The organism is Thermodesulfatator atlanticus DSM 21156, assembly GCF_000421585.1.
GTDB classification, from domain to species: domain Bacteria; phylum Desulfobacterota; class Thermodesulfobacteria; order Thermodesulfobacteriales; family Thermodesulfatatoraceae; genus Thermodesulfatator; species Thermodesulfatator atlanticus.
The window spans coordinates 113186-169607 of the sequence record NZ_ATXH01000001.1; the positions used below are offsets into that span (position 1 = coordinate 113186).

Genomic DNA, 56422 nt, shown 5'->3' on the forward strand with positions numbered 1-56422 from the left:
TAAAGAAAAAGTAAAAGATATTATTCAGAAAAATAAAATTTCTTTCCCTATGTTTTGGGATAAGGAAAGAGAGGCTTATAAAACGCTTGGCATATACGTAATACCTTCTGTCCTTATCATTGATAAAAACAAAAAAGTTATTACAGGGATAGGATATACCAGGAAAATAGCTCAGATTACTTTGGGAGAAATAAAAGTTTATTTAAAAGAACAAACAAAAGAAGAACTTGAGCGAGAATTGCACCCTGAAATAAAAAAGAAAAGGGCATCTCTAATAAAAGCCAAGAGACATTTGGCAATGGGGAAGGTTTTATTGAAAAGAAACTTACCTCAAAGAGCAATAGCCGAATTTAAAAAAGCTTTAGAAATAGATAAAAATTTGCCGGAAGCCCATATATACTTGGGATGTTCTTACATACAACTTGGAAAGGTTGACGAAGGTATTAAGGAATTAGAATTGGGCCTAAAAAGCAAAGAGACAATAGAAGGACTTATCTGTCTTGCAAAAGCAAAAGCAACTATCGGACAAACAGAAGAAGCTATTGCAGATCTTGAGTCTTTAATATTAAGAAACCAAAGAAATCCAGAGCTCTTTTTTACTTTAGGAGAACTATACGAGAAAAAACAAAATTTTAAAAAAGCAGCGGAAGCGTATAAAAAAGCTTATCTAATTTTACATAAAAGGGAAACAAAATGATCTTTTTAAGAATACTAATAGTAATCTTAGCTATTTTAATGATAGCATATACGTGTATTGCTAAAGAAATAAGAATATTATCTCCAAAGCCAGGTTCTACTATTTTAAACCGAACTGCACAAGTACATTTAATTTTAGCTATAAAAGGGAACGGGCAAAATCAAATAAAAGTAAAAAAAGAAAATGAGATTATAGAGCCTTTTGGAATATGGAAAAAAAATAACACCTACTATTCACATTTCGTTTTAAAACTTAATAGAGGAAAAAATATTTATAGAATAGAACCTACTGAAGAAGAATTCTATCTAAACTATAAGCCCTTAAGAAGCTTATTAATGGTAAAAACAGACGATCCTTCAGTATTTTTTTTCCACAGAGAGGGACTGAGTCCTCAGGAATGTAATTTATGCCATACTGACAAGATCCCAGAAGATGTAGAAATAACTCCCGTTCCTTATGGGCCTTTTGATCCTAAGTGTGTTTCTTGTCACAAAAGTCTAATTCCGGAAAATTTTAGAAAACATTCACCCGCAGCAAATTGGCTTTGTAAATTTTGCCACGAAGAAAAAGGAATGATCCGCATTTATTCGGGAAATCCTAGAGATTTGTGTATAAGATGTCATGTAAATGCCAAAGAATTTTATAAAAAAATATATGTTCATGGGCCGGTTGGCACTGGTGATTGTACTTCTTGTCATAATCCTCACGCAAGTCCATATCAATTCCAACTGTTAGCCGATAAGAAAGGAGATGTTTGTATAATTTGTCACAAAGATAAGGATAAGTTTGTACATCAAAAACCAAATATAATCGTACATAAAGTATTAACACAATCTGGATGTATTGTTTGTCATAGTCCACATGCTACTGATTACCAGTACCAGCTATACACCGGACCAATAAATCAATTGTGTACAAGCTGTCATATAAACTACCGAGGCTTAAAAAGAGGTCATCCTATTCGCAGCCATCCTGTTGTTGGTCCTAAAGACCCCTTGCGCAAGGGAAAAAGATTCGGGTGCAGTAGCTGTCATAACCCTCATGGTAGCCAATATCACTTTTTACTAATAGGAGAAATTAAAGGTGGAAGAGTGTGTCAAAAGTGTCATCCTTATTAAAAAAGACTTTGCAAAATTGTTGAAATTCAGTCTTGCAAGCACATGACCGCAAGACCCGTTCCTATTTTCGTTCTAAAAATAGGAACGGATCCAAGGTGTTTTGCATAAGCTCCTTAAAGGAACTTTACTTCAAACGGAAGGTTTTTGAGTAAAGTTCTGAGTTTTTTAGATTCCGCTTGGTCACATTTTAAAATTATTTTTCCACCTGGCTTAACCGTAATGGCAGCAAGGTGTCCGGCAGCCTCGATTACAAACTTTACGAAATAGACCTTATCTTTTGGCACTTTAATAGCAATAGTAGTTTCTTCCCTTGACACTTCTTGGGTTTTTTCGTTAGTTTTTGGCTGCATGAAAAACGATCCCTCCTGGGTGGCAGCTCCACTTAATAAAAACTTAGTTCTAAAACTTGCAAGTGAACTGGAAATCCCCCCTTTATTGGTACACCTCCTTATAAACCGTGGTATTTCTTCGCCGCAAGAGATTTATCATCACCTGAACCCGCGCCTTAGCGACTTTCCAAACCCCTTTCTGCTTAAGGACATGGATAAAGCCGTAGCAAGCCTTGTGAAAGCAATCAAAAAGCAAGAAAAAATTGCCATTTACGGAGACTACGACGTGGATGGCACTACTGGTGCCGCTATCCTTTATCTCTTTTTAAAAGAACTTGGACTTAAGCCAGAAGTTATCTTCCCCCACCGCGAAAAAGACGGCTACGGGTTCCATGCCAAATTTATCCCACTTCTTAAGGAAAAGGGTATAAAACTGGTCTTAACTGTTGATTGTGGTATCACTTCCCACGAAGCAGTCTCTTTCGCGGCAAAATCGGGAATCGACGTTATCATCACCGACCACCACGAGTGTCCCAAGGAACTTCCCCCTGCCCTTGCGGTTATAAACCCCAAAAGACCTGAAAACCACTATCCTTTTCGTGAGTTAGCAGGCGTGGGAGTGGCTTTTGCTCTTTTAAGGGCGCTCCGCCAAAGGCTTTTTGAAGAAGGCTTTTTTGGAAGTTCTCCTCCAAAACTTAAAAGCTACCTTGACTTGGTAGCTCTCGGCACCATTGCTGACATAGTGCCTCTTATCGGAGAAAATCGCCTTATCGCCTGCTTTGGTCTGAAAGAGCTTTCTCAAAGCAAAAGACCAGGACTTGTCGCCCTGAAACGAGTAAGTGGCTACGAGAACGGCCAGGTTGATACTAATGGCATAATGTTCCGTCTGGCTCCCCGGATAAATGCTGCCGGACGCTTAAAACATGCAGAGCTTGCCTTTAAACTCTTAACCACCCCTTCTGAAGAAGAAGCGGAAAGCCTTGCCAAGGAACTTCATCTCCTAAATGCCCAGAGACAACAGCTTGAAGAACGCATTTTAAAGGAGGCCCTGGCTGAGATTGAAAATAAAATAGGCTTTGAAAAATCAGCCTACGTGCTAGCAGGAAACTGGCCCCTTGGCGTGATAGGTATCGTGGCCTCAAGGCTTCAGGAATCATTTTATCGCCCTGTTATTTTACTTTCTTTGCAAGAAGACCTTGCCCGGGGTTCTGGCAGAAGTATCCCGGAAATAAATCTTTATGAATGCCTTTGTGCCTGTAGTGATCACTTAAAGGCCTTTGGCGGCCATCCTGCCGCCGCTGGTTTAAAGCTTTGTCCGGAAAAAATCAAAGATTTTGCAAGCGCTTTTGAAAAGGCAGTAGCAAAATGTTTAGACGGGAAAATCCCAAGGCCCAAAATCCAGATTGACGCCTGGGTGCGTTTAAAACATCTCCTTGACCCGGTATTTTTAGAACATTTCCTTCGGCTTGAGCCCTTTGGCCCGGGGTATCCTGAACCAGTATTTGCCCTGAGAAACTTTGAAGTAAGAAATGCCAGCCTTGTAAAAGATAAGCACCTTAAGCTTTTTCTTTGGCAAGAGGGCTTAAGTCTTCCCGCCATTGCCTTTAGGTTTGGAAACGAAGTTCCTCAGAGGATACGAGCGCTTGCGGCTTCCCTTGACTTAAGTCCCTATCAAGGCAGAACCTATCTTCAATTGCGCATAAAAGATCTAAAAATTTAATTTGCGCGTTAAGGTAGCAGAAGGGGTAAAAACTATTCGTTTTTTGGGTCTGCTTTTTTTGAGCTCTCCCTTTGCAAAATCCCGCACTATGCGCGGTTTGCTAACTTTGACTTCGAATTTACCAAAGCCCGCAATGCTTATCGTGTCTTCGCATAAGAGTGCTTTTTCGATAAGGTCAAGGATGGTTTCAAGGGCAAGCCTTGTTTCAAAACGAGAGGGTCGGCCTCTGGCATAATTTTGGCCAACCCTCTGATAAAAGGCTTCAAAGAATTCTTTGCGCCCTTGGGTCATGAACGAAAGGCATCTTTACCGGCAAAAATTGCCGCCGCCCCAAGGTCGTCTTCAATACGAAGAAGCTGGTTATATTTGGCCACCCTTTCGCTTCGGCAGGGAGCCCCTGTTTTAATTTGGCCGCTGTTTACCGCGACTGAAAGGTCAGCAATAAAGGTGTCTTCGGTTTCCCCTGAACGGTGAGATACCACCGTGCGCCAGCCAGAAGTCTGGGCCATACGGATGGCATCAAGGGTCTCAGAGACCGTGCCAATCTGATTAAGTTTAATCAAAATGGCGTTAGCTACGTTTTCTTCAATGCCACGGGAAAGGCGCTTAATGTTGGTGACAAAAATATCGTCTCCTACTAGCTGAATGCGGCCGCCAAGACGCTCGTTGAGAAGCTTCCAGCCTTCCCAATCGTCCTCAGCACAGCCATCTTCAATGGAAATGATAGGGAATTTAGTGATAAGCTTTTCATAAAAAGAAACCAATTCTTTAGCACTCAGGCTTTTACCTTCGATTTCATACTTGCCATCTTTGAAAAATTCGCTTGCCGCGGCATCAAGGGCAAGGGCAATATCTTCTCCAGGGCGGTAACCCGCCTTTTCAATAGCACTGACAAGTATCTCAAGGGCCTCTTCAGTGCTTTGAACTTCAGGGGCAAAACCACCTTCATCACCCACAGAAGTACGATAACCTTTTTCTTTTAGAATCTTTTTAAGCGTATGATAAGTTTCTGCGCCAAATCGCAGTGCCTCAGAAAAGCTTGGGGCCCCAAGTGGAACAATCATAAACTCCTGAATATCAAGGGCATTGTCAGCATGGACTCCGCCGTTTATCACGTTCATAAGGGGAACAGGCAAGACCTTGGCCCCTACCCCACCAAGATAGGCGTAAAGGGGAAGCCCTAGCTCCTGGGCAGAGGCTTGAGCTATCGCCATGGAAACTCCCAAAATTGCATTAGCACCCAAGCGCCTTTTGTTTTCCGTACCGTCTAGCTCAAGAAGGGTTAGGTCTATTTCAGCCTGCGCGGTTGATTCCATCCCGACAAGCTCAGGGGCGATGACGTTGTTTACGTTTTCAACAGCACGCAGAACACCTTTGCCATGGTAACGGGTGTCGTCTTTATCTCTTAATTCAAGGGCTTCATAGGAGCCGGTGGATGCGCCAGATGGGACTGCAGCGCGCCCGTAAGCCCCTCCTTCAAGCCATACCTCCACTTCAACAGTGGGGTTTCCCCTTGAGTCTAAAATTTCCCGCGCAGATATCTGTAAAATTTCTCCCATAAAGGACCTCCTCCAAATGCTTTTGTTTTTTAAGACCTTCGCAAAATTGCCGAGATCAGTTTTTTAAGCTTAGGGATCCGTTCCTATTTTTCGTTCCAAAAAAAGAAGGATCCTAGTCCAAGGTTTCCTTTTAATAATGACAAGAAAATGAAACAGATAGCAAGCTAAATTTTCGTCTGGGAAGAGATTTCATTTCTTGTAATCGTCAACTTCAACTTTACTAGTTATATTAAAAAGACCTTTGCAAAATTGCCGATCATCAGGGTTTCAAGCCCTGGGATCCGTTCCCGTTTTTCGTTTCGAAAAATAGGAACGGATCCTTATGATGACCGGGTGATAGGAGGGCAGGCTATGGCACTTATGGACATAAGCATTATTCCTCTGGGCACTGGTTCAACAAGCCTTAGCAAATACATCGCAGACATTGAAAAATACCTCATAGAGAAAAACATCCCCCATGCCCTTACAGACATGGGAACTATTATCGAAGGTGATGTTGATACTTTGTTAAAAATTGCCCGCGAACTCCATGAAATCCCTTTTAAAGCTGGAGCTAAGAGAGTGTATATGGCCATTAAAATAGACGACCGTAGAGACAAGGAAACACACCTAGGGGAAAAGGTAAAAAGGGTCAAGAGCAAGCTTTAAAGAAAAATGAGGCACTTTCCTAAAGTAATTTTATTGGCAGGAGCAGGGCTTTTGCTTTACGGCTTTGCCCACGATGGGTTTCGCTTTGTGTGGTCACGCGCAGTATCCCTTTGCCTTTCCTGCATGGGGCTTGAATGAAGTTTAAAAAGCGCACCCTTTCGCAACTCATCTTCACCCTCCTTGCCAATGCCAATATTGCCTTTTTGTGGCAAAAGGCCCTTTACCGCGGCCCTTTGAAAGGACTTTGCTTCCCGGGGCTTAATTGTTATTCCTGTCCTGCAGCACTTTTTGCCTGCCCTCTTGGAGCCCTTCAGCAAAGTCTTCTTAGTTTGCGGCTCTTAAAGGCCCAGGCCCTGGCTTCTCTTTCTTATGTGCTTGGGTTTCTTTTTCTTTACGGAATTTTTTTGGGAAGGGTTGTCTGCGGGTGGATCTGTCCTTTTGGTTTTTTGCAGGAGCTAATCTTTCGCATAAAGACCAGCAAGCTTGAAATTCCACGTAAACTTTACCTTGTAAAGTATGTTTTGCTCGCAATTTTTGTTATCTTGCTTCCTGCTATTATGGTCACCCAGACTGGTTATGGGAAACCCTGGTTTTGTAACCTCATTTGCCCGGCAGGAACCCTTGAAGCAGGGCTCATAAATCTTTCTTTGCGCGATTCTTTGCGAGCCCTTGTTGGTTTCCTTTTTTACTGGAAAGTTATGTTACTTCTGGCCATCATGGTTCTTTGTGTTTTTTATTTCCGCTTTTTTTGTGCGGTACTCTGCCCCCTTGGCGCGCTTTACGGGCTTTTCAACAGGTTAAGCCTTATTAAACTCACCTGGCGCAAGGAAGACTGCCTTGATTGCCATCTGTGCGAAAAAATATGTCCCCTTAACCTCAAAGTCCCTGAGGAGTTAAACGGCCCAGAGTGTATTCGTTGCCTAAATTGTTTAAATATTTGCCCTACCAGGGTTATCCAGCTGGAATTATCATTAGAAATGGCTGAAAAATTTGACGAAAAAAACTTAGCTGTTAAAAAAGAAACATGCGCCCAGATGGAAGAAAACCAGACGAATTAAGACCAGTAAAGATAATCCCTCATTACCTTAAGTATGCTGAGGGCTCAGCCTTAATTGAGCTTGGAGAAACCAAAGTTATTTGCAGCGTTTCTGTGGAAGAAAAAGTCCCCGCCTTTTTGAAAGACACAGGCATGGGCTGGATTACCGCAGAATACGCCATGCTTCCCCGCTCAACCCATACACGCACGCCGCGTGAAACCTCTGGCAAAAAGGGGCGCTCTTATGAAATCCAGCGCCTTATTGGAAGAAGCCTGCGAGCGGTGGTTGATTTAAGCCTTCTTGGCGAGCGCACTTTTTGGGTTGATTGCGACGTTGTCCAGGCTGATGGTGGCACGCGTACTGCCTCAATAACAGGGGCATGGGTAGCCCTGGCTCTTGCCTTTCGTAAGCTTATGAGAGAAGGCCTTCTTGCTCATGATCCTATAAAACACCATCTTGCAGCCATAAGTTGTGGCATGGTGGCAGGCGAAGTGCTTCTTGATCTTTCCTACGAAGAAGACTCTGTCGCAGAGGTTGATGCCAATTTTGTTATGACTAACGATGAAAAAATCGTTGAAATTCAGACCACCGCAGAAAAAGAACCCTTTGATTGGGAAGTATTTGAAAAAATGAAGACTTTGGCCTTAAAAGGCATAAAAGAGCTTTGTGCCGTGCAACAAGAGGTGCTTAAAAATGCCTAAAGAAAAAATCACCTTGGTGCTTGCCACGCGAAATTCGGGAAAAATAAAAGAAATAAAGGCCCTTTTAGCTGATCTTCCCGTTGAAGTAAAAAGTGTAGGGGATTTTCCTCAGGCTCCAGAGGTAGAAGAAACTGGCAAGACTTTTTTTGAAAACGCCTTTAAAAAGGCCAAAGAAGTTGCTGAGGCCACTGGGGAGCTTTGTCTTGCTGATGACTCAGGGATTGAGGTAGATGCCTTAGGCGGAGCCCCTGGGGTTTATTCCGCGCGTTTTGCCGGAGAAGATGCCACTGATGAGGCCAATATTGCCAAGCTCCTTAAAGAATTAGAAGGAATCCCTCCTGAAAAACGAAGCGCACGTTTTAAGTGTGTAATGGTGGTTTATCATCCCTCTGGCAAATGGTTTAAGGCTGAGGGAGTCTGGGAAGGGCAAATTACCGAAGAACCCAAAGGAAACCTTGGTTTTGGCTACGATCCCGTTTTTTTGGTGCCAGAGCTTGGAAAAACCGCCGCTGAACTTACCTTGGAAGAAAAAAATAAGCTAAGCCACCGAGGAAAGGCCTTAGCTGAGTTGAAAGAAAAATTAAAAACGTTTCTTTGCGAGCTTTCATGAAAAGAGAATGTACTTTGCCTAATTACACCGATATTTCCGCCTTAGCTAAAGAAATAGTCTCTCAAAGCAAAAACATAGCCATTGTTGGGGCAAGCGCTAAAGAAGAACGCCCAAGCTTTCAGGTAATGAAATATTTGCTTGAGCACGGATTCAAAGTAGTCCCGGTTAATCCCGGACAAAAAGAAATCCTTGGCCAAAAATGCTATCGGCGACTCTCTGAGATTCCTGCGGAAGAAAAAATAGACACTGTTATTATTTTTAGGCGTGCCGACCAGGTCCCACCTATTGTACGTGAGGCCTTATCCTGTGGCATAAAAAACATCTGGTTGCAAGAAGGCATTGTAAGCGAGGAGGCACAAGATCTTGCTAAAAAAGCTGGCGGGCGTTTGGTCATGAATCTTTGCTTCAAAAAGGTCCACCAACTAATCTCTCAGAAATAAAACGTCATTGCGAATATCTTACCCTCACCAGTCATCATTAGGCGACGTGCTCGTCAAAATGCTCTTACAGGGTTAAAAATATCTTGTTACTTACCGAAAAAGATGACTTTTTTAGTAAGCCAGGTATTCTACTAACAAAAATGAGACCTTTGCAAAACATCTTTTCTTAAGGCCCTTGTGGTTGTGCTTGCAATACTGATCTCGACAATTTTGCAAAGGTCTCAAAAATGTCATTTGTAAGCATAAAACAGGTGATATTTTACAACACAGTGAGCAATCTAGATCCCTCACTATGTTCGGGAAAGCGATCGCTTTGTCGGCCCTAACGGGCCTCCTCGCGATGACGCCTTGGTGGTCATTGCGAGCGAAGCGAAGCAATCTCGGAAAGCGAAGGGATGGGATCTCGCGGGCGTACAAGTCGCTTCGTGATGACACTTTGTCGGATAAAAGATGCCATCATTATTAACCAGTGAAAAAGGCGTATTCAAAAAGCGCTGGCGTGGAAGAGTTCCCGTAGCCCTTGTCTTTCCCAACACCTACCACGTGGGCATGTCAAATCTTGGTTTTCGCCTGGTTTATGAAACATTAAACGCATACGACGAAATAGTTTGCGAAAGATTTTTTCTCCCAGAAGACGGAAAACCCCTGCGTTCGGTGGAATCAAACAGACCTCTTACTGATTTTTCCCTTGTCCTTTTTTCAGTTTCTTTTGAAGCTGACCTTGTTAACCTGGTAAAAATCTTAGAACAAGCAGGCATACCACCCCTGAGGACTGAGAGAAAAAAAGATAGTCCTATCCTGGCAGGGGGCATTGCTACCTGGCTTAACCCTGATCCTTTCACCCCTTTTGTGGATGGCTTTTTGATTGGCGAAATAGAAGCTTTTTCTGCAGACTTGGTTTCTGCCCTTTTGGGTGAAAAAGCTATCGAAGAGATCCCCTGTTATCTTGATGCCAAATACGAAGTCTCTTTTGATGCAGACGGCTTTTTAAAAGAGATAAAGACTGCTCCTATAAAAAGAGTCTTTACCCAAGAGATAAGCCGTCCTCCCTTTTCGGGTCTTATCACCAAAGAAACTGAATTTGCAGATACTTACCTTTTGGAAGTGGGAAGAGGCTGCGGGCGTGGGTGTCGTTTTTGTGCGGCAGGCATCCTTTATCGCCCGCCAAGGCCCTGGCCCAAAGAGATTCTTCATAAAGCCGTATCTTTTATCCCTGATAAGGCTAAGGTAGGGCTTGTGGGGCTTGAGTTTGCAAACCAAGAAACCATCATTGAACTTGCCAGGAGGCTTCTTGCCAAAGACTGCACGATCACTTTTTCGTCCCTTAGGGCTGACGCCCTTACAGAAGACTTTGCAAGGCTTTTGGTTAGGCAAAAAACTGCTACTATTGCCCCTGAGGCTGGCACCGAAAGGCTAAGACGCATCATAAACAAGGGATTAGACGAAGAAGCAATTCTTTCTGCCACAGAACTCCTTGCTAAAGAAGGTATAAAAGCCCTTAAACTTTATTTTATGATAGGCCTTCCCTTTGAAACTGATGAAGACTTAAGGGGAATTGTAAACTTAGCAAAAAAAATAAGACACACCCTTGATAAGGTAACACGCCCTAAAGGATACGTGGTTGAAATAAGACTTAGCGTGGCTTCTTTTGTCCCAAAGCCGCACACGCCTTTTCAGTGGGTACCCTTTGAAAACAAAGGCTCCCTTAAAAAGAAAATTACCTGGTTAAAAAAGGAATCACGCAAAATAGCAAGTACCAGGTTTACCGCAGATCTTCCCAAATGGGCTGCCATGCAGGCCCTTATCGCAAGAGGAGATAGACGCCTTAAAAACTTTATCCTGGCTTTAGCCAGGGGGAAAAATCTATCTCAGGCCTTTGCAAGCCTGCCCCTAAATCCGCTTTTTATTCTTGCCAGAGAGCGCCAAAAAGAAGAGCTGTTCCCCTGGGAGGTAATAGACTTAGGGGTTAAAAAAGAATTTTTGTATGAAGAATGGGTACGGGCTCGCCAGGGGAAAACAAGCCCGCCCTGCCATCTTGGGAAATGTAAGCGCTGTGGTGCTTGCCTCTAAGATTTTTGTACCCTTTTGGTGGCTTTTAGTTGAAGGACCTGCTGTCTAAAAATGTGTTGCACCAGCTTGTCTTGATCAGCTTCGGTTATCCAGATGAACTTAAAAGCAACTTCGTAACCGTTTTCTTCACTTTTTTCCACGCGGATAACTTCTCCAAAGGTTTTAATAAAAATCCAGTCCGGCAAAAGCCCAAGGTCTATTTCAAAGATAGCCCCAACCTCTAGCTTTTTGGGGAAACGAATCCTTAACCCACCAGCACTAAGATTGGCCTCTGTTTCCTGAAAACCTTCTAAAAATTCCTCCCCAAGGAGTTTTATCAAAATACGATCAAGCTTGTGGTTCAGTATCTGGAGAACTCCTGCAAGGTCCCTGTCTTTGTCCCTAAGACGTTTAAGGTAAGTTTCAAGTTTGAGTACTTCTCCTGGCGGACGAATGGGGTCAATCCAGGGGCTTTCCTTGCCCTCACGGTAATTTTCAAGCTTGCGTTCGAATTCTTCACGGCTGAGGGGTTTTAAACGTAAAAGAACGTGGTCATATATGCGGATATAGTTTCTTTTTTCCTCGCTCATTTGGCCTCCTCAGGCAAAGGTTCCTGTTCTTTAGCACCAGAGAACGCTTCCTGGTACTTAAGAAGCGGATTTTTTTGTTGAAGCAAAATTATTTCAACCCGTCGGTTAGCTGCCCGGTGCTTTTCAGTATCATTGGGGTAAAGGGGCCTGCTTGGGCCGTAACCTACGGCAGCCACCTGCCGCGGGAGTACAAATTTGTGTTTAAGCAAAAACTCTACCACAGAAACCGCCCTTGCCGCAGAAAGCTCCCAGTTGGAACGATATTTTCCCCTCACAATGGGCGTATCATCGGTATGGCCTGCGACTATGATTTCTCCGTCAAAAAGTTCCAGAATTTCTCCTACTTTTAAGAGGATTTGCTTGGCCCGGGGAGTAAGCTCAGCGCTACCTTTAGGAAACATAACTTCGTCCTTGAAACGCAAGACAACGCGGTCTTTTAAGCTTTCTATCTGGATCTCCCCTTTTATCATTTCAAGTTTTACCGTAGCGCGGATTCGCTCAAGCAAGTCATCTACGGTAAATTTAGGTGGAAACTCAGTGGTTACTACGCTAATCCCTTTGGGTAACTGAAAGACAATTTCTTCGCGCTGCACGCCAAAGGCATCGCGCAATGATCCTGCTACTTCTTTAAATTTTGCGGGATCCATCTCTGAGAAGGAAAGAAGCAAAACGAAAAAGCACATGAGCAGAGACATAAGGTCGGCAAAGGTGGTCATCCATTTTGGTGCTCCGCCTCCCTCGTTTTTTTTGCGCTGGGGTTCAGTTTTGGCCATTACTCACCACCTTCACCCTCTCCGCGTTTTTTGGGAGGCAAAAAGGCCTTAAGAATCTCTTCGAGCACCCGGGGGTTAAGCCCTTTTTGAAGCCCGATTACTCCCTCGATAATAAGCCGGTAATTAAGCTGTTCTTCTTGCGAGCGGAGCTCCAGTTTATTGGCGATAGGGGCAAAAAAGAGGTTTGCCATAACCGCACCATAAAGAGTGGTCAAAAGAGCAACCGCCATGGAAGGACCAATGGACTTAGGGTCATCCATGCTTGAGAGCATCTGAACAAGACCGATAAGGGTTCCAATCATTCCAAAGGCAGGGGCAAGATCCGCCATGGTCCTAAAAAGCTTTTGCCCGGTCTCGTGGCGTTCAATCATAAGAGAGACTTCTTTTGATAAGACCTCCTCAATGAACTCGGCCTCATGGCCATCCACGCAATACATAATGGCCTTCTTAAGAAAGGGATTGCTTATGGGTTGTTTTTCAAGCTTAAGCAGCCCCTCACGCCGGGCAATGTTAGCTAAATTCGTAAGTTCTTTGATTATTTCTTCTGGGGGGTCAATCTTGTTAAAGAAGGCCTTCATAGCGATTTTTATAGAGCCTAAGACATCAGCAAGGGAAAAGGATATAAAAGAACCCGCTATAGTTCCCCCAACAACGACCAAAATCGAAGGAATATTGATAAAAATTCCTACACTTCCACCAAGGACAATCGATCCCAGAAGAAGTACTATACCAAGTACCAGACCGATTACAGTACCAAGATCCATAAAACCCCCGCCTTTTTGTTCTCTCCGTTGTTATCGGCAAAAAAGACGGGTTGATTAAGCAAATAAGAAAGAGGCAGCAAGCAAAAGACTTGCTCCCTCTTCAGGAAAGATTTTTACCGAAAAACCAAGTTATTTTTTGCTGTAAAAACACTCTGGCAGGTTGCGATAATATTCCTGCAGCGGGCGGACTTCTAGGCGCGCTTCTTTTAAGCGTTTTATGGCCTGCACCATGGCCTTGGCACAGGAAATGGTGGTAGCGTAAGGCACTTCAAGCTCCATGGCGTAGCGCCTGATGAGATAAGCATCCTGGCGGCTTTCTTTGCCCTCAGCGGTATTTATCACCAGGGAAAACTCGCCGTTTTTTAACATATCAATGGCATTGGGGCGCACTTTTTCGGAAATTTTGGGAATTTCTTCAACTGGCACCCCAGAAATTCTCAAAACTTTAGCTGTGCCCTTGGTGGCCACTATCTTAAAGCCGAGTTCAACTAGTTCTTTGGCGATAGGAACCGCAAGTGGTTTGTCCTGGTCTTTTACCGAAAGAAAGACTTTTCCTTCGGTGGGAAGACGCATCCCAGCGGCAAGTTGAGCTTTGGCAAAGGCCATGCCGAAATCAAAGTCAATGCCCATAACTTCGCCAGTGGACTTCATCTCTGGCCCTAGCAGGACGTCAACCCCGGGAAAACGTCTAAACGGAAAAACTGCCTCTTTTACCGAAATATGTCTGGGCTCTATTTCCTTAGTAAAACCTATTTCCTTAAGGGATTTCCCCATCATCACCCAGGTAGCAAGCCTTGCAAGGGGTACTCCTATGGCCTTGGAAACAAAGGGGATCGTGCGCGAAGCCCGCGGATTCACTTCAAGCACGTAAAGCTCTTTTCCTTTAATGGCAAACTGGATATTCATTAAGCCTACTACGTTTAACTCCTTGGCAAGGGCCTTGGTGGCAGCTTTAATTTCTTCTATTAGATCGCGATCAATAGAGATAGGCGGAAGCACACAGGCAGAATCCCCTGAGTGGATTCCTGCTTCTTCGATATGTTCCATAATACCGCCGACCACTGTGATTTCACCGTCAGAAATGGCATCAACGTCAACTTCTATGGCATGTTCCAAGAACTTGTCGATGAGCACCGGATGCTCGGGGTTAACACGGGCCGCCGTTTCCATGTAAGTCTTTAAGCTGTGCTCGTCCCAGACGATCTGCATTGCCCGGCCACCCAATACGTAAGAAGGTCTAACCAGCACGGGATAGCCGATCCTGTTAGCAATCCTTACGGCTTCTTCGATGGTAAAGGCTGTTCCTGCGGGAGGTTTTTTAAGCCCGAGTTTATCAAGTAAGGCGGTGAAACGTTCCCGGTCTTCAGCTCGGTCAATGCTATCTGGGGTAGTGCCAAGAATATTAACACCTGCCCTGGCCAGAGGCACGGCAAGATTAAGGGGAGTCTGCCCCCCGAACTGAACTATTACCCCTTCAGGGGCTTCCTGTTCATAAATATGAAGCACGTCTTCAAAGGTAAGGGGTTCAAAGTAAAGTCTGTCTGAAGTGTCATAATCTGTGGAAACGGTCTCTGGGTTTGAGTTAACCATGATGGACTCAATGCCTAACTCACGCAGACCAAAAGAAGCATGCACACAGCAATAATCAAATTCAATGCCCTGCCCAATGCGGTTTGGGCCTCCGCCAAGGATCATAACCTTTCGATTTTTAGAAGTGCGGGCTTCGTTTTCAACCTCGTAGCTTGAGTAGTAGTAAGGGGTGTAGGCTTCAAATTCCGCGGCACAGGTATCAACTAATTTGTAAACAGGGCGAATGCCGGCTTCCTTGCGGCGTCTGACAACTTCTTCTTCGTCCATCTTGAGCAGGAAGCCAAGCTGCTTATCAGAAAACCCGTATCTTTTGATTTCGTAAAGTTTTTCAGGTTCAAAAATGGCCTTGCCTGTACTTTTTATTTCGTCTTCTTTGGCAACTATCTGGCGAATTTGTTCTAAAAACCAGGGGTCAATATAAGTCAACTCATATATTTCCTGAGTAGAAAAACCTGCCTTACAGGCCTCACGGATATAGAAAATGCGTTCACTGTTAGGGATGCGCAGCTTTTCAATGATGAGCTCCCGGGGAGGAAGGTGTCCGGTATCAGAAGGAGATTTGCCGTCAGCCCCAAGCCCTGCCCTTCCTATTTCAAGGCCGCGAAGCGCCTTTTGAAGCGCTTCTTTGAAAGTGCGCCCAATGGCCATGGTTTCGCCCACAGAACGCATGGAGGTTGTCAATTCATCAGGGGTCTCAGGGAATTTTTCAAAGGTAAAACGCGGGATTTTTACTACTACATAGTCGATAGTGGGCTCAAAAGAGGCCATGGTCTCCCGGGTGATGTCATTTGGGATTTCATCAAGGGTATAACCCACGGCAAGTTTAGCGGCGATTTTGGCAATGGGAAAACCAGTGGCCTTACTGGCAAGGGCAGAGGATCGCGAGACCCTGGGGTTCATTTCAATGACAACCATTTCCCCGGTGCGCGGATGGATGGCAAACTGAACGTTTGAACCCCCGGTGTCAACTCCTATTTCACGCATGATAGCAATGGCTGCGTCACGCATGCGCTGATATTCACGGTCGGTCAGAGTCTGAGAAGGGGCCACGGTAATGGAGTCTCCCGTATGGACTCCCATGGGATCGAAATTTTCAATGGTGCAGATGATGACCACGTTGTCGTTTTTGTCGCGCATGACCTCAAGCTCAAACTCTTTCCAGCCAAGCACGCTTTCTTCAAGCATCACCTGATGGATGAGAGAAAGCTCAAGGCCCCTTGTGACGATTTCTTCGAGTTCTTCGCGATTATAAGCCACCCCGCCACCAGTGCCCCCAAGGGTAAAGCTTGGACGCACGATAATGGGATAGCCGATTTTTTCCGCCGCAGAAAAGGCCTGAGAAAGAGTGGTTACAATCTCACTGGCAGGGACCTTTAGCCCTATGTTTTTCATCGCCTCGCGGAAGGCAAGCCTGTCTTCAGCCTTACGGATCACTTCTGCTGAGGCGGCTATCATCTCAACGCCATATTTTTCAAGAACCCCGCGACGAGCCACCTCAAAGGCAACGTTTAAGCCTGTTTGTCCTCCAAGGGTTGGAAGTAAGGCATCTGGACGTTCTTCTTTGATAATTTCTGCCACCACGTCGGGAGTAATGGGTTCTACATAGGTGCGGTCTGCCATTTCCGGGTCAGTCATAATGGTGGCAGGGTTTGAATTTACCAGGACTATTTCGTAGCCCTCTTCGCGAAGGGCTTTGCACGCTTGAGTCCCAGAGTAATCAAACTCACAAGCTTGACCTATAACAATGGGCCCTGAACCTATGATTAGAATCTTTTTAAGGTCTTGCCTCTTTGGCATGAAACCTCCTAAAGTTTGGGAAGTTCATGGTAAAGCTTTACTTGCGCTCTTTCCCGTAAAGCTTGGTACCAGTCGTCAAAGGCCTCTTTACGCTTCTTGGCAGTTAAAAGCTCCTGAAGATTTTTCTTTTCTTTTTCAAATTCTTTTAAGTCAGCAGGTTTGGTAGCAGAAAGCTTTACAAAATAAAAAGCATCTTTTGCAAGAATTGGCGCAGAAATCCATTCTCCAGGCTTACCAAGCCCTCTTGCCATGGACAATACCTCTTGAGGGATCCCTGGGACTTGTGTTTCCTTCCTTGGGAAAAAGTCGGTTTCTTTAAAGTTGAGCCCATATTTTTGGGAAATTTGCTCTAAATTCCCCTTTTTGAGTTCGGATAGGATTTTTTCAGCTTTTTTCCCGCAAAGCTTAGCTGCTTCTTCACGAACAAAATCCTGTTTAACTTTGTCTTTCACTTTATCAAAGGGAGGAATATGCGGAGGTTCTTTTTTAGCAAGCTTAAAAATTATGATTCCGTTTGGCACTTCCATGAGAGATCCCATCTCACCTTGCGTAAGCCTCTGAGCAGCGGCAATGACTTCAGGGGTAAGATTGGGGTCCTCAGGGGGATTTGCTGGCACAAACTCAGGAGTTGTTACGAGTTTTTTGTGTTCTTTTTTTGCCCAGGCCTCAAGGCCTCCCGTTAAAATAATCTCATCGTAAAGTTTTTCCGCTTTATCCCAGGCGTAAGCCTTAAGCTTTTGTTCTTTAAGTTTTTGTTCAATCTGGGCTTTAACCTGAGATAAAGGTTTGGTCTTAGCGGGTTTTATCTTTTCAACTAAAATTATGTGGTACCCCATGGGGCTTCGCACAGGACCAAGGATCTCCCCTTCTCTTGCGGAAAAGATTACTTCACGGAGATTTTCAAATACTTCGTTTGCAGTTACCCAGCCGAGATCCCCTCCTTCTTTTTTGGAGTGCGGATCATCAGAATATTTAGCTGCTACTTTGGCAAAATCCTCTGCGCTTTTAATCTTTTTTCTAATTTTTTGAGCACGGGCTAAAAATTCTTCTTCAGTTTCGTTCTTCTTTTTGGTAATCAAAATATGCCTGATTTTGCGTTTTTCAGGCTCAGTAAATTCGTTTTTATGTGATTCATAATAGTTTTTAAGGTCTTCTTCTGAGATTTTTAATTCTTTTTCTAGCTCTTTAAATGGTAGTAAATAATAAGTAAGAGCTATTTTTAATTTGGTGCGATATTTCTCCTTATTTGTTTCATAATATTTCTTAAGTTTATCTTCTGTAACTTTTACTTCTGCTTCACAGTTAGATATAGAAAGTTTGGCATAAAGAAGTTTAATTTTTTCATTTTCAAAAGAATACCATTCTTTAGTTTCAAAAGAGGTAGCCCTGATGGGTGTAAGAAGCATGTGTCTTATTTTTGCTTCGATAAACTCTGCCCTGATCATTTCTTCAAAGTCTTTTGGAGCAAGTCTTAATTCGCGCAAAATTAGCCGATACTTTTGAGGATCAAAACGGCCATTTGTCTGAAACATAGGGATTTGAGAAATAGCTAGCTGAAGCTCCTTTGTAGAGACTTGAACTCCCATCTTTTCAGCAACCTGAAGCATGATTTTGCGTCTTACCAGATCCTCAAAGACCTGCGCCGGGAGATTGAGCCTTTTTAGGAGTTCGTCATTTAAGTTCGGGCCAAAAAGATTACGTAGTTGGTTCATTTTTTGGGCGTAAAGGGCTTGGAATTCCTCAAAAGTGATGGGCGCACCGTTTACTTCAGCAAGGATATTTCGTTTTCCTGTGCGAAAAGTCCCTACACCCCAGAAAATAAAGACGATGATAATGGCACCAAGGATGATTTTAACAAGCCAAGAGCCTGCACGCTGCCTCAGAAAATCAAGCATGACACTCCTCCCAACTTTCAGCTTTCAAGGCTTTAACATTTAACTTTTGCCAAGGCAAGACGCAAAGAAATTTAAGAGGGATTCCTGCCTAACTAGTGCCTTTTTTACCCGGTTTTGAAGTGAGGGGCTATTTCTTACTTCTTTTGCGAAATTTTCAATAATTTTGATGGTCTGGGAAAAATTCTGGCATAAAAGAATAAGATCATGGCCAGAGAGCACGGCCTTAAGCACTGCTTCTTCAAGGGGTAAAGAAACCCCTCCCATGTATAGGTCATCGGTGAGTAAAAGGCCAGTAAAACCCATTTTTTCGCGCAAAAACCTGACAATTTGCTTAGAAAAAGTAGCAGGAACACCATCAAAAGTGCTTATAATCAAATGGGTTGTCATGATGGCAGGGACTTTGGCAGCAATAGCCTGGTAAAAAGGTCTTAAGTCATCCTCAGAAAAAGAATTTTTCACAGGAAGATTTTGGTGGGGATCAATGGCTACTCCTCCAAGGCCAGGAAAGTGTTTGGCACAGGTATAAACGCCGTATGAATGAAAAGTTTTTATGTAGGTTTCCCCAAGTTGGGCCACCAAAGAAGCATCTTCTCCAAAGGTTCTGCCCCGAAGGAAAGAGGGGGCGTTTTCGCCTCCAAGGTCAAGCACTGGAGCCAGATTAAAGTTAAAACCGTAGGCCTTAAGCTCCCTGGCACAAAGAGCTGCTTCTTTTGCTACAGCCGCCTCAGGATCTTTATCATTTGCAAGATCAAAAGGGGCCTTTATCGCTGGAAAAAGTGGGGGCTTCAGTCGCGCAACCGGCCCTCCTTCTTGATCAAGGGCTCGAAGCCCCGGGCCTGAGATCTCATTTATCTTGATAAGCAAGGATTTAATTTGTTCTTTTTCAAGGAGATTGCGTTTAAAAAAAATAAAATGCCTAAGGGTAAATTCCTTTATAGCTTCCTGTTCATATAATGTCAGCTCAGGGCCAGAGAGTCCGACGAGAAAAAGCTCACCCACTCTAAGCATTTAAAAGCTTCCTTATCGTTTCAAAAAGTTCTTGCAAAGTAAAAGGTTTTTTCAGGATAGCATCGAATTCTTTGTGTTTTTCATAATCAAGAACATACCCGCTGATGAGAATGGTTTTTATTTTGGGGTTGTAACTCTTTAAAAAGGGAAAGATTTCTTTGGCCCCCATGCCCCCTGGCACGGTAAGATCAAGAATAGCAAGATCAAAGGTCTGATCCTTGGCCCTCTTTAAAACTTCCTGGGCATCTTGCGCCTCTTCTACTTGAAAACCAGCAAGCTCAAGCCCTTCGCGCAAGGTGGCTCTAACTGTTTCTTCGTCGTCGAAAACAAGTACTTTGCCCTGTCCTTTAAAAATTTCCTGCTGCACTAAAGACGGCGTGTCAAATTTTTCTTTTTTGCTTGCTGGAAGATAGATTTTGAAGGTTGTCCCTGACCCTTCTTTGGAAAAGACTTCGATATGGCCTCCGTGATTTTTCACAATGGAATAACAAATGGCAAGCCCAAGGCCACTTCCTTCTTTTTTGGTAGTAAAATATGGGTCAAAAATCCTGTGGATATATTTTTCAGGGATTCCTTTCCCTTCATCTCGAAAAGAAATTTCTACGTACTTGCCAGGTTTAAGGGAGCCTTGAGGCTCATCAAGGACAAGATTTTTAGCTGAGACCCAAAGTCTTCCCCCTTGGGGCATGGCCTGTTTAGCATTTATGACCAAATTGCTAACTACCTGGCCAAACTGAACGGTATCTACGTCCACCAGGAAAAGATCATCTTCTACTTTCAATTCCCAGGTAATATCTGACCCCCTCAAACAAAAGGAAATAGTCTCTTCCAAAAGATCTTTTAATGGGGCGGCTTTTTTAATAGGAGAACCACCTTTGGCAAAGGTAAGGAGTTGTTTGGTAAGACCTTGGGCTTTGAGACAGGCTTTTTCTGCCTGTTTTATGAGTTTTTCTTCTTTTGGAGAAAGCTTTTTTTGTAATCGCAAACGCAAAAGGGAAAGATTTCCAAGAATAGCCGTAAGGAAATTATTGAAATCATGAGCAATACCGCTTGCTAAAAGGGAAAGAGACTCAAGTTTTGTTGCACGAAGATATTCCTGTTGGGTCTTTTTTTGCTGGGTAATGTCAACCATTAAATGGAAGAAAAACCTTTCGCCATCTGGATAAACCAAGGGGGTAGCTACCACGTGATACCATTTATCTTGCTTAGGGATTTTTATCTCTTTCTGGACACTTTGCCCTTCAAGTACCTGGGGAACACTGCACCAGGGGCATGGTTCTTTGCGGGCAAAGATGGTTTCGTAACAGGTAAGGCCCACAATTTTTTTTCCGATTTTTTCCTCAAGTTTGGGATTGGCAAAGCGGATCCGAAATCCTTGCGATACCGTGTAAATGTAACCCTCAAAGGCCTGTAAAATGGCTTTATATTCTGTAAGGGTTTCGGCGAGCTTTTGGGAATAATTTTTTACTTCTGTAATATCGATAAATGTGCCAATGCCAACAAAATAGTCCCCTTCTTTATAGGTGGACGCCGAAATTTCTATCCATTTTTCACGGCCATCTTTGGTGATAATCTTTATTTCGTAGCGTGGAGAAGGCTGCTCCCCGCGCAGGCGAGCAAGCACCCTTTCTTTTACCATTTCCTGGTAATCAGGATGCACGATCTCCCAGACTTTCTTCTTGCGAAGCTCTTCGAGGGTGTAGCCCGTGATCCTTTCAAAGGCAGGATTTACGTAAATGAAAGTTTCCCGGTAAAGATAAATACCAACCGCGGCAAAGTCTGTAAGGGCACGAAACTTGACTTCGCTCTCAGAAAGCAAATGCTTATTGTTACTTTCTTTTAGAAACTTTGAATCTGACATGTTTTATTTTACTATAACGGCAAAAAATAAGTAGAAAAAATAAAAAAAATTTGAAGATTTCTATACTCTATTTCTAGGCAACGGATCGGAGTTAAAATGAAAACCTTTAAAAAATTTGAGATTTTTTTGAGAAACTTCACCTTTGCCCTTTATCTTTTGATAACTGTCCCTACCCTGGGAACGCTCATAGTCCTACTTTCGCTCTGCCAGACTGGAAAACGTATCATCCCTAAGATACAGCATTTGTGGCTAAGCAATATGGTGCGCATTGCAGGGGTGCGTCTTGAAGTTCGTGGGCTCGAACACATAAGACCCGAAGAAAATTATGTTTTTGCTGCTAATCACCAGAGCCAATTTGATATCCCGGTAATAGGCACCATACTTCCTCACAAAATTTCCTGGCTTGCCAAAAAAAGCCTTTTTAAAATTCCCTTTTTTGGTTGGGGGCTTTTGGCTGCGGGCTGTGTCCCCATTGATAGAGAAAACCCCCGCAAAGGCCTAGAAAGCCTTATGCTTGCGGTGGAAAAGACCAAAGAAGGCTTTTCTGTTCTCATTTTCCCTGAAGGAACAAGGAGCCCTGACGGAAGACTTCAGCCGTTTAAAGTTGGAGGGTTTATTTTGGCTATAAAAAGCGGGCTTCCGGTTGTTCCTATTGCTATTTGTGGCACCAGAGAAGTGCTTCCCAAAGGTAAACTCTTGCTAAGACCTGGCCTTGTGCGGATAAAAATTTTTCCACCCATTCCCACCAAGGGCCTTACCTTACGGGATAAACACAAATTGGCAGAACTTGTGCGCCTTCGCATAGCAGACGGGCTGAAGTCAGGATGCCGTTAACGCAAACTCAAGGAGTTTTTGCACTAAATCTTTAAAAGAATAACCAGCCACCTTGGCAGCCAAAGGCAAAAGGCTTGTTTCAGTCATTCCTGGAATGGTATTAGTTTCAAGAACGTAGAGCCTTTCTCCTTTGAGGATAAAGTCAGTCCGACTATAATGACGAAGCCTCAAGGCCTTATGGGCCACAAGGGCTTGCCTTTGGGCCTCTTGGGCAATAGTTTCAGGAATTTGTGCTGGGCATATTTCTTCCGTGGCCCCCGGAGTATATTTTGCCTTATAATCAAAGAAAAGATGGCCTTCACCCGGTCTTATCTCCACTACGGGAAGTGCTTCATCTCCTAGTACGCCTACGGTCAACTCAACTCCTTCCAGGTATTCTTCAATAAGCACCTGGTCCTCGAACGAAAACGCTCTTTCCAGCGCAGAAAAAAGTTCTTTTTTATCTTGGACAAGGGTTATCCCCACGCTTGAACCCTGAGAAACAGGCTTAACCACCACCGGAAAAAAATCCAAAGCAGGAATATCTTTTTCTTTTTCAGCAACCACTGCTTTAGGGGTTGCAAGACCTGCCTGGCGATAAAGGATCTTGCTTAAGGCTTTGTCCATGGCAAGGGCGCTTCCAAGGACCCCCGCACCTTGGTAAGGAATCCCAAGAGAATCCAAAAAACCCTGAATAGTTCCGTCTTCGCCCCCTGGGCCATGAAGCACTAAAAAGGCCACGTCAAACTCTTTGGCCCTTTGGGCAAACAAAGGGAGATCTTTGGCAGGATCAAAAACAATTACTTGATGGCCAAGGGCTAAAAGTGCTTTTTTAACCGCATCTGCCCCCTTAAGAGAAACTTCTCTTTCAGGAGAGTTCCCTCCGCAAAGTAAAGCTACTTTGAGCATGATCTAACTCCAATAACCTTTCTGGCCCAAAGGGCAATTTTTTAAAAAGCCTTCTTTCTAGAAGTTTAGTCAAAAAATATAGCCTTTCGATGTTAACAATAGAAGATGGGTTTTTCCCATAGCGCATTTTTAGATCTTCAAAACGTTCTTTTAAGGTGACGATTTTATCGTGCATTACCCTCTTATCTGCGTAATATACGATTTCTTCTTCGCGGATGGGGCTTCCTGGCGGCCCAGGCGTTAAGAAAATGTGTTGGGCAACAATTTTTGCTACTTCAGGATAACCAAGCCTTGTTAATAGCTTAGCGGCTGAAGTGGCGTGATTTTCACCTGTTTTTAGGGAAATATGTTTAGTGACATCGTGCAAAAGGGAAGCTGCTTTAACCAAGGCAAGATCAAGATCCTCCCCAACCGCACAAAGGGCCTCTGTCAAATAACAGGCAACCAAAGAAACTTTTTCACAGTGAGCAATAATATGAGGGGGAACGCCGTTTTCGTGAAGAATTTCATAACATCTTGAAACATCCGGGACGCGGCTAATTTTTTTCATACAGGCCATGTAAAAGCATTTACCCAAAAATCAATATTTCTGCCACTAGATTGTAACTTCCCTTTATATCGTCACGAAGAAAAAAGCTATTTTTTGTAGAAAAAACTAAAAAAATAAAGATTTTACAACTTTTCCTTTTTGTTGAAAAACCTATTAGTTACTATCAACTTACACTAATTTCGAATTAAATTTAAAATAATTAGAAGACTTGCTGTCTTTATCTTTCAGGAAAGATTGCCACTAACCCCTAGTTTTAATGAAGAAAAATGGAAAAGATCCTTGAACATTCATAACTGGCCATATTTTGGGATAATGAATTTTGACCATCGAAAGGATGTCTGGTTAACTTGGCCGCATCCACTACGGAGGGGTCTTCTATGGAAAGACTGTGGGAAGCGATACTGGACACTTTGCGTAACATACTTCCTGAAGCAAGTTTCAGGGTTTGGATAAAACCCCTAAAATTTTTAAGCTTAGACGGAAACCACCTGATTATCGCTTGCCCCAACCAGTTTAGCCTTGATTGGATTAAGGAAAATTATCTTCCATATTTTGAAGAAGCCCTTAAATCACAAAAGATTTCCTTAAAAATCAAATTCAAGGTGATAGAAGAATCTTCCCCTCCCATTATTCAGGCAGAGCTTCCTTATGACCCCACAAGGCTTATTGGCAGAAAGCTATCAAAGCGCTTTACTTTTGAAGAATTCGTGGTGGGAGAATGCAACAGACTTGCCTATGCCACTTGTTGGGCCATTGCTAATAAAGCCCCTGATAGCCCGATAATTTATCTTTGTGCCGGAACAGGTCTTGGCAAAAGCCATTTAAGCCAGGCTATTGGAAACCATCTCTTACAACATCCTTCTAAGGGGAAAATTTGCTATCTTACCGCGCAAGATTTTACCGCCCACGTGGTTAAGGCCTTGCGGCAAGATCGTTTGGAAGATTTCAAAGAAAAATTGCGCCACGGGCTTGAAATCCTTATGCTTGAAGAGGTACATCGGTTTTCAGGTAAAGATTTTACCCAAAAAGAATTAGCGCTAACCCTGGATTATCTTTACGATCTTGGGAAAATAGTTGTCTTTACGGCGAATCGCCCCCCTCAGGAAATAGAAAAACTAGACGAAAGTCTGCGCAGCCGTTTTCAGGCAGGGGCCATCATAAAAATTAATCCCCCTGATTATCAGACCCGCTTAAACATTATTAAACGCAAGGCCAAAAAACAGGGGATTACCCTCTCAGAAGAGGTAACAGAATTTCTTGCAAAAAATTTACGAGGCGATATCAGGCAAATAGAAAGCGCTATTGTGGGTTTGGTGGCGCGTTCAAGCCTTTTGCGTGAGCCCATAACGCTTGCTTTAGCTCAGGAACTGGTACAAGAAATAGCACCTCAGACCCCCGCGCTTACCAAAGATTTTATCGTTGACCTTGTTTGCAAACATTTCAGGGTAAGTCGGGAAGAACTTTTTTCGCGCAAACGAGAAAAAAAGATCGCCTTTCCCAGGCAGGTAGCCATGTATCTGTGTCGGCGTTTTACTGACGAAAGCCTCCAGTCTATCGGAAAGTTATTTAACCGCGACCATGCCACGGTAGTTTATGCCGTAAAAAATATAGACAAAAAAATAAGCCAGCCAGGCTCACTTAAATACCAAATAGAGTACCTTTGCCGTGAAATCGAAGAATACACTCAACCCACTAAACAAAACGATCACAAAAGAATTACGCAAGATTCTGGGCAAGAGGCTGCTTACCTCGAGAGAAGATTGTAAGGCTTATGCGTGCGATAGTTCGCCTGAGTCTTTTTTACCAGATGCAGTAGCTTTGCCAGAAACTGCTGATGAGGTTGCTAAAATACTTGCCCTTGCCCAAGAATACCGTTTTCCAGTAATTCCTCGAGGTGCAGGAACAGCTACTACCGGGGCTTCTCTTGCATCCAAAGGAGGTCTTATCCTTTCGCTCTTGCGTTTAAACCACATCTTAGAAATAAACGAAGAAGACCTGGTGGCCGTGGTAGAGCCCGGGGTTTTTACTGGAGATTTCAAGCGAGAGGTAGAAGCAAGGGGGCTTTTTTATCCCCCAGATCCTGCCAGCTATGAATTTTCGACAATCGGTGGAAACGTGGCCTGCGGTGCTGGCGGGCCTAAAGGGCTTAAGTATGGAACAACCAAAGACTACGTCTTAGGGCTTGAGGTAGTCCTACCAGGGGGAGATAGATTATTCGTTGGCCGCCGCACCATGAAAGGAGTGGTTGGCTATGATCTTGTCCATCTTTTAACCGGCTCAGAGGGTACTTTGGCAGTTATTACAAAATTGATTCTTAAGCTTATTCCCAAGCCGCCTTTTGAGGGAACCGTAGCAGCCTGGTTCTCGGGGCCTAAGGAAGTTGCAGAGGCCTTTCTCAAAGTATTACAAGAGGGACTCTTTCCCGCTACCGCAGAACTTCTTGATGAAACAACACTTTCCGCGGTGAAAAACTTTTTGCCGGAAAAAATTCCTGAAAAGGCAAAAGCGCTTTTGTTGCTAGAGTTTGATGGAGCTAAAAAACAGGTAGAAGAAGATATTTCTATAGCTGAGAAAAAACTTAAAGAAATTTGCCTTAAAGTTGAAATAGCTTACCGAAAAGAAGATCGTGAAAAACTCTGGCTGGCAAGACGTAGCATCTCTCCTGCACTTAAGCAAATAGCTAATGGGAAAATTGCAGATGATGTAGTTCTTCCGCGCAGCAAAGTACCTTTCCTTCTCGAGTTTGCTAAGCAAAAAGGTAAAGAGAAAGGGCTTTTTGTGGCTTGTTTTGGTCATTTAGGTGATGGAAATATTCACGTAAATATCATTTTTGATAAAAAAGACTTAAGCCAGTTAGAAAAAGCCAAAAAATTGCGCGAGGAAATACTCTCAGAGGTGCTTAGACTTTCAGGAACAATTTCTGGAGAGCACGGTATCGGTTTAACCAAAAAAGGCTATTTGCCAAAAGAGCTAAGCCCCGCGGGGCTAAGTATCATGAAAGAAATTAAGAAAATTTTTGATCCTTATAGCATTCTTAATCCGGGAAAAATTTTTTAAATAGATTCCTAGCTTCTTGGGGGAAAAATGAATCTCACCACTAATTTCTTTAAGGATAATACCGAAAAATTGTTAAGAATTGACTTAAAAAGAATTGGCAAAAGTCTTTATTGGATACAAAAATGAAGAGCGTACTTTTTTACTTAACGTTCCTAGGGGAGCGAGCTCTTGCTTGTCCTTCTGAGGTAGATTCGTTTAAGAATCCGTTCCTATTTTTCGGAACGAAAAATAGGAACAGCTCCCCTTACGTTGTATTACCGAGCCCTGCAATTTTGCAAAGGTGTAATAAAAACTTTACATAACCTAAGAATTTTTATATAGGGAATTTTGATTGCTTTAATTTTAAACACCAAAAGGTCTTGAATATGTCACGACACATATTTTGTGTATTATGTCTCTTTTTTTTGTTTTTAAACGCTCAAAATGTATGGTGCTATGAGCCGCTTTTAGAAGAAAAAAAACTCCAAGAGATAGTCTCTGCCGCACGACACGAAACTATTTTTTCGCAAGAGCCCGGGACTTTATCTGTCATTACAGCAAAAGATATAGAAATTTTAAATCCCCCAGACCTTTTGTGGGTTTTACGCTATCTACCAGGGGTTTTGCTGGAATATACCTCTACAGGCTACGCCAATATCATTTTGCGTGGTGGTGTAGCCATGTTCCCACCAATATCAATTCTTTTGGATGGGCGTCCTTATAACATCGAAGCGATTGGGATAACGGTTTGGCCATTTTTGTTGCTTGATCCTTCAGAAATTGAACGTATTGAATTGGTTCGTACCCCGGCATCAGTTCATTTTGGCTCAAACGCCGTAACAGGCGCCATAAATGTAGTTACCAAAACACCGGAAGAAATAAGAAAAAATAAAATAAATGTAATACTAGGAACACAAAGCTATAGGAAAGAAATAGGAATATTTAAAGAAGAGTTTTCTCCTTGGCATATCTATGCATTTCTTGGGCATGAACACATGGATGACTATGAACAAGACAAGCTTAATATGGAACGTCTAATGGCTCGCTTATCCGCAGCTCGTTTGACTAAACTTGGTACAGCTCGTATTGATATTGGATTATATCACGGCGACTTAAATAATTTATACCATTTAAACCTATTTAACATTGGACAAGGCACAATATTGAATGCCAAAAATGTAAATCACTGGGGGGCTAGAATATCTCTTGAAGGTCCTTCTTATTTTTTAAGATTCTCTAATTTTTTAGCAGATGGGTATTTAGACTTTTCGGGCTTAGACGTAAAAAAACAATATTATAAACAAGGAGATTACTTAATAGAAGCAGAAAAAACTTTCTATTTTTACAAGCAAAGATTAAATTTAGGATTAAATGTAGAATACGTTACCGTAAATGCAGATTTCTTAGACAACGAATATCAAACCAGATTTGCCTTTTTTGGGGAAGATTTTATTAGCCTAAATAAAAAGGTTTCCTTAATAGTTGGAGCTCGCATAAACTATAACCCAATATCAGATTTTTTTATTTCTCCCAGAATATCTTCAATCATAAATCTATCGAATAATTTATCATTCCGATACACTTTTACAAAATCTTTTGGCAATCCGACAATTTTATTTAGCAATATAAATGTCAAAAATTTCAGTGTTAGACAGCAAAATTATCCTTACGATCTATTGATAAACATTCAAAAAGAAAGTGATCCAGATTATTTAAAGCAAGACGCCCATGAAATAACTATTAATATAAAGAACGGCAAAAACTATTTATTGATATCTGGATTCATTTACAACTTGAAAAATATTATGAATTATGAAAGCAAATTTAACTTCCCACAAATTGAGTTTATTCCTGTAAAATATAAAAAGGAGATTAAGGGATTTGACATAGAATATAAACACAGGACCTCAAGTAATATAAACCTAAGATTAAACTATGAATACACATATGTAAAAAATAAAACTATATCGTCAACAAGAAAAGAATTTCCAAGACATTTATTGTCAGGCTTATTAATTTTCAGGAATAAGAAAATAAGTTCTTATATTGGAGCAAATTATTTCAGCGAAAAGGAAGAAAATAACATCCTTATTAAGGATTTATTCTATTTAGACATGGGATTAAATTATCAGATAAATAAAAATTTCAAACTTAGCATGCAAATTTTAAACGCACTAAAAGAAACAAACATAAATACGGAATTTGGAACGAAATTAGACAGACGCATTTTTGTAGGAATTGAATTCAAATGGTAAACAGAAAATTTTTATTTTTATTAATAATTTATAGCATTATCGTAATAATTATACCACGTGTAACATATGCAGAAATTATTGCTATAGTTCCTCATGAAACATACTACATTTACGCTTTGAAAAAGTTCGAAAATAAACTTAAGGAAAAGGGTATAAATATAGATAAAATCATAACTGAGACCGATTTAATATTAAGCCAAGGTCAAAACACGTTTCTCCTTACTCTTGGTAGCCAAACAACCAAAAAATTTATTAACCGTAATATCAATTTATTCTTTTTTATGACAGCAGATATTACAATATTTGACAGCATCGTAAAAAAAACAAAGAAAAAAAATATTGCTGGAATTTTTTACATAGCGGACATTAATAAAAGATTAAATATTATAAAAAAATTATTTTCAGAACCATGTTCCATAGCGCTAATTTATTCTCCAAATAGTAGATTATATGCCAAAAAGATCCAAGAAATTTCAGAAAAAAAACAAATCAAATTATCCTTATATTTGACAAATTATGACGGATTTTCGGATACACTTTATAAAGCTATAAGAGAAAACGGAATTTTTTGGATGATTCCAGATTCTAGCTTATATGATTATTCTAATATTAAATTAACATTAGTTACTGCTGTTAAATTCGGAAAACCTGTTATAACCTTTTCGCCTGTTTTTTTGGAGGGAGGAGCTTTTTTGAGTTACAAAATAGATACAGATAAATACATCGACCAAGCAGTCAAAAATTTTTATAATTGCTATATAGGAAGAGATTGCAACATAGAATTTGCAGAAAATTTTAAGATCATCATAAACAAAAATTTAGCTAAGTTTTGGAAGATTAAAATTCCTACAGATCAAAAAAATATTATCTTAAAATGAAGGAATTTTTTGATTTTAAAAGTATTTATTTTCGCTTTGCTTCCTTGGTATTGATTGCCATCATGTCTTGTTCCATTTTCTTGACCAGTCTTTATGTCTTTTTTAAGAACAGAACCTATTGGAAAAATCAGACAGTTATATTACAGCAAATAGCTAAATCATTAGAAGAAAACATAAAATATTATTTACCGTTAAATAAAAAACAGGAATTAAAAAATATATTTAAAACTTATATCGGAATCGCTGGTATTAGCAATATAGCCCTTTTTAAAGGGGATCAATTAATTGTTAGTGTTAAAGATTTACCTCATAAAAAAGCTATTATAAATTGCAAGGAAAATAAACTAGTATGGCACAATGATCACTTACACTTTAAAGTCAACTTTACTATTAATATTCCCAAAACAGAAAACATTGAATCTTTAATCCTGAATCCTTTACCTCAAAATCTCCGTAAAACTCAAAAGTATTCACTTTGTTTTATCATATCTGGAAAAGCAGTCAAAAAAGAATTTTGGAGCACAATATTTCTTTCAATCATCATAGGAGCTTTGGCTACTTTAATTGTCAGTGTAATTGCATTATTAATGATAAAAAAGATTACAATGCCTTTAAAGAGGGCAACAGAAGACTTAATCAAGATTGCTGACGGAAAACTAGCTGAAATTGAAGAAAATATCTTGAAAAGCGATATAAAAGAAATACAAGAGTTAGCCCAAGCCTTCGATAAGATGGTAACTGCTTTAAAAAATAAAGAGGAAATGGTAAGAAAAGAAATCCAAGGCTATGTTGATGAGCTAGAAAGAAAAAACAAACAGTTACAACATACAATTAATGAATTAAAAGAAAGTCAGGAACAATTAATACAGGCTGAAAAACTGGCAGGTCTCGGCATCATTGTTGCTGGAATTGCCCACGAGATAAATAATCCCCTTCAAGTTATAAATGGTTACTGTGAAATTCTTATGAACAAAGAAGATGATTCCAAAAAAATTGAACAATTAAAACGCATTCAGGATCACGTTCTAAGAATTAAGAAGATTACAGAATCCTTGGTAGAATATTCTAGGAAAGAGAAAAATCTTGCCCCAGTTAGCCTTAAGGAAGTAATTCAAAGCGCTATTGAAACTGTAAGCTTATCAGAAAGAACAAAAGCTGTTGTGTTTGATATAGATGTGGAGGTCAATAACTCAAAAGTTCTAGGACGGAAAACAGAATTACAACAAGTTTTTGTAAATCTCTTTCTAAATTCTATCCAGGCTATGAAAGGAAAAGGTAAAATAATTGTCAAAGCTAAAAAGAAAGACGGCTTTATCTACATCAAGGTAAAAGATACAGGTCCAGGGATCCCTGAAGAGCATCGTAAGTATATTTTTGATCCTTTTTTCACTACGAAAGAACCCGGAGAAGGCACTGGCCTTGGGCTAAATATTGTTTATCGGATTATTATGAGACACAGGGGTTATATTCGAGTATGCGATAACGACCCCGGAGCCACCTTTGAAATTATTTTGCAGGCGTGCGACTAAAAGAATTTTTGATTTTGTAACATCAAAAGCTTGCCTAATTTTCTTCTTCGGTGTTAAATACCCGCAAAACTCACGCCCGTATTAAGGGTGGTTGGGTGTTCGCATGCATGCGAATTGGCCACCTTGAGGGCGGAGGATAAACCCAAAGGAGGTACTTTTATGTCAAGGCTTACCATGAAACAGCTTCTTGAAGCTGGTGTCCACTTTGGGCACCAAACCCGCCGCTGGAACCCAAAGATGAAACCTTTCATTTTTGGGGAAAGAAACGGTATCCACATTATTGACCTTCAACAAACAGTCAAACTATTCGATGTAGCTTACGATTTTATCGTAGATACCGTGGCTAACGGAGGGAAAGTTCTTTTTGTGGGGACCAAACGTCAGGCCCAGGATACTATCAAAGAAGAAGCTGAGCGCTGCGGTATGTTTTACGTAAACCACCGTTGGCTTGGCGGCACTCTAACCAATTTTCGCACTATAAGAAGAAGTATTGAAAAATTAAAACAACTTGAAGAGTGGTTTGAAGACGGCACCATTGAACGTTTCCCCAAAAAAGAACGCTTAAAGCTTGAAAGGCTTAAGCAAAAACTCGAACGCAACCTTGGCGGAATCAAAGAAATGGAAGACCTTCCTCAGGCAATTTATATTGTTGACCCCAAAAAAGAACACATTGCCGTGCTTGAAGCTCGTAAACTTGGTATTCCTATTGTGGCAATTGTTGACACCAACTGCGACCCTGACCTTATCGACTACATTATCCCTGGAAACGATGATGCCATCAGGGCCATTAAGCTAATAACCAGCAGGATTGCGGATGCCTGCCTTGAAGGAAAATCCTTCTGGGAAGAAAAACTTCAGGCGGAGACAGACAAAGAAATCGAAGCCGAAATGATGGAAGCAGCAGAAGGAGAGGCTGAAGAAGCTGAAAAGCTTGCTGAAGAAATAGTCTCAGAGGCCCTGGCAGAAACAGAATCAGAGACTGTAACCCAGGCTGAACAAAACCAGTAAAGCAAGTCAAGCAAAAAGTTAAGGAGGAGGAAAATGGCTGAAGTAACCATGGATATGATAAAAAAACTGCGGGAAAAAACCGCAGCTGGCTTTATGGACTGCAAGAAAGCCCTTGAAGAAGCAGGCGGTGACATGGAAAAAGCTGTTGACCTATTGCGCCAGAAAGGCCTTGCGGTGGCAGCCAAAAGAGCAGGAAAGGCCACCAAAGAGGGCGTAATTGCCGCTTATATCCATGCCAACAAAAAACTCGGCGCTATGGTTGAGGTTAATTGCGAAACAGATTTTGTGGCACGCACCGAGGAGTTTCAACAGTTTGCTTATGATATTGCCATGCATATTGCCGCGGCTAACCCTCTTTGCGTAGCCCGGGAAGACTTACCAGAAGAAGTGATAAACCGCGAAAAAGAAATCTATATTGCTCAGGCCAAGGAAAGCGGCAAACCCGAAAATGTCATCGAAAAAATCGTTCAGGGCAAAATGGAAAAGTTTTACAAGGAAGTGACTCTCCTTGAACAACCCTTTGTTAAAAACCCTGACCTTACTATTCAGGATTTGCTCAATGAACTCATGTCCAAAACAGGTGAACGCATCCAAATTAGGCGTTTTGCCCGTTTCCAAGTAGGTGAGGAAGAATAATGGCTGAGGAGGTGCCGCGATATAAGCGAGTTCTTCTTAAGCTTAGCGGTGAGGCCCTTATGGGCCGCGCCGCTTATGGCATTGATCCTGCTCTCCTTTCCTCTCTAGCCCAAGAATTAGCAAGCCTTAAAAAGTTCGAAATAAAAACCGGCATTGTCATTGGTGGTGGCAATATTTTTCGTGGTATTTCGGGTGTAGCCCAGGGTTTTGACCGGGTGCGTGCAGACCAAATGGGAATGCTTGCCACGGTACTAAACGCCATCGCTTTGGGTGAGGCTCTGGGTCAACACGGAGTCCCTACTAAAATCCTTTCGGCCTTTGAAATAAAAGGTGTGGTAGAAGCCTTTGTACGGGAAAATGCCCTTGATTATCTCGAAGAAGGCTATTTTTTGGTTTTCGCGGCAGGGACAGGGTGCCCTTTTTTCACCACAGACACCGCCGCAGTGCTGAGGGCCCTTGAAATAAAAGCTGAAGTAATGCTTAAGGCCACCAAGGTCGATGGTGTCTATTCTAGCGATCCTATGAAAGACCCAAAGGCCCAGAAATTTGATCATCTTTCCTATGAAGAAGTATTGGAAAAAAACTTAAGGGTTATGGATCTTACCGCCATCTCCCTTGCCCGTGACAATAATTTACCTTTGATTGTTTTTAGCATGCAGAAAAAAGGAAACATTATCAAAGCTGTATGCGGAGAAAAAGTGGGAACGCTTGTGGGAGGTGAGCCACATGATTAAGGAACTTTTAGACGATGCCAAACGCCGCATGGCAAAGTCTGTTGAGAATTTTAAAGACGAAATCGCCCGTATTCGCACGGGGCGAGCTTCGGTAGCACTCCTTGATGGCATAAAAGTCGATTATTACGGCACTCAAATGCCGCTTAATCAGATGGCCACTATTAGCGTGGCAGATGCTCGTCTTATCGTTATTCAGCCATGGGATGTTTCTGCCATTGGCGCCATTGAGAAGGCCATCCAGCGCTCAGAACTGGGTTTAAACCCGGTAAATGATGGCAAGGTGATTCGGATCTCTGTTCCCCCTCTTACAGAAGAACGCCGCAAAGAGCTGGTAAAGATGGTTCGCAAGATCGCCGAAGAAGCCCGTATCGCCGTAAGAAACATCCGCCGCGACGTACTTGATGACCTAAAAGAACTTAAAAAAGAAGGCGAAATCTCTGAAGACGATTTTTACCGGGCCCAGGATCAGCTCCAGAAGATAACCGACGAATACATTGGCAAAATCGAAAAGATTTTGGAACAAAAAGAAAAAGATATTATGACTGTTTAATGATAGCAGGTCTTGACCCCGCAAAAATTCCAGCACACGTCGCCATCATAATGGACGGAAATGGCAGATGGGCCAAAGCTCGTCATCTGCCCCGTGTAATGGGGCATCGTGAAGGCATGAAATCTGTACGCGCGGTAATTGAAACCGCCCGCAAGGTTGGCGTAAAAGTGCTCACCCTTTATGCTTTTTCCAAAGAAAACTGGCAGCGCCCCAAAGATGAAGTCTCTTTTTTGATGAAGCTTCTTTCAGAATATTTGCAAAAAGAAGTAGATGAACTCCACGAAAAAGACGTTCAAATTCGTGCCATCGGTGAGATAGAACTTCTTCCCGCAAATGTCTTAGAACTTCTTAAGGCTGCTATTGAAAAAACCGCCAAAAACCAAGGGCTAATACTTAACCTTGCGTTGAGCTACGGAGGGCGGGCTGAAATTGCCCAGGCTGCACGGCTCATTGCTCAGGCGGTTTTAAAGGGAGAGCTTAAACCCTCTGAGATTGACGAGGCGCTTTTTGCCCGTTTTCTTTACACTAAAGACCTGCCCGACCCGGACCTGCTTATCCGCACAAGTGGTGAGATGCGGCTTTCAAATTTTTTGCTTTATCAAACCGCTTATACCGAGCTTTATTTTACAGAGACCCTTTGGCCTGATTTCCGCGAAGAGGAATTTATAAAGGCCCTTAAAGATTACCAGCGCCGTGAAAGGCGTTTTGGAAAAATCAGCGAACAAATCCATGGATAAAGCACGTATCTTAACCGCAGCAGTCCTTCTACCTCTTCTTATTTTAGCCATTTTAAAAGGGCCGCCTTTTTTATTACTTGCTTTGGCCCTTCTTGCGGCTTTGATAGCCTGGCACGAATATGCAGGTATGGCCGCCCTTCCCTCTCAGTTGCTATGGCCAGGGTGCTTAGGCCTTATCATAAGTTTTTTGATTATCTGGCAAAAAGGCCCGGTACTTGCCCCTGGAATATGGCTTGGCTTTTTTCTCTTTATGCTTCTTTTTTTAAGGAGATACCAGGCCCCCCAACACCAGCAAGAATTAATAAAGGCCCTTTTTGGGTATATTTATGTGCTCCTAGGATTTTCTCATCTTTTTCTCGTGCTTACTCTTCCTGCCGGGCGCTCATGGTTTTTATGCTTAATCGCGGTAATTTTTGGCACTGATACCGGGGCTTACTATGCGGGAAGAATCCTGGGGAAACACAAGCTTTCACCTTTTATCAGCCCTAAAAAGACCTGGGAAGGAGCCTTTGGGGGGACTTTTCTTGGCATCTTATTGGGATTGAGTCTAGGTCTTTATTTCAAACTTGCTTCAGTTTATTTTTTAATACCGATATTTTTATTGGTTTCTGTAGTTGGCCAAATAGGAGACTTATTTGAATCCATTATTAAACGGGGTTTTGGGGTTAAAGATTCAGGACGCCTTTTGCCAGGCCACGGAGGAATACTTGACCGCACAGATGCCCTTATTTTCGCGGCACCACTTTTTTACTGGTTAATGGTGTGGACTCATGGCTAAAAAACTTGCTGTTTTAGGCTCAACCGGCTCTATAGGACGCAATTCTTTAGAAGTCGTCGCCAATTTTCCTGAGCGTTTTGAGATAATCACCCTTGCTGCAGGAGAGAATATCAAGCTTTTAGCAGAACAAGCGCACAAATTTAGGCCCAAGCAGGTGGCCTGCAAAAACGAACACCTTGCTAAAAAGCTAAAACCCCTTTTACCAAAGGGCGTCAAACTCGTTTCAGGAAAAGAAGGCGTTATATCCTGTGCCACCCACGAAGAGGTCGAACTGGTTGTCTCAGCCATTGTGGGAGCAGCAGGCCTTTTGCCCACCTTTGCCGCGGTGGAAGCAGGCAAGGACCTTGCCCTTGCCAACAAAGAATCCCTTGTCATGGCAGGGGAGCTTCTCATTAAAGAAGCTGCTAAGCGAGGCGTTAAAATTCTTCCCGTTGATAGCGAGCATGCGGCTATTTTTCAGTGTTTGCAGGCGGGCAGAAAAGAAGACGTATCGCGGCTTATCCTTACTGCTTCAGGCGGGCCTTTTAGGGAACTTCCTAAGGAAGATTTTCCTAAAGTAACCCCTGAGAAGGCCCTCAAACACCCCAACTGGCAGATGGGGGCAAAGATCACTATAGACTCAGCTACCCTTATGAACAAGGGGCTCGAAGTCATTGAGGCCCACTTTTTATTTGAGATGCCCCCGGAAAAAATAGAAGTAGTAGTGCATCCCCAGAGTATTGTTCACTCTATGGTTGAGTTTGTTGACGGTTCGGTAATCGCTCAGCTCAGCCTCCCAGATATGCGGCTACCTATTGCTTATGCACTCTCTTATCCCGAAAGATTATCTCTTCCCTATCCTAAGCTTAACTTAGTAGAGCTTGGCAAACTCACCTTTGAGGCCCCAGACCTTGAACGATTTCCGTGTCTATCACTTGCTTATAAAGCTTTAGAGCTAAAAGGCTCAGCTCCTGCGGTTTTAAACGCCGCAAATGAAATTGCCGTAGAGGCTTTTTTAGAGGGTCGTTTAAGCTTTGATAAAATACCGCTGGTGGTCGAAGAGACACTTAAGCGGGCTGATATAAAACCTTGCTTTTCCTTGGATGAAGTTATAAATGCCGATATATTTGCTAGAATAATTGCCCATCAAATCATAGACGAACTGGAGAGGCGCTAATGCACACAGCCTTGGCGGTCATAATTGTCCTGGGAGTTTTGATATTTTTCCATGAGCTGGGCCACTTCTTAATGGCAAGACTTGTGGGAGTGAGAGTCCTGGTATTTTCCTTGGGATTTGGCCCCAAAATATTTGCCTGGGAAAGGGGGGGCACGGAATATCGTCTTTCGGCCATTCCTTTGGGGGGCTATGTCAAACTTTTAGGTGAAAGTGTAACTGACGAATTATCACCTGAAGAAATTCCCTACTCTTTTGCCCATAAACCCTTACGGGATAAAGCTTTGATTGTCGCCGCAGGGCCTATTGCCAATTTCGTGCTTGCCTGGATCTTTTTTGTGCTGGTCTTTACCTTCCAAGGAAAGCCCATTTACCTACCTGAAGTAGGCAAAGTTTTGCCTGACTCTCCTGCTGCTCAGGCAGGACTTAAGCCAGGAGACATGATCATCGCTGTTGATGGAAAGCCTGTGAGTACCTGGAAAGACCTAAACGACATTATCAAGCACAGTAACGGAAAACCCCTTAAGCTGACCATCAAACGCGGAGAAAAAGAATTAGTCGTCACTATCAAGCCTCAGATAAGAGAAGTAAAAAACATCTTCGGCGAAACCATTAAAACTCCTCTCATTGGCGTTGTAGCAGGTGGTAAAACCAAATTCGAAAAGATAAACCCCGCCAAGGCCTTAATAGAAGCCGCTGTGATGGTCTTTGCGCTGATCAAGCTAACCCTTTTGTCTATTGTCAAGCTTATAGAACGCGTGCTTCCTTTATCAACTTTAGGGGGGCCTATTTTTATTGCCAAGCTTGCTGGGGAACAAGCACAGGCTGGGGTCTGGGCGTTAATCTCCTTTATGGCCATTCTTTCGGTCAACCTCGGGGTGCTAAATCTTCTTCCCATTCCCATGCTTGATGGTGGTCATCTATTCATGTTTGCTATTGAAGGGATTATCGGCCGTCCTATTCCAGACCGCGCTAAAGAGATGGCCATGCGTGTTGGGTTTGCCTTGCTCATTATGTTGATGATCGTTGTTTTTTATAACGACATTTTACGACTGCTTGGCAAAAGCGGCTAAAAAGCCTGCAATTCAAAGCGCGGGCTAAAAATCTTTAGAAGAAAATCCCTGGCTTTTTCAGCCAAAGGGGTAGATATCTGGCCTTCTATTTTGGGCATCAGTAAAACATGCTCAAGCTCACAGAGCCTCATTATGTCTTCAAGGCTTTTTTGGGCAATTATTTCATCTTTGGCAAAGCATAAGTTGTAGATTAAGCCGGCCACGTAAAGGCCCCTTTGTTTAAGGGCGTTGACGGTGAGCACCGTATGGTTGATAGTGCCAAGGCGCGCTGCTGATACTACGAACACCGGGCAGGCCAGAAGAGAAATAAAATCAAGCATGCTCTCTTCTTTGGTAATGGGAACGTAAAGTCCTCCAGCGCCTTCGATCAGCACTACCTCAAAGTCTTTGGCAAGTCTTTCGGAAGTTCGCTTTAAGTGCAAAATGTCTATTTTTTTACCCTCAAGGGAGGCAGCAGTTTCAGGGGCTGCAGGAAACTCAAAAACATAAGGCGAAGTAAGTTTTAAAAGCTCAGGGGGATCAGGAGACCAGCCGGTTAATTTGCGGTGCATAAAAAGATCTTCTGGACAGTCCGCCCCTGTTTGGACAGGCTTTTGGGTGATGACTTTTTTTCCCAATAGCTCAAATCCTTTGGCCAAAAGGGCTGTGGCATAAGTCTTTCCAATGCCTGTATCAGTTCCGGTAACAAAAAAAATCATTTTTTCCTCCAGATCATAATGATAGGTTCAAAGGTAAGAGGAAGCCCCTCTGAAGTACGCAGGGCCTGGTATTTCATCTCCCAGGTCTTAATTTCTTTTAGTGACCATTTGGACTCAAGGTGCCCCATGGCTCCAGTTTCCCTTACGTGGCGCAAGGCTTCTTTAGGGGTGGCAAAGTAAATAGTCTCAACCCAGGCCTCTTCCCAAAGGGGTTCAAAAAAGGGAGGCTTAAGCCCTAAAATTTGCCTCATAGTAAGCAAACCTGGAGGCGTTTGGCGATGGGAGAATTCCTGCATGGTTTTCGGGCCAAAAGTGCTAAAAGCTAGGATTCCCCCAGGAAGCAATAATTTTCCTATGGCTTCAAATGCCTTCTTAGGATTTAAAAACCATTGAAAAGTTGCGTTTGAAACCACCAGCGAAAAGGTGTTTTTCCTGAAACAAAGGCTTTCGCCGTCTGAAGCTACAAAAAAAACCGAAAGTCCTTCAAAAAAGGGGGCACATTCTTTTACCAGGTCCGTAACAAAGTACTTTTCAGGGCTAAACTTTTTAAGAAACATACGGGTAAAGAGTCCGGTTCCCGCGCCAATTTCAAGAACTTTTCCCTGAGTGTCAAAAGACTTAAGCCTTAAAAGAAGCCTTTCCGCCATTTTTTTCTGGACATGGGCTTCTTTTTCATAGGTATAAAGAGATCTTAGAAAACGTTTTTTAACTAATTCTTTATTAGGCATGCTAACCTTGTTCCCTTTTTTATCGCTCGCAATAGGTTATTAAGATAGTCAACATTTTGCGACCTTTGCAAAATCTCTGGATCAGTTCTTGTTTCTCGTTCCGAAAAAAATGGGTACTGGTCCTACGAAGATTTTGGCAATTTAGCAAAGGTCTTTAGAGTAAAAAAGCTTTTTAAGCCTTAAACATTTGACTATATTTTTAGAGGAAGGAGCCTAAATGACGCTGCCAAAGTTTGAAGAAAAATACACTGTTGATGACTACATGCGCTGGCAGGGAGACTGGGAGCTTATCGAAGGAGTTCCCTATGCCATGGCTCCTTCTCCCCGAGGCAGGCACCAGCTTGTTTGTTTGCTTATTTCAACTCAAATAGAAGAAAAGTTGCGCACCTGCGAAGAAAAATGTTTTGTCTTGCCTGAGCTTGACTGGATAATTGATCAGGAAACCGTGGTAAGGCCCGACCTTGTTATCATCTGTAAAGAAGTCCGTGAACACCTAAAAGAAACCCCCCTTGTGGTAATAGAAGTTGTTTCACAAAATAGTGCCCGGCGGGATGAAATTCTTAAATTTGCCCTTTATGAAAGGGAAAAAGTCAAATATTACGCCCTTGTCTATCCTGAACTTAGGAAAGCACGCATTTTTCTCTTAAAAGATGATAAATATACCAAGGTCTTTGATGGTGATGAGGGCTCATTTGAATTTGACGATCTCCCCTGCCCTTTTACCATTGATTTTTCGCGTCTCTGGCAAAGGAGTTATTAATCTAACCTAAAAGCTCACTTAATGAAAAACGGTAAAACGGAAAGTGACTTGCAGAAATTTTTCTTGTCTTAACGCCCGTTTGATTCCAGAAACGCTCTTGATTTTTTGCCGGGATAATACGATCTGAAGAAGTTACTATTGCCTTTGCGTTTTCAGGAAAAAAAATTTTTTGCTCTTTTATGGCTTCAAGCTCTTCGATTATCTGGGAATGTATACGTTTTGGCCTGTTTTTCATAAAAAGATAGAAGTCTTTTTCCTCATCAAACATGTTGCGATAAAAGGCTAAGAGGGTTTTTTCGCTGTCTTTTTTTAGGGCCCAAAGGGTGGCGTCAAATACCCTTGGGGGGATACCGTAACGCGCGTGATAGATTGCCCCTGTACCTGCCACGCACAAAACATTTTCGTGGAACTTAAGCGCCACGGGCACTCCGCTCGACCAGGCCAAAATTTTTATGCTTTTATATCCTCTTGGTAAAGATGGTGGTTTTATTTTGCGGTAATCGTAGATAAAAAGAACATCAAAGGGTTCTTTAACAAAAACAGGCACAAAGGGGCTTTCATCCATGCCCCAACCTAGATAAAAGACTAGAAGTTTTTCTGCGTTTTCCTTTTTAAAGAGCCTTTCTTTCACTTAACCCCAGCTTTTTAATTACTTCTTCCACGAGCTCTTCCACAGGCCTGGTAGTTTCAAGGACAAGAAGCCTTTCTTCGGGAATTTCACTTGGAGGCTCAAAGACTTCTTTTTGCTTGACATAGATTTCCCAGCGGCCATCAGAAGGCTCACCTTCTTTTTTAGCCCTTTCTTCAAAGCGTTTTTTGATAATTTCGTCAGGAGCAACACATTGCACCCAGAGCCAATCAATCCCGAGGTCTTTTATTTGTTCAAGTATAGTGGCTCGCAGGGCTTTGGAACGATAAGTGGCATCAAGCACCACATCACGGCCGGTGCCCAAATCCGCCACAGCATAGGAAGCCATAGCCTCATAGGTTTTTTGGGTCATCTCTTCGCTATAAATCCCCTTGCCAAATGGTTCGTAAACGTGCTCCTCTGGAGGAATTTCAAGCATGCGTTTACGCACAATGTCTGAATTGTAATAGTTAGCAAGAAGGCGCTCAGAAAGGACTCTTGCCAGGGTGCTTTTCCCTGTCCCCGAGAGCCCAAAAACTACGACAAGAATGGGGCTCCCCCCTGCATAAAGATACGCAAGGTCAAAATAGCGCTTAGCAGCAGCAAGGTTTGTTTCTTTGGTTTTTTCGTCCACCTCAGGGGAGGCCCAGGTAAAACAGCCGATTTTGCCGCGCACGTAAGCCCGGTAACACTTGTAAAAGTCTAGTAGCTCAAGAAGGCCTTGGTCTCCTGAGAGTTTTACATATTTTTCGATAAAATATCCGGAAAAGTCTTTTAGCTGGTGAAAGTCAAGGTCCATAGCCAGAAAGGCAAGGTCCTGGGCTACGTCTCCGCAGCGAAACCGGTCGTTAAACTCAATGCAATCAAAGATATAGACCTTATTTTGGGGTTCATCAAAGCAAATATTGGCAGAGTATAAGTCTCCGTGGCCATCACGAATAAAGCCCCTGGCCACACGTTCTTCAAAAAGTTTTTTATTTTCTTCCATAAAGGTGTTTGACCAGTTCACTATAAAATCATAACGATGACGCGCCAGGGCTTTTCCCACAAAATCTTTGGTCTGGGTAAAATTTTCATTCACGTTAAAAGAAATGGTCTCAAGGGAGCCGTACTTGTTAACCTCAGGGCCTGTTTCTGCTTCCTGGTAAAAGGGAACGAGCTTGTCAACGATAAGGTCTATGTGCTTTAATTTCAGGCGGCCTTCTTTGATAAGACGGCCCATCATGCCCTCTTCGGGCATGCGTTTCATTTTAACCGCCCATTCCACCGGCTCTCCTTCCCCTTCGAAAAAGGCTTTATCGTTTTGCTCAACTACAGGAACAACCCCTAGGTATATTTCAGGACAAAGTCTGCGGTTTAGCTCCACCTCGCGTTCACAAAAAAACTTACGCTTTTCAAGGGTGGTAAAATCAAGAAACCCAAAATCAACGGGTTTTTTTATCTTGTATACGAGATCATCTGCCAAAAAGACATAAGAAATATGCGTCTGGAGAAGTTTTATTTCCTCGGGATGGTGCGGATAGGCCTCTTTTTTAAGCAATTTCTGGATTAGTGGTGGCAGGTTGGCCATAAAAAATTTCCTCCATTAAGCAGTTTATGAATTATTAACAAAGCCCAAAACAGATAGCAATTTTGATTTTTACAGGAGCACAAAACAGATGAATCCCATCAAAATGTAAAACTTTTGTGCTTGACACTTATTTAAGAATTGCCGATGTTTTAATTGATTAAAAAATTTTATCGTGAGGCTTCCGTGCTGGATTTTTTCTTTAAGCCTAAAACAGTAGCAGTTATCGGGGCGTCTAGAGAACCAGGTAAAGTAGGCCATGATGTCTTGCGCAACCTTCTGGACTTTAATTTTCCAGGTCATATTTTTCCTATCAACCCCAAGGCAGATGAGATTTTGGGGCTTAAGGCTTATCCTTCCATTCTAGAGGTGCCTGAAGATGTAGATTTGGTGGTGATCGCTGTGCGCGCTCCTTTTGTGCCAGAGGTGATTGATCAATGTGGTCAAAAGGGAGTTAAAGCTGCAGTGGTTCTTACCTCTGGTTTTAAAGAGACAGGGCTTGAAGGAGCCAAGCTTGAAAAAAAACTTGTAGAGACAGCCCGTTCTCATGGTATCCGCATAATTGGTCCAAATTGTCTGGGAATTCTCGACACTTATAGCCGTTTAAATGCCACTTTTGCAGGGCTTAAACCTATCAAAGGCGAAATTGGCTTTTTTTCGCAATCAGGGGCCCTTTGTCTCGCGGTACTTGAGTGGTCTAAGGCAGAGAAGATCGGTCTTTCACGTTTTGTAAGCCTTGGTAACAAATGCGACGTAAACGAGATCGAATGCCTACGCATGCTTGCGGAAGACCCTCATACCAAAGTGATCATGGGTTACATCGAAGGAATTACTGATGGCCGGGCTTTTACCGAAGTGGCCTGCGAAGTTGCTCGTGAAAAACCCGTGATCATCTTTAAAAGCGGTACCACCGCGGCCGGGGCAAGGGCTGCGTCTTCCCACACGGGATCTCTTGCTGGCTCAGAGCAGGCCTTTGAAGCTAGCGTTAAAAGATCAGGTCTTATCCGTGCCAAAACCCTGCGCGAGTTCTTTAACCTGGCCCTTTATTTTGCCTTTATGCCGCCCCTTGCCGGGCCATACTTAGGAATTGTTACAAACTCTGGCGGCCCAGGCATTGTAGCTGCTGATGCCTGTGAAAACTCAGCCCTTGAGCTCCCTTCCCTTTCAAGCGAAACCGTAGAAAAACTGCGTAAAGTGCTTCCTCCATACGCCTCTTTTTATAACCCGGTTGACATCACCGGAGATGCCGATGCTGCCCGTTACGAAAAAACCCTTGAAGTGCTTATCGAAGACCAGCGTTTAAACGGGCTTCTGGTCATTCTTTCCCGTACAGCTACAGTTAACCCCGATGAAGTTGCTGAGATTCTCACAAAAGACAAAGCCCAAAAGCCCATAGTAGCCTGCTTTCTTGGCGAAGAAAGTGTCAAAAAGGCAAGAAAAAAACTGCTCAAAGGAAAAGTGCCTCATTATGAGTATCCAGAAGAGGCGGTAAAAGTGCTTGAGAAGGCCTGGCTTTACGAGTGGTGGCGCAAGAAGCCCCCTGCCAAGGTGAAAAAATTAAAAGTAAATTTCAAACAGGTGGCTGAGACGCTTCAAATAGTAAGAAGCGAAGGCCGCAGTCATCTACTTGACCATGAAGTCAAGCAGATACTAGAAGCTTATGGTTTCGTTTTTCCCAAATCCTTGGTAGCACGCACCACAGACGAAGCTATCCTAGCTGCCAAAGTAATCGGCTACCCTGTGGTGCTAAAAGTTCTTTCCCCGCAAATTCAGCACAAATCAGACGTAGGGGGCGTAAAAGTCAACATCAGAGATGAAGAAGAGCTTATCAAGGCTTTTGAGGAAATAATCATAAACGTGCGCAAGCGGCTTCCTGGCATAAGCGTGCTGGGGGTTATTGTCCAGGAGATGGCTCCTAAAGGCAAAGAAGTTATCGTGGGATTCATAAGGGACCCTCAGTTTGGGCCTTTGGTTATGTTCGGTTTGGGTGGCATTTACGTAGAAGTCCTAAAAGACGTTACTTTTCGTCTGGCTCCTTTGGCAAAAGAAGAAGCCCTTGAGATGATCAGAGAAATCAAAGCTTATCCCGTGTTAAAAGGGATAAGAGGGGAGCCAGAGGTTGACATGGATTCCCTGGCCAGGGCTATAGTCTCCATGGGACAACTTGCAGCAGATTTTCCTGAATTAAGCGAAGGAGAGGTGAATCCTCTTATTGTTGGCCCTAAAGGGCAAAAAACTATAGCAGTAGATGCGCGTTTAAGCTTAGGGGGAGAAAAATGAGCATTATCTATGTTTGCTCTACAGCTGGTTTCTCAGGAAAAACGCTCACGTTGTTGGGCTTAGGGCAATTTTTGAAAAGAAAAAATATTTCGTTTTCTTACCGCAAGCCTGTGGGTAACAGACCCGTTTATGAAGACGGGACTATCGTAGATGACGATGCCTATTTCCTCAACCGGGTTTTTGAATTAAACGTTCCTCTTTCAGAACTCTCTGCAGTAATGCTTACTCAGGACGTGGTGGTTAAGGCCTATCAAAAAAAGCTTGAGCCCATGTTACCCAAAGTGGCTGATTTTATTAAAAAAGCCAAACACAACGTAGATGTTTTGCTACTAGGAGGCTACGGAAGCATTTATTCAGGCGAATTCATGGGAATTTCTGGGGTAGAGATTGCAAAGAGCGTACAGGCTAAGGTCTGTCTTGTGGTGCGTTATGAAGGGGAATGGGTGGTGGATTATGTGCTCAAAGCCATGCATGATTTTTCGGGGCTAAAATTGGGAGTAGTTTTTAACGATCTTCGGGAAGAGCACTTTTACAACTATCGGGACTTAATCAGGCCTTACCTTGAAAGCGAAGGGATTACGATTTTGGGTGAGCTACCCCATCACGGCAAACTTGCCGCGGTTTCTGTAAAAGACCTGCGGGAGTATCTTGGGGCACGCCTCCTGGGGCACACTGGCGAAGAACGCCTGGTGGAAAACTTCCTGATCGGTGGCATGCAGGTTGATAAAGCCATTCAGTATTTCAGGCGCATGCCTAATTTTGGCGTAATTGTTGGTGGCGACCGCTCTGATATTCAACTTGCCGCTATTGAGACCGGTGCCGTATGTCTTATCCTAACCGGCGGTCTTTATCCTAATGAAATTATCCTTGCCAAGGCAGAAGAAAACAAAGTCGCCATCCTGGTGGTGGAAGAAGACACTTATACCGTTGCCAAGCGTACTGAGCGGTTGCCTGCCCAGGCCCGTATAAGGCACCCTGAAAAACTAGCCTGTGCCTTTGAGGTTACGGCGCGCTACCTTAACGAAGAAAAACTCAAGGAATTTTGGGCCTAGCCTTCTATTATTACGACGGCCGTGGCGTAAAGCCTCTCATGCGAAAGGGAAACATGTATCTTTTTCCCGCCAAGGGCGGAAAATCGCAAAAGTGCACGACCATAAAGCCTCATATAAGGCTTGCCAGAAGGTGCGTGGAAAACTTCCATCTCGCGCCAGGACACCCCGCGAAGACCTGTCCCCAGGGCCTTAGAACATGCTTCTTTAGCGGCAAAATAAGCCGCCACATAAGGTGGCAGGTATCTTTTGTGGGAGATAGCTTTTTTTTCTTCTTCGGTAAGGATGCGATCCAGAAAACGCCTGTGATAAAGGGAGAGGACTTTTTCGATTCTCGGCACCTCAACAAGATCTATTCCAAGCCCTAAGATCATCTCAAACCCTCTTCTGGCATATCTTTAGAGACCTTTGCAAAATTTGCGAGATCAGTGCTGGATCCGTTCCTATTTTTCGTTCCGAAAAATGGGAACGGATCCAAAATCGAACTCTCCATGACGATATCATAGCGATAGAAATTGCAAAGCACATCTTCTTCTGACTCGCCTGTTGCTTTCGTCTTTTCTTTTAAGAAAAGCAAAAAAATTGCCGAAGGAAAGGAAAGATTAATTGTCCAAGGCCTTGAGGAGACGCCTATGAAAGTAATGGTTGTTGACGACTCTAAGTCTATCCGCCAGATCGAGAAAAAATATCTCACTGGCATGGGCTATGAAGTCGTTGAAGCGTCAAATGGTGAAGAGGCACTAAAAGTCCTTGAAGAAAATCCCGACATTGCCCTTATCCTCCTTGATTGGCACATGCCAGTGATGAACGGATATGAGTTCTTAAAAACCGTAAGGCAGGATCCCAAATGGAACAACGTAAAGATCATGATGGTCACCACTGAAAACCAGGAAAAAAGTGTAATCGACGCCATCATGGCAGGTGCTAACGAATATCTCATGAAACCCTTTGACCAGGAAATGCTTGAGAGCAAAATCCGCTGGCTTTTGGAGGAGGCCCTGTGAAAAAGATTCGCGTGCTAGTAGTTGACGATAGCCCGCTTTTGCGCAGGCTAATTAGCGAAGCCCTGAGGGCTGACAAAAATATCGAGGTAGTAGGAACGGCTAACAACGGCAAAGAAGCCCTTGATAAAGCAAGACTTTTGCGTCCAGATGTAATTACCCTTGACATTGAAATGCCCGTCATGGATGGGCTAACGGCGCTTGAGAAGTTAAAGCGCCTTTATCCCAAGATCCAGGTCATAATGTTTTCTTCTCTTACAGAAAAAGGCGCTAAAGAAACCATAAAAGCGCTTTCCTTGGGGGCCTTTGATTTTGTAACCAAGCCCTCTACCAGATCCTTAAACGAAAGTATCAAGCGCATTAAAGAAGAATTAATACCCAAGATCAAAACTGCTTGCCCTAGGATAGCTCCTCTCCAGGCACCAAGGCCTGCACCTCAGGCAAAAAAAGTAGCCGTTTCTCCCCTTGCACGACGCAAGCCCCTTATCGTTGGCAAACGCGAGATTGTGGCCATAGGAGTTTCAACAGGTGGCCCGCGTGCACTCTCAGAAATCATCCCCCGGCTTCCGGCCACTTTTCCTGTGCCCATTGTGATTGTGCAACACATGCCCCCTGTTTTTACAGCTCAGTTGGCGCAAAGGCTTGACCAGTTGTCTCAGCTAAAGGTCCAGGAAGGAAAAGAAGGAAGCCCCCTTACCCCTGGGAAAGTTTATATCGCTCCCGGGGACAAACACATGGAAGTAGCCCAACGGGGGGTTGCCAAAGTGGTTCACCTTCACAAGGGACCTCCTGAAAATAGCTGTCGTCCGGCGGTAGATGTGCTTTTTCGCTCCGTAGCAAAGGTGTATGGCGGAAAAAGTGTTGGGCTTGTACTAACGGGCATGGGCCAGGATGGCCTTGCGGGCTCGAAGGTAATGAAAGACGCAGGCGCTATTATTGTGGCTCAGGATGAAGCCACTTCAACGGTTTACGGCATGCCACGGGCCGTGGTTGAGGCCGGTCTTGCCGACTACGTTTTGCCGCTTAACGAAATTCCACTTTTTCTCCAGAAAATTTTTATGCAACGGATAGCAGCATGAGGCCAGAAGTATATAGATTTTTTGCAGATTTAGTACAAAAATACAGTGGCATCGTTTTAAAGGAAGAAAAAACCTACCTAATTGAGAGCAGGCTAAGAGAGCTTGCCAGAGCCTTAAATTACCGAGACGTAGATCAGCTTTATCAGGTTGCCTCAAAGCGTCTTACGCCCCAGCTTCGTGATGAGATTATCGAAGCAATGACCACTAATGAGACTTACTTTTTCAGAGACCAGCATCCCTTTGAGGCCTTGCGCAAAGAGGTAATCCCTGAGTTAAAAAAGCTGCGCGCCAAAGAAAAAGAATTGCGCTTTTGGTCCGCAGCAGCCTCTACCGGGCAGGAAGCCTATAGCATCGCCATGTTAATCCACGAATATTTTCCTGATCTGCTTTCCTGGCGTATCCAGATCCTTGCCACGGATATCTCCCAGGAAGCCCTTAAAAAAGCACAAAAGGGTGCTTATTCCCAAATAGAAGTAAACCGCGGGCTTCCTGTTACTTTTCTGGTCAAGTATTTCAAACAAAACGGAGCCAAATGGGTGGTACAGGACAAAATCCGCAAGATGATTCAATTCCGCAAGCTCAATTTGGTAGATCCCCTGCCCCCTACCCTTGGCAAGTTCGACGTGGTCTTTTGCCGTTACGTGCTTATTTATTTTTCGCCCGAGGTAAAGGCCAAAGTCCTCAAAAATATAAGCCGCGTTATGAAACCTAAAGGTTATCTCTTTTTAGGTGCTACTGAGAGCCCACAGGGCCTTCCCCCTGGTTTTAAACGCAAAATGATCGGCCGAACCATCTGTTATCAGTGGGAAGGTTAAAGTTTTTGGTCCATTTATTCGAATTTTCTTAAAAGGATGAAACTACAAGCTTTAAGCAAATTCAGGAGGCACTTATGAGCTTTGAAGAAGATGTCTTGAAAGATTTTATCACTGAGGCCAAAGAAAACCTTGAAAGGCTTGACGAAGAATTCGTTGAACTTGAACAAAGGCCTGAGGATAAAGAACTTCTTTCCAGTATTTTTAGGACCATTCACACCATCAAGGGCACAGCGGGTTTTTTCGGTTTCAAGACCCTTGAAGCCATAGCACATTTTGCCGAAGATATTCTTTCAAAACTCCGAGACGGTCTCGTAGTAGCAGACGAAGAAACTATCGACGTCCTTTTAAAATCAGTTGACTATATCAAAGCTATTATTGCGGCCCTTGAGGAAACAGGCAAAGAACCAGTTGATGAAACTTATCTTGATTTTTTGGTTGACCTTAGAAATTTTGCCGAAAAAGTGGCCCAAAAAGCTCAAGGCGGCGGAAAAGAACAAAAGAAAGAAAAAGCCGAAACAAAAGTCGAAGCAAAAGAGGAAGTCTCAGAAGCATCAGAAAAACCAGAAGAACCGAAAAAAGAAGCCGCTTCCGAAGCTTCACCTCCTGCCCCTAAAGAGGAACCGAAGGCCAAGGAGGAACCAACCAAAAAAGAACAAAAGCCTCCAAAGGTAGCAGACAAACCCTCACCCCACGTGCAACTTGCAGAGACCCATGTCCGCGTTGACGTAAGACTCCTTGACCAGCTCATGAACCTTGCTGGGGAGCTTGTCCTTTCGCGCAACAGGCTGGTTCAGATTGCCTCACGCATGAGTGACTCAGAGCTTCAAAACGCCACGCAAAATCTTTCGCTGGTTACCACAGAACTCCAAGAAAAAATCATGAAGACCCGCATGCAGCCCATTGGCAATGTTTTTAACAAGTTTCCACGGATCGTGCGGGACCTTGCCCGTTCAACCGGTAAAAAAGTAAACCTACGCATTGAAGGTGCAGACACTGAACTTGACCGCTCGATTATTGATGCTATCAAAGACCCACTAACCCATCTGGTGCGCAACTCTATTGACCATGGCATTGAAGATCCTGACGTACGCGTCCAGGTAGGAAAACCCCCGGTGGGGACTCTTGTGCTTCGTGCCTATCATGAAGGCGGTCAGGTTGTAATTGAAATTGAAGACGACGGCCGCGGCATTGACGTGCAAAAAGTAAAACAAAAGGCCATTGAAAAAGGCCTTATCACCCCGCAGGAAGCAGAACGACTAAGCGATCGCGAGGCCCTTGCCCTTATTTTTAAGCCTGGTTTTTCCACCGCGGAGAAAGTAACCAACATCTCTGGCCGCGGCGTGGGTATGGATGTTGTCAAAACCAACGTGGAAAAATTGGGAGGAAGTATTGACATTCAGTCGGTCTTGGGCGCAGGGACCACGGTTCGGCTCAAAATCCCGCTAACTCTTGCTATCATCCCTGCACTGGTGGTCACCTGTAATGAAGAGCGTTACGCCATTCCCCAGGTAAGCCTTCGCGAATTGGTAGGGCTTTCTGAAGAAACACGCAAAAACATACATCGCATTGGTGATTCTGAGTTTTTTAGACTCAGGGGCGAGATGGTCCCTATCATTAAGCTTTCTAAAATCCTTGGTGTTGAAGAAAAAGAAAATGTCGAAGGAAGCCTTGTTATCCTGACTTCTGGAGCCATGGATTTCGGGCTAGTGGTTGATGAAATTTGGGATTCAGAAGAAATCGTCGTAAAACCCCTTGGAAAACACTTTAAAGACCTCACGATCTTTGCAGGGGCTACTATCATGGGAGACGGCAAAATGGCCCTTATTCTTGATGTAGTCGGGCTTTCCCGCAAGATCGGCCTTAAAACCGAAGACGTTGACCGAGTGAAAGAGACCATGACCACCACGGCCTTTGGGGAAGACGAACAGCAATTCATCTTGCTATTTAACGTCTCCCCTGAAGAGCAATTTGCTATTCCCTTGGCACTAGTAGCAAGGCTTGACAAAATCCCTGCTGAAAAAATCGAATACGTTGGCGGAAAAGAAATTATCCAGTACCGTGGGCGCAGTATGCCTATCATAAGGCTTGAGAATTTCCTTCCTATCCAGCCCCTACCAGAGCAGGATGAATATCACCTTTTGGTTTTTACTGAAGGGCAAAATGAAGTGGCGTTTCTTGTCTCCCGCATTGTAGACAGTATCCAGACCAAGATAGACCTTGACGAAAAACTCTACCAGATCGAAGGCGTCCTGGGTTCATCAATCATAAAAGACCGCACCACGCTTTTCCTGGATGTTTACAAAATTATCGAAATGCATGACCCGTACTTCTTTGTAAAGGTTATCCCCCAGGAAGACCGGCCATATCGGGTGCTTTTGGCAGAAGACTCCCCGTTTTTCCGCCAGATGATTGCCAATTACCTTGCGGCATCCGGGTATGAAGTGGAAACAGCTATTGATGGTGAAGAGGCATGGGAAAAACTCCAGAAAGACCAGTACGACGTCTTGATCACAGACATAGAAATGCCGCGCATGACTGGTCTTGAGCTTGCTAAAAAAGTAAGAAGCGATGAACGCTTTGCCAATTTGCCTATTATGGCGCTCACCTCCCTTGCCAGTGATGAAGACCGCAGACGAGGGCTTGAGGCCGGCATTGATGAATATCAGGTAAAACTTGAGCGCGGCAACGTTCTCGAAGCCCTTGCCAGATTACTAAGTAGAAAAGAAGCAGAGGCTGCATGAGCGCTTTTGACCCTTATCAGATATTGGGAATATCCCCTGAAGCGGGGCTTGATGAGATAAAAAGGGCCTTTCGCGAAAAGGCCCGTCTTTATCATCCAGACCGTGGAGGGGAAGAAAGGCTTTTTCGGGAGCTTAAACGCTCTTACGAGATTCTTCGTAGGCGCCATGCCCCTGCGCCTCTTATAATTGTTACTGACAGGCCCAAAGGGGGAAACTACGTTCTTTCTTTTCTAGACGTAACCGCTGACGAACTGGCCCTTGGTGCGGAAATAACTGTTAGCATTCCAGGAAAACCTACGGAATGCAGCCTGTGCAAAGGTCTTGGTAAAAACCCCTCAGGAGAGCACAAGGTTTGCGAGATATGCCAGGGAAAAGGAAGAATTTTCTTTGAAAAAGAAGCCTCCATCACCTGCCCAAAATGTTCCGGTCGAGGGAAGATTTATTTTGAAATTTGCCCCAAATGTCATGGGAAAAGAGTAATCTCTCACGATGAAGAAATTACTATGAAGCTTCCCTTGGGAGCGAGACCCGGAGACCTGCTTAAACTTGACCGCACCACCAAAGAAGGTTTTGAACTCTATTTTGAACTCCAGGTTCACGAAAATAAAGGCTTCTATTTTAAGAAAGGAAAACTTTACAAAAAAATCGAAGTGCCCTTTTGGGAAATTGCCTTAAGGGAAGAGATAGAGATATTAACCCTTGAAGGTGAAGAAAAAATTAAACTTCCTGATAATTTTTTGCCAGAAAAGCCTCTGGTGCTTTCAAAAAGAGGCCCATATTTAGCAAATGGCACCAGAGATGATTTATACCTTGAGATAAGGCCTTACTATCCCGCCAAACTTCCAGAAGAAGTCAGGCAGGCTTTGCTGAAAATCAAAAGAAAAATGAAGGAGGTAGGAGATGTCTTTGCCAGCTCCTGAACAGGAAAAAAATATTGCCACCACTGAGCAAACTAAATTATTCGTCACCTTTTGGCTCTCAGACTTTCTGTTTGCGCTGCCTGTGGAAGAAGTAGTTGAAATTAACCGCTCCCTTGACATTACCCCTGTGCCACAAGCACCATCTTATGTCTCAGGGATTATCAATCTTCGTGGTCAAATCTTAACAGCCATTGACCTTGCCAAACGCATTGGTCTTTCACGCAAACGCGATGCCCATCACAACGTGATTGTGGGAAGAAACGAAGAACCCTTAAGCCTTCTTGTGGAGCAGGTGGGAGATGTGCTTGAAATTCCTGTAAATCAGATTGAAGAGCCCCCTGAGGTAATCGAAGGCCTTGATACTTCTTTTGTAAAAAACGTGTCAAAGCTTCCTGATAGATTGCTGGTGATTCTTGATATAGAAAAAGTCTTTGAGGCTTAGATTTCGGGAATCCCTGCAAAATCGAGAAAGTGGCGCCAGATGTCTTTTTTCTCTTGGGGAAAGTCTTCCATGATAAGACTTTCCCAACGCGGGGCTTTAGGTTTGGTAAGGAGTTTCATCCCAGCTTCTTCAGGGGTACGATTCCCTTTTTTGATGTTGCACTTGCGACAACAAAGAACCACGTTTTCCCAGGTGGTTTTACCACCACGGGAGCGGGGAAGAATATGATCAATGGTGCGGTCTTTAGGGTTTTTAACGCTTTTGCCGCAATACTGGCAGGTATAGCGGTCACGCATAAGAAGATTTGCCCTTGAAAAGACAACTTCTACCCGAGGTAAACGATCATAGGAAACCAGATAAATGGCATCAGGGGCCAGAAAAGAAAGGTTGGGGCTTCGAACCATGCGCCCGTTGCCATTGGCGTAAAACTGAGAGGCTTTAATCCATTCTTCTAGGGTGTGGGTGGTCCAATCAGGGGTGATGACTTTGGCTGAACCCTTTACCAAATGGCAGATAGCGCGCTGGACAGTGGTAATTTGGACGGCCTGGTAACAGCGGTTAAGAACCAGGACTTTGTCGTTTAGAACGCTTCCATTCCCAGCCAAAATCTCACCTTTTTATTAAATTTGGCCATACTCTACCCCAAAAACATCAATTTGTCATTGCCAGACAAATAAGTCTAAAAAGTGTAACAGTTTGGCAATGCTTAAAGCGCCACGGCTAAGATTTTATTTGACCTGAGAGGCGTAGGCCACGAAATTGGCTGCAGCCTTAGGCGTGCGGCCAAAGTGGAGATGGATGTATGTGGCAAAGATATTTTCCTTTACCAGGCCAAAGGTCTTTACCTCTTTTTCTTCGGCGTCAAAGGCCTTAAAACCTTTTTGAAAGCCGTTTTTAAGGCTGCTGTAACGAAACTCATGCCCAAAAAAAGGCCCTCTTCCCAGAAAGTTATCTTCTTCTGGAAGAAGGGTGCGATACCCCAGGGCCTTTAACTTCTTCCCTAAAACAACTTCTCCAGGAAGTATACCAACCAGAGGGTAGGCAGTGTTTTCAAGCTTTAAAAGGCGGTTTAAAAACATAAAGCCCCCACACTCTGCTAAAATAGGCACGCCTTTTTGCACCCTGGCCTTTAATTCTTTGTGAAGATCCTTCTTTTCGGCTAACGCTCTGGCGAAAAGCTCGGGATAACCACCCCCAAAATAATACCCCTGGGCCTCAGGCAAATCGTCTTTTAATAGAGAGAAAAAAACTAGCTCTGCGCCATATTCTTCAAGTAAAGCGAGATTTTCCTGATAATAAAAGCAAAAGGCCCGGTCTTGGGCCACCGCAATCCTTGCCTTCTGGAAAGGCTTATTCGTGGCGCTATTTTCAAGTTCTATCTCAGGGAGGTCCTGGATGAGACCCTCAAGGTCGATGTTTTTAGCGGCTTCTTTGCCCAGGGTTTCAAACATGTTTTCGCTTATTTCTTCAGCCAAAACCAGGCCCAGGTGACGCCTGGGGATGATGAAATCTTTTAGTCTTGGAAAAAACCCGTAAAGCTTTATTCCGCTCTGGGAAAAGGCCTGGGCAATCATGGCCTCTTGCCTACTGCTCGCAACTTCAGTTATCACAGCGCCTGCTATTTTGAGCGCGGGATCATATTCCTTAAGCCCAAGGGCCAGGGCTGCAAGGGTCTGGGCTGCCCCTTTTGCGCTCAATACCAAAAGCACGGGTATTTTTAAGGCCTTGGCCACCTCTGCGGTGGAAGAAGGAGTTTTGCCAAGAGGCCCATCAAAAAGCCCCATGGCCCCTTCGATTACGGCGATATTTGCGAAGCGAGCCCCCCGAGCGAAAGATCGCCTAAGACCTTCTTTGCCGCACATCCAGAGATCAAGGTTGTAGCAGGGGCGCCCAGCGGCTTTTGCCAGAAAGCCAGGGTCAATGTAGTCTGGGCCAACTTTAAAAGGGGCTACGGCAAGGCCTTTGTCGCGAAAGGCCCTGGCTAAGGCGAGGGTTAAAGTGGTCTTTCCGCTTCCACTTGTCGCCGCTCCGGTGACAAAGGCTTTTAGCTTCATTTTAACCTTGAGATTGCTTCGGTCGATTACGCTCCCTCGCCATGATCAACAAAAATGCGCTGGCCATATCGAGTTTTCCTAAGCTTTTTACCATAGATTTAAGCTCAAAAAAGGATATTCTGCTAATAGGGCAAATACAAAACTACCAGGGGAGGCAAAAATTTTTAAAACCCTCCCAAATGTTATAATTTTTAAACCCTTAGTACTACCGACTATTTTAGAGGTTTTCCGCCAACAATAAATAGGGAAAAATAGGGAAGCTTTACCCTGGTAAGGTCGGGAAAGTTTTTAAAAACTTTTTCTTTTGGCGTAGAACAAAAAGAAACGCCGCTTGTCTTTTCGAGAAGGCCATTTTCTTTTAAGGCCTGGTAAATATCTCCGGCCTGGCGATAAACCTTGTAAAGCACGATGGTATCTACTTTTGAGGCAAACTCACGCAAGGCCTTTCCGCCAGAGGCACCAGAGGCAAAGAGCACGGTTTCATCTCCCTCTGAAAGGGCCATCTTTAAGCGGGCTGCGGCAGCCTGCGCCGCGGTAACCCCAGGGACAATTTCAAATTCCACTTGTGGTAAAAGCTCTTTTACCGCCCGGGCCAGATAGCTAAAAGTCGAGTAAAAACAAGGGTCCCCCATGGTGAGAAAGGCAACGTCTTTTCCCTTCGAAAGTTCCTGGGCAACCTTTTGGGCGTTTTCTCGCCAGGCGCGTTCAAGTTCATTTCTTTCGTATGTCATGGGGAAAGAAAGCATTTTTAGTTCTTTTCCCGCTGGCAGGTGTGGCTTAACCACCGAGGCCGCAAGGGAGTAGTTATTTTTAGAGGAGGCGGCAACGTATATGACCTCCGCCTCCTTGATAATTCTTAGCGCCTTAAGCGTAAGTAGCTCCGGGTCTCCAGGCCCGATCCCTATACCGTAAAGCTTCCCGGTCTTCATTTTGGCTTAGTAAGTTTCGATGATTTTAAGCATCCTTTTGATGCTCTTGATGAAAATGGCGTCCACTTCAGGATACATCCCCAGGCCTTTGTAGTAGGTTTTTCCGTTGAAAACAGTGGTCACACAATCGGTCTTTTTACCAGCCTTTTCCACCTCCGCCCGCCAGGAATCTTCTTCACCATAAATGTCGTTCATCACGTGGTCTCCTGCCACAAACATCAAGGGGATAAAACGAATCTTAGACGCAGGCGAAGAAAGGGCCTTTTTAAGAACTTCTTCGGCGTGAGGGATTCCTTCCACCGTGGCCAACATTACGTTGGGATACCGGTTACTGAGCACCCAGTTAAGCCCGAGATAAGTGATATTGGCCGAATCAGAGGTTACTTCTGTCCCGTGAGCGGCAAGGATATTTAGGCCCTCAGCAGGCGAGAGAAATTCTTTCTCAAGGGCCTTAAGAACCTCATAGACGTTTTCCCAGCGTAGAAAAAGAGGCTCGCCTACCACAATGCGCAGCCCAGGGAAATGAGCACACACTTCAAGAACTTCTTTGTATTCGAGGCCGGGGAAGATGTGTAAGGGTTGCACCACTACCTTGCGGTAGCCTTCGGCGTGAAGCTTAGCAAGCACTTCCTGAAGACTGTATAAACGCTTATGGATCCCCTTTTGGCGATAAATTTTGTTCTTCTTGGTCCGAATAATATCAGAGGTAAAGGCCCAGCGGATGTCATAGCCTGATAGTTCTTTTCGCAGCTCTTTTTCGAAGAAATCAAAGGTTACCTGGGCCTTGGTAGAAGTGCCAAAAGCAGCCAATACAATAGCGGGCTTTTCTTTAAGCGGCGGATGTTTGAGTTTAAAGATCTGGGCCGAAACCAAAGAACCTGAAAAACAACAAAAAAGAGCCACCAG

54 protein-coding genes (2 of these 54 cut by a window edge) are annotated in these 56422 nt (G+C 43.5%); 33 read left to right on the forward strand and 21 right to left on the reverse strand.

Going from position 1 to position 56422, the window contains the following annotated elements:
- Together H528_RS0100630 and H528_RS0100635 are read left to right on the forward strand one after the other, a co-directional pair.
- On the forward strand, nt 1-697 hold the 3' portion of the coding sequence (locus H528_RS0100630; protein ID WP_022852419.1) for a TlpA disulfide reductase family protein. Its footprint begins 317 nt before the window's first position; only the last 697 of its 1014 coding nucleotides appear in the window; its start codon lies off the left edge, out of view; the stop codon is at nt 695-697.
- A complete protein-coding gene (locus H528_RS0100635) occupies nt 694-1815 on the forward strand; it encodes a cytochrome c3 family protein (RefSeq protein ID WP_022852420.1) in 1122 nt (373 codons plus the stop codon). Before H528_RS0100630 ends, H528_RS0100635 begins: the two co-directional genes overlap by 4 nt.
- A 113-nt stretch (nt 1816-1928) precedes the next feature.
- On the opposite strand, the gene H528_RS0100640 is transcribed toward H528_RS0100635, so the two are convergent.
- Nucleotides 1929-2165: a DUF4911 domain-containing protein gene (locus tag H528_RS0100640; protein ID WP_022852421.1), complete on the reverse strand. Its 237-nt coding sequence runs from the start codon at nt 2163-2165 to the stop codon at nt 1929-1931.
- On the opposite strand from H528_RS0100640, the gene recJ reads away from it, so the two are divergent.
- The gene (gene recJ, locus H528_RS0100645) at nt 2164-3864 is read left to right on the forward strand and encodes a single-stranded-DNA-specific exonuclease RecJ (protein WP_022852422.1); all 1701 of its coding nucleotides are present in this window, start codon (nt 2164-2166) and stop codon (nt 3862-3864) included. The two genes, H528_RS0100640 and recJ, sit on opposite strands and share 2 nt — an antisense overlap.
- Here the strand turns inward: recJ and H528_RS12005 are convergent.
- Both H528_RS12005 and eno read right to left on the reverse strand, forming a co-directional pair.
- Nucleotides 3853-4155, reverse strand: a complete 303-nt coding sequence (locus H528_RS12005; RefSeq protein WP_022852423.1) for an HU family DNA-binding protein — start codon at nt 4153-4155, stop codon at nt 3853-3855. The two genes, recJ and H528_RS12005, sit on opposite strands and share 12 nt — an antisense overlap.
- Complete coding sequence (gene eno, locus H528_RS0100655) at nt 4152-5423, reverse strand: phosphopyruvate hydratase (protein ID WP_022852424.1); 1272 nt, start codon at nt 5421-5423, stop codon at nt 4152-4154. The genes H528_RS12005 and eno overlap by 4 nt, the downstream gene beginning before the upstream one ends.
- 351 nt (nt 5424-5774) lie before the next feature.
- Here eno and H528_RS0100660 point away from each other — a divergent pair, with 351 nt between their 5' ends.
- From H528_RS0100660 to H528_RS0100690, 7 genes are all read left to right on the forward strand, one after another.
- Nucleotides 5775-6071, forward strand: coding sequence for an MTH1187 family thiamine-binding protein (locus H528_RS0100660; protein ID WP_022852425.1), 297 nt, complete (start codon nt 5775-5777; stop codon nt 6069-6071).
- A gap of 6 nt (nt 6072-6077) precedes the next feature.
- Nucleotides 6078-6209 carry a hypothetical protein gene (locus H528_RS14750; RefSeq protein WP_022852426.1) on the forward strand — a complete coding sequence of 44 codons (132 nt, stop codon included), beginning with the start codon at nt 6078-6080 and terminating at the stop codon, nt 6207-6209.
- A complete protein-coding gene (locus tag H528_RS12010; RefSeq protein ID WP_022852427.1) occupies nt 6206-7129 on the forward strand; it encodes a 4Fe-4S binding protein in 924 nt (307 codons plus the stop codon). Before H528_RS14750 ends, H528_RS12010 begins: the two co-directional genes overlap by 4 nt.
- The gene (gene rph / locus H528_RS0100675; RefSeq protein WP_022852428.1) at nt 7096-7809 is read left to right on the forward strand and encodes a ribonuclease PH; all 714 of its coding nucleotides are present in this window, start codon (nt 7096-7098) and stop codon (nt 7807-7809) included. Before H528_RS12010 ends, rph begins: the two co-directional genes overlap by 34 nt.
- On the forward strand, nt 7802-8419 hold the full coding sequence (locus tag H528_RS0100680; RefSeq protein WP_022852429.1) for an XTP/dITP diphosphatase: 618 nt from the start codon (nt 7802-7804) through the stop codon (nt 8417-8419). Before rph ends, H528_RS0100680 begins: the two co-directional genes overlap by 8 nt.
- A complete protein-coding gene (locus tag H528_RS0100685) occupies nt 8416-8859 on the forward strand; it encodes a CoA-binding protein (protein WP_022852430.1) in 444 nt (147 codons plus the stop codon). The genes H528_RS0100680 and H528_RS0100685 overlap by 4 nt, the downstream gene beginning before the upstream one ends.
- 450 nt (nt 8860-9309) lie before the next feature.
- Nucleotides 9310-10929, forward strand: a complete 1620-nt coding sequence (locus H528_RS0100690; RefSeq protein WP_022852431.1) for a radical SAM protein — start codon at nt 9310-9312, stop codon at nt 10927-10929.
- Here the strand turns inward: H528_RS0100690 and H528_RS0100695 are convergent.
- The 7 genes from H528_RS0100695 to H528_RS13860 form a co-directional block, all read right to left on the reverse strand.
- Nucleotides 10926-11498 carry a PilZ domain-containing protein gene (locus H528_RS0100695; RefSeq protein ID WP_022852432.1) on the reverse strand — a complete coding sequence of 191 codons (573 nt, stop codon included), beginning with the start codon at nt 11496-11498 and terminating at the stop codon, nt 10926-10928. The genes H528_RS0100690 and H528_RS0100695 overlap by 4 nt on opposite strands.
- Entirely contained in the window at nt 11495-12271 is a 777-nt protein-coding gene (locus H528_RS0100700) for a flagellar motor protein MotB (protein ID WP_022852433.1), read from the reverse strand. Before H528_RS0100700 ends, H528_RS0100695 begins: the two co-directional genes overlap by 4 nt.
- Nucleotides 12271-13035, reverse strand: a complete 765-nt coding sequence (locus tag H528_RS0100705) for a MotA/TolQ/ExbB proton channel family protein (RefSeq protein ID WP_022852434.1) — start codon at nt 13033-13035, stop codon at nt 12271-12273. The genes H528_RS0100700 and H528_RS0100705 overlap by 1 nt, the downstream gene beginning before the upstream one ends.
- A 129-nt stretch (nt 13036-13164) precedes the next feature.
- Nucleotides 13165-16422, reverse strand: a complete 3258-nt coding sequence (carB, locus tag H528_RS0100710; protein WP_022852435.1) for a carbamoyl-phosphate synthase large subunit — start codon at nt 16420-16422, stop codon at nt 13165-13167.
- A gap of 8 nt (nt 16423-16430) precedes the next feature.
- Nucleotides 16431-18317, reverse strand: coding sequence for a SurA N-terminal domain-containing protein (locus tag H528_RS0100715; RefSeq protein ID WP_022852436.1), 1887 nt, complete (start codon nt 18315-18317; stop codon nt 16431-16433).
- A 39-nt stretch (nt 18318-18356) separates the two neighbouring features.
- Nucleotides 18357-19325, reverse strand: a complete 969-nt coding sequence (locus H528_RS12015; protein ID WP_022852437.1) for a glycoside hydrolase family 3 N-terminal domain-containing protein — start codon at nt 19323-19325, stop codon at nt 18357-18359.
- Nucleotides 19318-21186, reverse strand: a complete 1869-nt coding sequence (locus H528_RS13860) for a PAS domain-containing hybrid sensor histidine kinase/response regulator (protein WP_022852438.1) — start codon at nt 21184-21186, stop codon at nt 19318-19320. The genes H528_RS12015 and H528_RS13860 overlap by 8 nt, the downstream gene beginning before the upstream one ends.
- 96 nt (nt 21187-21282) lie before the next feature.
- Here H528_RS13860 and H528_RS12025 point away from each other — a divergent pair, with 96 nt between their 5' ends.
- Complete coding sequence (locus H528_RS12025) at nt 21283-22020, forward strand: lysophospholipid acyltransferase family protein (RefSeq protein WP_022852439.1); 738 nt, start codon at nt 21283-21285, stop codon at nt 22018-22020.
- Here H528_RS12025 and H528_RS0100735 read toward each other — a convergent pair.
- Together H528_RS0100735 and H528_RS12030 are read right to left on the reverse strand one after the other, a co-directional pair.
- Nucleotides 22006-22908: a D-alanine--D-alanine ligase family protein gene (locus H528_RS0100735; protein ID WP_022852440.1), complete on the reverse strand. Its 903-nt coding sequence runs from the start codon at nt 22906-22908 to the stop codon at nt 22006-22008. The two genes, H528_RS12025 and H528_RS0100735, sit on opposite strands and share 15 nt — an antisense overlap.
- Nucleotides 22868-23458: an HD domain-containing protein gene (locus H528_RS12030; RefSeq protein ID WP_169352753.1), complete on the reverse strand. Its 591-nt coding sequence runs from the start codon at nt 23456-23458 to the stop codon at nt 22868-22870. Before H528_RS12030 ends, H528_RS0100735 begins: the two co-directional genes overlap by 41 nt.
- 377 nt (nt 23459-23835) lie before the next feature.
- On the opposite strand from H528_RS12030, the gene dnaA reads away from it, so the two are divergent.
- From dnaA to rseP, 13 genes are all read left to right on the forward strand, one after another.
- The gene (dnaA, locus tag H528_RS12035) at nt 23836-25224 is read left to right on the forward strand and encodes a chromosomal replication initiator protein DnaA (protein WP_051132456.1); all 1389 of its coding nucleotides are present in this window, start codon (nt 23836-23838) and stop codon (nt 25222-25224) included.
- Nucleotides 25124-26515: an FAD-binding oxidoreductase gene (locus H528_RS0100750; RefSeq protein ID WP_022852443.1), complete on the forward strand. Its 1392-nt coding sequence runs from the start codon at nt 25124-25126 to the stop codon at nt 26513-26515. The genes dnaA and H528_RS0100750 overlap by 101 nt, the downstream gene beginning before the upstream one ends.
- A gap of 365 nt (nt 26516-26880) precedes the next feature.
- The gene (locus H528_RS0100760; protein ID WP_022852445.1) at nt 26881-28749 is read left to right on the forward strand and encodes a TonB-dependent receptor plug domain-containing protein; all 1869 of its coding nucleotides are present in this window, start codon (nt 26881-26883) and stop codon (nt 28747-28749) included.
- Complete coding sequence (locus H528_RS0100765; protein ID WP_022852446.1) at nt 28743-29627, forward strand: ABC transporter substrate binding protein; 885 nt, start codon at nt 28743-28745, stop codon at nt 29625-29627. Before H528_RS0100760 ends, H528_RS0100765 begins: the two co-directional genes overlap by 7 nt.
- Nucleotides 29624-31156: an ATP-binding protein gene (locus H528_RS13865; protein ID WP_022852447.1), complete on the forward strand. Its 1533-nt coding sequence runs from the start codon at nt 29624-29626 to the stop codon at nt 31154-31156. Before H528_RS0100765 ends, H528_RS13865 begins: the two co-directional genes overlap by 4 nt.
- Before the next feature lie 159 nt (nt 31157-31315).
- Entirely contained in the window at nt 31316-32164 is an 849-nt protein-coding gene (gene rpsB / locus H528_RS0100780) for a 30S ribosomal protein S2 (RefSeq protein ID WP_022852448.1), read from the forward strand.
- 33 nt (nt 32165-32197) lie between these two features.
- Nucleotides 32198-32800: a translation elongation factor Ts gene (gene tsf, locus H528_RS0100785; protein WP_022852449.1), complete on the forward strand. Its 603-nt coding sequence runs from the start codon at nt 32198-32200 to the stop codon at nt 32798-32800.
- A complete protein-coding gene (gene pyrH / locus H528_RS0100790; RefSeq protein WP_022852450.1) occupies nt 32800-33534 on the forward strand; it encodes a UMP kinase in 735 nt (244 codons plus the stop codon). Before tsf ends, pyrH begins: the two co-directional genes overlap by 1 nt.
- Nucleotides 33527-34084, forward strand: a complete 558-nt coding sequence (frr, locus tag H528_RS0100795) for a ribosome recycling factor (RefSeq protein ID WP_022852451.1) — start codon at nt 33527-33529, stop codon at nt 34082-34084. The genes pyrH and frr overlap by 8 nt, the downstream gene beginning before the upstream one ends.
- Entirely contained in the window at nt 34084-34821 is a 738-nt protein-coding gene (locus H528_RS0100800) for an undecaprenyl pyrophosphate synthase (protein ID WP_022852452.1), read from the forward strand. The genes frr and H528_RS0100800 overlap by 1 nt, the downstream gene beginning before the upstream one ends.
- Nucleotides 34814-35599, forward strand: coding sequence for a phosphatidate cytidylyltransferase (locus H528_RS0100805; RefSeq protein WP_022852453.1), 786 nt, complete (start codon nt 34814-34816; stop codon nt 35597-35599). Before H528_RS0100800 ends, H528_RS0100805 begins: the two co-directional genes overlap by 8 nt.
- On the forward strand, nt 35592-36755 hold the full coding sequence (locus H528_RS0100810) for a 1-deoxy-D-xylulose-5-phosphate reductoisomerase (protein WP_022852454.1): 1164 nt from the start codon (nt 35592-35594) through the stop codon (nt 36753-36755). The genes H528_RS0100805 and H528_RS0100810 overlap by 8 nt, the downstream gene beginning before the upstream one ends.
- Entirely contained in the window at nt 36755-37825 is a 1071-nt protein-coding gene (rseP, locus tag H528_RS0100815) for an RIP metalloprotease RseP (protein WP_022852455.1), read from the forward strand. Before H528_RS0100810 ends, rseP begins: the two co-directional genes overlap by 1 nt.
- Here rseP and bioD read toward each other — a convergent pair.
- Both bioD and H528_RS0100825 read right to left on the reverse strand, forming a co-directional pair.
- The gene (gene bioD / locus H528_RS12045) at nt 37822-38523 is read right to left on the reverse strand and encodes a dethiobiotin synthase (RefSeq protein ID WP_022852456.1); all 702 of its coding nucleotides are present in this window, start codon (nt 38521-38523) and stop codon (nt 37822-37824) included. The two genes, rseP and bioD, sit on opposite strands and share 4 nt — an antisense overlap.
- Nucleotides 38520-39251 (reverse strand): methyltransferase domain-containing protein, encoded by a 732-nt coding sequence (locus H528_RS0100825; RefSeq protein WP_022852457.1) that lies wholly within the window; start codon nt 39249-39251, stop codon nt 38520-38522. The genes bioD and H528_RS0100825 overlap by 4 nt, the downstream gene beginning before the upstream one ends.
- 217 nt (nt 39252-39468) lie before the next feature.
- On the opposite strand from H528_RS0100825, the gene H528_RS0100830 reads away from it, so the two are divergent.
- Entirely contained in the window at nt 39469-40011 is a 543-nt protein-coding gene (locus H528_RS0100830; protein ID WP_022852458.1) for a Uma2 family endonuclease, read from the forward strand.
- A gap of 1 nt (nt 40012) precedes the next feature.
- On the opposite strand, the gene H528_RS0100835 is transcribed toward H528_RS0100830, so the two are convergent.
- Nucleotides 40013-40642 carry a pimeloyl-ACP methyl esterase BioG family protein gene (locus tag H528_RS0100835; protein ID WP_022852459.1) on the reverse strand — a complete coding sequence of 210 codons (630 nt, stop codon included), beginning with the start codon at nt 40640-40642 and terminating at the stop codon, nt 40013-40015.
- The gene (locus H528_RS0100840; RefSeq protein ID WP_022852460.1) at nt 40623-42209 is read right to left on the reverse strand and encodes a bifunctional aminoglycoside phosphotransferase/ATP-binding protein; all 1587 of its coding nucleotides are present in this window, start codon (nt 42207-42209) and stop codon (nt 40623-40625) included. The genes H528_RS0100835 and H528_RS0100840 overlap by 20 nt, the downstream gene beginning before the upstream one ends.
- A 183-nt stretch (nt 42210-42392) precedes the next feature.
- On the opposite strand from H528_RS0100840, the gene acs reads away from it, so the two are divergent.
- Both acs and H528_RS0100850 read left to right on the forward strand, forming a co-directional pair.
- A complete protein-coding gene (gene acs, locus H528_RS0100845) occupies nt 42393-44486 on the forward strand; it encodes an acetate--CoA ligase alpha subunit (protein ID WP_022852461.1) in 2094 nt (697 codons plus the stop codon).
- Entirely contained in the window at nt 44483-45538 is a 1056-nt protein-coding gene (locus H528_RS0100850) for a phosphotransacetylase family protein (protein ID WP_022852462.1), read from the forward strand. Before acs ends, H528_RS0100850 begins: the two co-directional genes overlap by 4 nt.
- On the opposite strand, the gene acpS is transcribed toward H528_RS0100850, so the two are convergent.
- Complete coding sequence (acpS, locus tag H528_RS0100855; protein ID WP_022852463.1) at nt 45535-45909, reverse strand: holo-ACP synthase; 375 nt, start codon at nt 45907-45909, stop codon at nt 45535-45537. The two genes, H528_RS0100850 and acpS, sit on opposite strands and share 4 nt — an antisense overlap.
- A gap of 258 nt (nt 45910-46167) precedes the next feature.
- Here acpS and H528_RS0100860 point away from each other — a divergent pair, with 258 nt between their 5' ends.
- The 6 genes from H528_RS0100860 to H528_RS0100885 all read left to right on the forward strand — a co-directional run bounded on the left by H528_RS0100860 (nt 46168) and on the right by H528_RS0100885 (nt 52533).
- Entirely contained in the window at nt 46168-46539 is a 372-nt protein-coding gene (locus tag H528_RS0100860; RefSeq protein ID WP_028845709.1) for a response regulator, read from the forward strand.
- A complete protein-coding gene (locus tag H528_RS0100865; protein ID WP_022852465.1) occupies nt 46536-47615 on the forward strand; it encodes a protein-glutamate methylesterase/protein-glutamine glutaminase in 1080 nt (359 codons plus the stop codon). The genes H528_RS0100860 and H528_RS0100865 overlap by 4 nt, the downstream gene beginning before the upstream one ends.
- Nucleotides 47612-48430: a CheR family methyltransferase gene (locus H528_RS0100870; RefSeq protein WP_022852466.1), complete on the forward strand. Its 819-nt coding sequence runs from the start codon at nt 47612-47614 to the stop codon at nt 48428-48430. Before H528_RS0100865 ends, H528_RS0100870 begins: the two co-directional genes overlap by 4 nt.
- Nucleotides 48431-48504: 74 nt before the next feature.
- On the forward strand, nt 48505-51171 hold the full coding sequence (locus tag H528_RS0100875; protein WP_022852467.1) for a hybrid sensor histidine kinase/response regulator: 2667 nt from the start codon (nt 48505-48507) through the stop codon (nt 51169-51171).
- Nucleotides 51168-52091, forward strand: coding sequence for a DnaJ C-terminal domain-containing protein (locus tag H528_RS0100880; RefSeq protein ID WP_022852468.1), 924 nt, complete (start codon nt 51168-51170; stop codon nt 52089-52091). Before H528_RS0100875 ends, H528_RS0100880 begins: the two co-directional genes overlap by 4 nt.
- Nucleotides 52072-52533: a chemotaxis protein CheW gene (locus H528_RS0100885; protein ID WP_022852469.1), complete on the forward strand. Its 462-nt coding sequence runs from the start codon at nt 52072-52074 to the stop codon at nt 52531-52533. The genes H528_RS0100880 and H528_RS0100885 overlap by 20 nt, the downstream gene beginning before the upstream one ends.
- On the opposite strand, the gene H528_RS0100890 is transcribed toward H528_RS0100885, so the two are convergent.
- From H528_RS0100890 to H528_RS0100905, 4 genes are all read right to left on the reverse strand, one after another.
- Nucleotides 52530-53138 carry an HNH endonuclease gene (locus tag H528_RS0100890; protein WP_022852470.1) on the reverse strand — a complete coding sequence of 203 codons (609 nt, stop codon included), beginning with the start codon at nt 53136-53138 and terminating at the stop codon, nt 52530-52532. The two genes, H528_RS0100885 and H528_RS0100890, sit on opposite strands and share 4 nt — an antisense overlap.
- Before the next feature lie 123 nt (nt 53139-53261).
- A complete protein-coding gene (locus tag H528_RS12050) occupies nt 53262-54587 on the reverse strand; it encodes a cobyrinic acid a,c-diamide synthase CobB (RefSeq protein ID WP_022852471.1) in 1326 nt (441 codons plus the stop codon).
- 212 nt (nt 54588-54799) lie between these two features.
- Entirely contained in the window at nt 54800-55516 is a 717-nt protein-coding gene (cobI, locus tag H528_RS0100900) for a precorrin-2 C(20)-methyltransferase (RefSeq protein WP_022852472.1), read from the reverse strand.
- A gap of 6 nt (nt 55517-55522) precedes the next feature.
- Nucleotides 55523-56422: the 3' portion of a sirohydrochlorin cobaltochelatase gene (locus H528_RS0100905; protein WP_022852473.1), read on the reverse strand. The gene runs 24 nt beyond the window's last position; only the last 900 of its 924 coding nucleotides appear in the window; the start codon falls outside the window, past its right edge — the gene reads right to left on this strand; the stop codon is at nt 55523-55525.

What these genes read in the sequence shown, in the direction of transcription:
- H528_RS0100635 (WP_022852420.1), top strand. Translation starts at nt 694, where the DNA reads ATGATCTTTTTAAGAATACTAATAGTAATCTTAGCTATTTTAATGATA.
- recJ (WP_022852422.1), top strand. Translation starts at nt 2,164, where the DNA reads ATGAAAAACGATCCCTCCTGGGTGGCAGCTCCACTTAATAAAAACTTA.
- H528_RS0100640 (WP_022852421.1), bottom strand. Translation starts at nt 2,165, where the DNA reads ATGCAGCCAAAAACTAACGAAAAAACCCAAGAAGTGTCAAGGGAAGAA.
- H528_RS12005 (WP_022852423.1), bottom strand. Translation starts at nt 4,155, where the DNA reads ATGACCCAAGGGCGCAAAGAATTCTTTGAAGCCTTTTATCAGAGGGTT.
- eno (WP_022852424.1), bottom strand. Translation starts at nt 5,423, where the DNA reads ATGGGAGAAATTTTACAGATATCTGCGCGGGAAATTTTAGACTCAAGG.
- H528_RS0100660 (WP_022852425.1), top strand. Translation starts at nt 5,775, where the DNA reads ATGGCACTTATGGACATAAGCATTATTCCTCTGGGCACTGGTTCAACA.
- H528_RS14750 (WP_022852426.1), top strand. Translation starts at nt 6,078, where the DNA reads ATGAGGCACTTTCCTAAAGTAATTTTATTGGCAGGAGCAGGGCTTTTG.
- H528_RS12010 (WP_022852427.1), top strand. Translation starts at nt 6,206, where the DNA reads ATGAAGTTTAAAAAGCGCACCCTTTCGCAACTCATCTTCACCCTCCTT.
- rph (WP_022852428.1), top strand. Translation starts at nt 7,096, where the DNA reads ATGCGCCCAGATGGAAGAAAACCAGACGAATTAAGACCAGTAAAGATA.
- H528_RS0100680 (WP_022852429.1), top strand. Translation starts at nt 7,802, where the DNA reads ATGCCTAAAGAAAAAATCACCTTGGTGCTTGCCACGCGAAATTCGGGA.
- H528_RS0100685 (WP_022852430.1), top strand. Translation starts at nt 8,416, where the DNA reads ATGAAAAGAGAATGTACTTTGCCTAATTACACCGATATTTCCGCCTTA.
- H528_RS0100690 (WP_022852431.1), top strand. Translation starts at nt 9,310, where the DNA reads ATGCCATCATTATTAACCAGTGAAAAAGGCGTATTCAAAAAGCGCTGG.
- H528_RS0100695 (WP_022852432.1), bottom strand. Translation starts at nt 11,498, where the DNA reads ATGAGCGAGGAAAAAAGAAACTATATCCGCATATATGACCACGTTCTT.
- H528_RS0100700 (WP_022852433.1), bottom strand. Translation starts at nt 12,271, where the DNA reads ATGGCCAAAACTGAACCCCAGCGCAAAAAAAACGAGGGAGGCGGAGCA.
- H528_RS0100705 (WP_022852434.1), bottom strand. Translation starts at nt 13,035, where the DNA reads ATGGATCTTGGTACTGTAATCGGTCTGGTACTTGGTATAGTACTTCTT.
- carB (WP_022852435.1), bottom strand. Translation starts at nt 16,422, where the DNA reads ATGCCAAAGAGGCAAGACCTTAAAAAGATTCTAATCATAGGTTCAGGG.
- H528_RS0100715 (WP_022852436.1), bottom strand. Translation starts at nt 18,317, where the DNA reads ATGCTTGATTTTCTGAGGCAGCGTGCAGGCTCTTGGCTTGTTAAAATC.
- H528_RS12015 (WP_022852437.1), bottom strand. Translation starts at nt 19,325, where the DNA reads ATGCTTAGAGTGGGTGAGCTTTTTCTCGTCGGACTCTCTGGCCCTGAG.
- H528_RS13860 (WP_022852438.1), bottom strand. Translation starts at nt 21,186, where the DNA reads ATGTCAGATTCAAAGTTTCTAAAAGAAAGTAACAATAAGCATTTGCTT.
- H528_RS12025 (WP_022852439.1), top strand. Translation starts at nt 21,283, where the DNA reads ATGAAAACCTTTAAAAAATTTGAGATTTTTTTGAGAAACTTCACCTTT.
- H528_RS0100735 (WP_022852440.1), bottom strand. Translation starts at nt 22,908, where the DNA reads ATGCTCAAAGTAGCTTTACTTTGCGGAGGGAACTCTCCTGAAAGAGAA.
- H528_RS12030 (WP_169352753.1), bottom strand. Translation starts at nt 23,458, where the DNA reads ATGAAAAAAATTAGCCGCGTCCCGGATGTTTCAAGATGTTATGAAATT.
- dnaA (WP_051132456.1), top strand. Translation starts at nt 23,836, where the DNA reads ATGGAAAGACTGTGGGAAGCGATACTGGACACTTTGCGTAACATACTT.
- H528_RS0100760 (WP_022852445.1), top strand. Translation starts at nt 26,881, where the DNA reads ATGTCACGACACATATTTTGTGTATTATGTCTCTTTTTTTTGTTTTTA.
- H528_RS0100765 (WP_022852446.1), top strand. Translation starts at nt 28,743, where the DNA reads ATGGTAAACAGAAAATTTTTATTTTTATTAATAATTTATAGCATTATC.
- H528_RS13865 (WP_022852447.1), top strand. Translation starts at nt 29,624, where the DNA reads ATGAAGGAATTTTTTGATTTTAAAAGTATTTATTTTCGCTTTGCTTCC.
- rpsB (WP_022852448.1), top strand. Translation starts at nt 31,316, where the DNA reads ATGTCAAGGCTTACCATGAAACAGCTTCTTGAAGCTGGTGTCCACTTT.
- tsf (WP_022852449.1), top strand. Translation starts at nt 32,198, where the DNA reads ATGGCTGAAGTAACCATGGATATGATAAAAAAACTGCGGGAAAAAACC.
- pyrH (WP_022852450.1), top strand. Translation starts at nt 32,800, where the DNA reads ATGGCTGAGGAGGTGCCGCGATATAAGCGAGTTCTTCTTAAGCTTAGC.
- frr (WP_022852451.1), top strand. Translation starts at nt 33,527, where the DNA reads ATGATTAAGGAACTTTTAGACGATGCCAAACGCCGCATGGCAAAGTCT.
- H528_RS0100800 (WP_022852452.1), top strand. Translation starts at nt 34,084, where the DNA reads ATGATAGCAGGTCTTGACCCCGCAAAAATTCCAGCACACGTCGCCATC.
- H528_RS0100805 (WP_022852453.1), top strand. Translation starts at nt 34,814, where the DNA reads ATGGATAAAGCACGTATCTTAACCGCAGCAGTCCTTCTACCTCTTCTT.
- H528_RS0100810 (WP_022852454.1), top strand. Translation starts at nt 35,592, where the DNA reads ATGGCTAAAAAACTTGCTGTTTTAGGCTCAACCGGCTCTATAGGACGC.
- rseP (WP_022852455.1), top strand. Translation starts at nt 36,755, where the DNA reads ATGCACACAGCCTTGGCGGTCATAATTGTCCTGGGAGTTTTGATATTT.
- bioD (WP_022852456.1), bottom strand. Translation starts at nt 38,523, where the DNA reads ATGATTTTTTTTGTTACCGGAACTGATACAGGCATTGGAAAGACTTAT.
- H528_RS0100825 (WP_022852457.1), bottom strand. Translation starts at nt 39,251, where the DNA reads ATGCCTAATAAAGAATTAGTTAAAAAACGTTTTCTAAGATCTCTTTAT.
- H528_RS0100830 (WP_022852458.1), top strand. Translation starts at nt 39,469, where the DNA reads ATGACGCTGCCAAAGTTTGAAGAAAAATACACTGTTGATGACTACATG.
- H528_RS0100840 (WP_022852460.1), bottom strand. Translation starts at nt 42,209, where the DNA reads ATGGCCAACCTGCCACCACTAATCCAGAAATTGCTTAAAAAAGAGGCC.
- H528_RS0100850 (WP_022852462.1), top strand. Translation starts at nt 44,483, where the DNA reads ATGAGCATTATCTATGTTTGCTCTACAGCTGGTTTCTCAGGAAAAACG.
- acpS (WP_022852463.1), bottom strand. Translation starts at nt 45,909, where the DNA reads ATGATCTTAGGGCTTGGAATAGATCTTGTTGAGGTGCCGAGAATCGAA.
- H528_RS0100860 (WP_028845709.1), top strand. Translation starts at nt 46,168, where the DNA reads ATGAAAGTAATGGTTGTTGACGACTCTAAGTCTATCCGCCAGATCGAG.
- H528_RS0100870 (WP_022852466.1), top strand. Translation starts at nt 47,612, where the DNA reads ATGAGGCCAGAAGTATATAGATTTTTTGCAGATTTAGTACAAAAATAC.
- H528_RS0100875 (WP_022852467.1), top strand. Translation starts at nt 48,505, where the DNA reads ATGAGCTTTGAAGAAGATGTCTTGAAAGATTTTATCACTGAGGCCAAA.
- H528_RS0100880 (WP_022852468.1), top strand. Translation starts at nt 51,168, where the DNA reads ATGAGCGCTTTTGACCCTTATCAGATATTGGGAATATCCCCTGAAGCG.
- H528_RS0100885 (WP_022852469.1), top strand. Translation starts at nt 52,072, where the DNA reads ATGTCTTTGCCAGCTCCTGAACAGGAAAAAAATATTGCCACCACTGAG.
- H528_RS12050 (WP_022852471.1), bottom strand. Translation starts at nt 54,587, where the DNA reads ATGAAGCTAAAAGCCTTTGTCACCGGAGCGGCGACAAGTGGAAGCGGA.
- cobI (WP_022852472.1), bottom strand. Translation starts at nt 55,516, where the DNA reads ATGAAGACCGGGAAGCTTTACGGTATAGGGATCGGGCCTGGAGACCCG.